The sequence below is a fragment of the Sphingobium sp. B12D2B genome, assembly GCF_025961775.1.
In the GTDB taxonomy this organism is placed as follows: domain Bacteria; phylum Pseudomonadota; class Alphaproteobacteria; order Sphingomonadales; family Sphingomonadaceae; genus Sphingobium.
Genome location: NZ_JAOQOH010000001.1, coordinates 282,103 through 337,513, shown reverse-complemented (window position 1 = coordinate 337,513; position 55,411 = coordinate 282,103). Strand labels below are relative to the sequence as shown.

Below are 55,411 nucleotides of genomic sequence, written 5' to 3'. Positions count from 1 at the left end.
TCAGATGATCTCCGTCGTCGAGGGCCGGCTGCAACCGCAACTTGGCCCGGCGGACGTGCTGCGCGCCCTCTTTCCTTGCGGATCGATCACCGGCGCGCCCAAGCTGCGCGCCATGGAGATTATCCGCGAGGTCGAACGGTTCGGGCGCGGACTCTATACGGGCAGCATCGGCCATATTGCACCGGACGGTACCGCACGGTTCAATGTCGCCATCCGCACCATCGTGTTGGAGAAGGATGCCCGGACGGGCATCGTGGGGCTGGGCTCCGGCATCGTTGCGGACAGCCAGCCGGAAGCAGAATGGCAGGAATGCCTCGACAAGGGACGGTTTCTGGCCGTTGAGGAGAACGTGCTTTGATCGCAAAGGCCCATCATTTCGACCTCATCGAAACCATGGCCTTCGATCCCGAGATCGGCTTGCCCCTTCTCGATCTCCACATCCGGCGACTCGAACGCAGCGCGCACGAACTCGGCTTCATTCTCGACCGGCATGAGCTGCGCAACGAGCTGCAGGCCGCGACCTTCGGCTTTGTCGAGCCAAGGCGCGTGCGCATCCTGCTCGGCCGGATCGGCACGCTCAGCATCGAGGTTCGCGAAATGCCGCCCTTGCTGGAGGGACCGGCGTCGGTGAGCATCGCGCCCCGCCTGCTCGGCGGAGACGATATTCGCGTGCGGCACAAGACCACGGACCGGCGCCATTATGAGGTGCCCCTGCGGCAATCGGGCACGTTCGAAGTGCTGCTGACCGACGAGGCCGGCTATCTGACGGAGGGTTGCTTCACCAACCTGTTCCTCCAGCGGGGCGAGACCCTGCTGACGCCACCCCTTGCGCGCGGCCTGCTGCCGGGCGTGCTGCGCCAGAGCCTGATCGACCAGGGCAAGGCGCAGGAGGCCGACCTGCGGCCGGAAGATCTGGCAGACGGTTTCCTCATCGGCAATGCCGCGCGCGGGCTGATGGCTGCGAGGCTGGTTGCGCCGCACGGCTGAGCGCACTATGCACCGCGCCGTCCGGGAGCGTCCCGGGCGCCACGCGCATCATCCCTGACTGTCAGGAGCTTTCCCATGTCCCGGACTTCCGCCGCCCTCGGCCGTATTCAGCCCAGCGCCACGCTCGCGATGACCGACAAGGTCATTGCCCTCAAGCGGGAAGGCAAGGACATCATCGGCCTTTCCGCCGGCGAGCCGGACTTCGACACGCCCGATTTCGTGAAGGATGCCGCCATCGCCGCGATCCGCGGTGGGCAGACCAAGTACACGAACGTCGACGGCACCGCCGAGTTGAAGGAAGCGATCGCCGCCAAGTTCAAGCGCGATAACGAGCTCTCCTACAAGACGAGCGAGATCAGCGTGAACTCGGGCGGCAAGCACACACTGTTCAATGCGCTGGTCGCGACGGTGGAAGCCGGCGACGAGGTCATCATCCCCGCGCCTTATTGGGTGAGCTATCCCGACATCGTGAACTTTGCCGGCGGCACACCGGTGATCATCGCGGCCGGTGCCGACCAGCTCTACAAGATCACGCCGGCCCAGCTCGACGCCGCGATCACGCCCAAGACGCGCTGGGTTCTGCTCAACTCGCCCTCCAACCCGACGGGCGCGGCCTATTCCGGCGAGGAACTGATGGCGCTCGGTGAGGTGCTGCGCAAGCACCCGCATGTGCTGATCCTCACCGACGACATGTACGAGCATGTCTGGTACGCGCCGACGCCGTTCAAGACGATCGCGCAGGTCTGCCCGGATCTCTACGAGCGCACGCTGACCGTGAACGGCGTGTCCAAGGCTTATTCGATGACCGGCTGGCGCATCGGCTATGCCGGTGGTCCGCAGTGGATCATCAAGGCGATGGCCAAGCTGCAGTCGCAGTCGACCTCCAACCCCTGCTCGATCAGCCAGGCCGCGGCGACGGCCGCGCTGAATGGCGATCAGAGCTTCCTCATCGAGCGCAACGAGGCATTCCGCAAGCGGCGCGATCTGGTGGTGGCGATGCTGAACGACGCGCCGGGCCTCAACTGCCCGACGCCCGAAGGCGCCTTCTACGTCTATCCCGATGCCGCCGGCTGCATCGGCAAGACCACGCCCGAGGGCAAGACCATTGCCACGGACGAGGACCTCATCACCTACTTCCTCGAGAGCAAGGGCGTCGCAGCCGTCCACGGCGGCGCCTTCGGCCTCGCCCCGGCCTTCCGCGTAAGCTACGCGACCTCCGAAGAAATCCTGCGCAAGGCCTGCACGCGCATCCAGGAAGCCTGCGCCGCGCTGAACTGATAAGGACAGGCCGGTCTGAGCGGGAACGCTGGGCCGGCCTGCCTCCAGCGCCGCCTGATGGGCGCCATTGCCGGCGTCGGCACGGATATTCTTCGAGCAGCTCTCCGTTCGTCCTGAGTAGCTGCTGAGCCCGTCGAAGCAGCGTATCGAAGGACCGGCCCGTACGCTGCGATGCTTCGATACGGCTCTTCGATATGCGCCTGCGGCGCTCCTCAGAGCCTACTCAGCACGAACGGTGAAGATCGGCGAAGACCGCTTCGGCGTCATGATCGGAGCTTCCCCAGGCGAAGAAATGCTCCCCGACGCAAGGCTCGTCCAACTAGTCCTTGTCGAACAGCGCCGCGAGCTGCTCAACCATCGCCCCGCCCAATTGCTCGGCATCCATGATCGTCACGGCGCGCTTGTAATAACGGGTGACGTCATGGCCGATGCCGATGGCGATCAGCTCGACCGGTGAGCGCCCTTCGATCCAGCCGATCACTTGCCGCAGGTGCCGCTCCAGATAGGTGCCGTTATTCACCGACAGCGTCGAATCGTCGACCGGCGCGCCATCGGAAATCACCATGAGGATGCGCCGCTCCTCGGACCGGGCGAGCAGGCGATTGTGCGCCCAGAGCAGCGCTTCCCCGTCGATATTCTCCTTGAGCAGCCCCTCGCGCATCATCAGGCCGAGGCTGGCCTTGGCACGGCGCCAGGGCTCATCCGCCTTCTTATAGATGATGTGGCGCAGATCATTAAGACGACCGGGCCGGGGCGGGCGCCCGGCGGCGAGCCATTGTTCGCGACTCTGCCCGCCTTTCCACGCCCGGGTGGTGAAGCCCAGCACTTCGGTCTTCACGCCGCAGCGCTCCAGCGTGCGCGCCATGATATCCGCGCTGATCGCTGCGATGCCGATGGGGCGCCCCCGCATAGAGCCGCTATTGTCGATCAGCAGCGTCACCACCGTATCGCGGAAATCGGTGTCCCGCTCCATCTTGTAGGAGAGCGAGTGCGCGGGATTGACGACAACGCGCGCCAGTCGCGCGGCATCGAGCATGCCTTCTTCCTGGTCGAAATCCCAGCTGCGGTTCTGCTGGGCCTGCAGGCGCCGCTGCAGACGGTGCGCCAGCTTGGAGACCGCGCCTTGGAACGGGGCGAGCTGCTGGTCAAGAAAACCACGCAGGCGCACGAGTTCATCGGCATCGCACAGGTCGAGCGCCGTCACCACCTCGTCGAACTTCGTCGTATAGGCGTGGTAGTCGAAGTCCGGCGGCAGGTCCGACAAGGGGCGATTGGGGCGCACGGGCATGGCGCCATCGTCATCCTGCGCGTCGCCATCGCCATCCTCATCCGAGTCGCCGTCCTGCTCTTGGCGCTCTTCGGACATCTCCTCGCCCGGCTCGCCCTTATCCTCGCCGCGCGTGTCGGCGCGGGACTGGTCGTCCTCATCGCCCTCGTCTTCTTCCTTGTCCTCGTCCTGCTGATCGGATTGCTCGTCCTGGTCCTCGTCATCCTCATCGGGCGATTCGGGCGGAACCTCCGCGCGCACCAGCTCGAGATGCTGGAGCATCGAGAGCACCTTGTCCTGAAAGGCCTGCTGATCGTCGAGGCACAAAGACAGGCCTTCAAAATCGTCAGCGGCCTTCTCGTCGATCCACTCGCGCAGAAATTCGATGCCCTTGAGCGATTCGGGCGGCGGCGCTTCCCCGGTCAGCTTTTCGCGCAGCAGCAAGGCAACGGCGCCCTGAACCGGCACTTCGTCGGCCGATTGCGCGCGCGTGATCGGGTCGGAATGGGTGCGCATGTCCAGCGCGGCGGCGAGATTGGCCCGCATGCCGGCGTAGTTCTTGGACCCCAGCGCCTCATAGCGGACCATCTCGACGGCATCATAGACGGCACGCGCGGCGGGCTCGCTCGGCGCCCGCGCGGAATGGAGTCGCGCATCATGGTGGCGAAGCTTGAGCGCGAAGCTGTCTGCAAAGCCGCGCGCGAGCGCGACCTGATCCGCCGGCAGATTGCGCGTCGGCGTGGGCACCTTAATCTGCTTGCCGGCGAGGTGCGGTGCATCGGGCGTGAAGCCGAGCTCAACCTCGGCATCATGCGCGACAGCGCGCGAGGCGCCGGTGAGAACTTCCTTGAAGCGGTCGAGGGGGGAACGGTCAGCCATGATGTACAATGGGCTGGTCCAGCGCCCCGATCCTGTCAACCCTCCTGCCCTTTGGCAGAGCGGCCCATCTCAGCCCGTCAACCTTTGCGCGCTCAGCTGTGCCGCTGTGGAACAGCACCCAAATTATTAGGATTTCTTGGTTAAATCCATTTTCGAACGCGGCCTGCCTGCCTATCAGCGTCCCCAAGGGACGGTGCTGGAGCGGCCAGGCCGCGCAGCTTTTTGTGATAGGACGATTGCCCATGATCCGGACTGCCTGCCTTGCCGCGATGCTGACGAGCGGCGCACTCCTGCCGATCCAGAGCGTCAGCGCGGCGGTCAATCTCAATGCGCGCATCGCCCTGCTGACCAGCATTCTGCACACCGAGGCCAGCTTCTCGCAGCGCGATTTCAGCTTTGCGATCAACAGCGGCGGCAGCCAGCAGATGGTCTTCAAGGGCCTGGATGGCGTGCGCAACTTCAACAATTATGCCCAGCTCAACAATTGGCTGGGCCACTATGCGGATTCGCAAGGCGTTTTCGAGGGCGGCCAGTACAAATTCACCCACTCCGTGCTCGACAGCTATTTCACCAGTCCGGCACCTGCCACGCCGATGGCGACCGTGACTGAACCGACGCCAACCGTGTTCGAAGGCGCACCCTACAAGTTCACCCATTCGGTGCTGGGCAGCTATTTCGACGAGGCCGCGGAGCCGCAGGCAGCGTCGCACACGGAGACCGCCGGCCCGCTGATGCGCGCGATGATGGCGCCGCCGCCCGCCATTCCGGAGCCGGCGACCTGGGCCATGATGATTGCCGGCTTCGCGCTGGCCGGCGTCGCCCTGCGCTACCGGGTGACCCGCACGCGCATCGCCTGATCACCCATTCGCGAAGGCGGCCCGCGCTCGGGCCGCCTTGCCGCGTCAGGCGCTCTTGCCAACGACGCTTTCCGGCAGATCCTTGCCGAACACGCGCTGGTAATATTCCGCCACCAGCGCCCGCTCCGCCTCGTCGCACTTATTGAGGAACGACAGGCGGAAGGCGAAACCGACATCCTTGAAGATGAGCGTGTTCTGCGCCCATGAGATCACGGTGCGCGGGCTCATCACGGTGGAAATATCCCCGTTGATAAAGCCCTGACGGGTCAGTTCCGCGACGCGGATCATCTTGGCGACTTCCTCGCGCCCGCCCGGATGATCATATTCGCCGGACTTGGCGAGCACGATCTGCGCTTCGGTCTCGGCCGGCAGATAATTCAGCGTCACCACCAGATTCCAGCGGTCCATCTGCCCTTGGTTGATCTGCTGGGTACCATGATAAAGGCCCGTGGTGTCACCCAGGCCGACCGTGTTGGCGGTGGCGAACATGCGGAACCAGGGGCTCGGACGAATCACCCGGTTTTGGTCGAGCAGGGTCATCTTGCCGTCCGCTTCCAGCACGCGCTGGATGACGAACATCACGTCGGGCCGACCGGCGTCATATTCGTCGAACACCAACGCCACCGGGCGCTGCAGGGCCCAAGGCAGCAGGCCTTCCTTGAACTCGGTGACCTGCTGACCGTCCTTGAGGACGATGGCGTCACGCCCGACGAGATCGATGCGGCTGATATGCGCATCGAGGTTGATGCGGATGCAGGGCCAGTTGAGCCGCGCCGCGATCTGCTCGATGTGAGTCGACTTGCCGGTGCCGTGATAGCCCTGCACCATCACCCGGCGATTATAGGCATAGCCGGCCAGGATCGCGAGCGTCGTGTCCGGATCGAACACATAGGCGGGGTCCGTATCCGGAACGCGCTCATCCGCTTCGGAAAAGGCGGGGATCTCCATGTCGATATCGACCCCGAACACCTCGCGCGCACTCACGACGCGATCGGGCGCGTCGAGCAGCACCTCGCTGCGCATGTCGGAATTGGTGTTGGGCAGATCGGTCATAGTCATCATCTTCCTGCGAGTCACACAGCCCCTAACCGATTGCCGCGCGCCCTGTCGATAGAAGGTAGGGTTCCATCAGGCGGATCAGACCGCCCATTCCGCCGGATCGTGCTCCAGCCCGATCAGCGCGAGACCGTGCGCGATGGATGTCAGTTCTCCGCCGGTCGCGATCCGCTCGGCACCGAACCGGCGTTCGAATATGGCGCGAATCGCAGGGATGAGCGACGATCCGCCTGTGAGGAACACGCGGTCGATGGCGCCGGCGTCCAATGCGGCGTCTGCCAGGGCCTGATCGACCGTCTCCTCGATCCGCGCGACATCCAGCGCGATCCAGCGCTCAAACTGGGCACGCGTCACATCGGCATCGATCACCAGATCATCGCTCTCGAAGCGGAAATGCGCTTCATCCTCGCTCGACAGCGCGCGCTTGAGCTGGCCGACCGCATCGTACAGCGCATAGCCGAGCTCCCGCTCGATGATGGCGATCATTCGCCCTATGGCAGCAGGATCGACGGCGGCACGCTGCAGCCGCGCCAGCTCTTCCATGGTCCGCCGGTTGCGCATCAGGGCGAGCCGCGACCAATCGGCAAAGTCCGCGAAATGGCTGCGGGGAATTTCCAGGACCTTGTCGAAGGAGCGATAGCTGCCGCCCTTGCCGAGCATGGGAAGCACGAGACGATCGACGATGCGGTAATCGAACCGGTCGCCCGCAATGCCGATGCCGGCATGACCGAGCGGCTCGCAGCGCCGCCCGTCGCCCGCCGGGCGCATCCGCACGACGGAAAAATCGCTCGTGCCGCCGCCAAAGTCCGCGACCAGAACCGTCGCCGGCTCCGACAGGCGGCTGGCGAAGCTGAACGCCGCGCCGAGCGGTTCGTAGACATAATGGATATCGGTGCCGAAGGTGCGGAACATGGCATCGTAGCGGGTGCGGGCCAGCGCCTCATCCGGTCGCGAGCCAGCATAGCGCACCGGTCGGCCGACGATGATCCGTTCGGGCCGCTCATCCGGCCCAGAGCCGAGCGCGCCACCGGCATGGGCGACCATGCGCTCCAGAAAGGCCTCGCCCAACTGCTCGAAGGTCATGCGCTGATCGAAGATGCTGGCATGATCGAAAAGCGGGCTGGCGGCGACCGACTTGAACGACTGGATGAAGCGCGAGCCCTGCGGAAAATCCAGATATTCCGCGATGGCCCATGGCCCTGCCTCGCGGGCCAGCGCAGCCCGGCGATCCCCCTCTTCCCAGAAGCAGAGCGCGGACCGGAAGACGGCGCCTGTCGCCTTGTCGCCCGAGAACTCCAGCACATGCGACGTGCCGTCTTGGGCCATCGCGGCAACGCTGTTGGTGGTGCCGAAGTCGAAGCCCATCGCGCGGGCCGGCGTGCCGGTCGCCATATCAATCACCTTCCTGAAAGCGGGCCGGCGCCTATGGCAGCGCAGACCGGGCGCGGCAAGGTCCGTCAGGCGAAGGCCGGCGCCTTGCGGAGATGGGAATAGGCCGCGATCACATCCTGCAGCGCTTTCTCATGCGCACGGTCGCCGCCATTATGATCCGGGTGAAAGCGGCGGACCAGCTCGGTATAGCGGGTGCGCAAGGCGCGCCGGTCGGCATCGGTCGAAAGGCCGAGCGTCTTGAGGGCAGACCGATCCGCGCCGGATAGCGGCTTGCCATCCTGCCGTTGCGCGGTTTCCGCCGCCCGCATCTTGAAGCGGGCGCCGATCGCATCGAGCGGATCGGAGAAATCGGCCCAGCGCGGCGGCGGCGTGCCACTGGCCGCAGCGGATGAAAAAGCCCGCGTCTCTCGCTCCCAGCCGGCATAAGGGCGCTGCGCCTGCGTGATTTCCTCCGGGCTCATGCCCTTGAAGTAATTATATTCGGTGTTGAACGCGCGGATGTGCTCCAGGCAGAACCAGCGCCATTGCGGCGGACCATCGGGTGCGCCGCGCCGCTCCTCGGGCGGCGCGCGGAATTCGCCCGCTTCCATGCAGCCGGGGTGCGAGCAGCGGCGCGCCTCGCCTTCCACGCGGCCGTGAAAGCGCGTGTGGCGGCGCGATGCACCCTGATTGAACCCCGACACGACTGTCTCTTCCCTGTGGCTGCGTGACCCAAAACGCTTATATAGGGCGCATGGTTGACGCTTCGCTAGGCCCGGTCGGGCAAGAGATCGCACAGCGGCTGGAAAATGCCCTGTCCCCGCAACAGCTCGCCGTCATCAATGACAGCGCCAAGCATCGCGGCCATATGGGCGATGATGGCAGCGGCGAAAGCCACTTCACCGTGGAGATCGTCGCCGACTCCTTCACCGGCCAATCCCGCGTTGCGCGGCAGCGCATGGTCAACGCGGCGCTCGCCGATCTGCTGCGTGAGAAGGTGCATGCCCTCGCCATTCGAGCCCGCGCGCCGGGTGAATGAGCCCTCGCGCGAAACGTCCGGCGGCCCGTCTGCTGGTCACCGATCCGCAAGGACGGCTGCTGCTCTTCCGCTTCACGCCCGATGATCGCCCGCCTTTTTGGGTGACGCCCGGCGGCGCGGTCGATCGGGGCGAAACCTTTGAGCAGGCCGCGCGGCGCGAACTGCGCGAGGAGACAGGGCTCGACCTCGAACCCGGTCCGCTCGTGGCGGTGCGCGATGTCACCTTCGTCACGCTCGAGGGCATTCCCGTCGATGCCGAGGAGCGCTTTTACGCGGTCCCCGTCGCGGAGGCGCGAATCGACACGGCGGGTCACACCGATCTCGAGAAGGCCGTCATGCTTTCGCACCGCTGGTGGACGCCACAGGAACTGGCGGCCCATGACGAGGCCTGGTATCCGGTCGATTTGCTGGACATCTGGCAGGAGCTGCTCGCCGGCACCGTGCCGTCATGACCGGCGAAACGCGGGCAGGGCTGCTGGAAGGCTGGCGCGCGCATCTCGCCGAAGGCCGGCGCCGCTCGCTTCACACCGTGCGCGCCTATGTCTCCACCGCCGAACGCCTGCTCGACTGGATGGCGGACATGGACGGCCGCGCGCCGACATCGGCGGCCATCACCACGCTGACGACAAGCGATCTGCGCGCCTTTCTGGCGGCGCGCCGGGCGGAAGGCATCGGCAACAGTTCGGCGGCGCGGGAGCTCTCTGCCCTGCGCGCCTTTCTGCGGTTTGTGGGCGGCGAGGGCGCCACGATTCCGGTGATGCGCGGGCCGCGCGTTAAGCCCGGCGTGCCGCGACCGATCAGCCCGGATGAAGCCGTCGCGCTCGCCGAGGACATTGCCGAAACCGCGCGGGACGGATGGATCGGGGCGCGCGACTGGGCCGTGCTGATGCTGCTCTACGGCGCGGGCCTGCGCATCAGCGAAGCCTTGGGACTGACAGGCGACGCCTTGCCGCTGGGTGAAACGCTGCGGGTGCTGGGCAAGCGGAGCAAGACGCGGGTGGTGCCGCTGCTGCCGCAAGTGCGCAGCGCGATCGAGGAATATATCGCGCTCTGCCCCTATCCGACGCGCAAGGACGCACCCCTGTTCCGGGGCGCGCGCGGCGGCCCCCTTTCCCCGGCGCTGATTCGTCGCGCCATTCAGGGGGCACGCGGGCGCCTTGGCCTGCACGATCGCACGACGCCGCATGCGCTGCGCCACAGCTTCGCCACCCATCTGCTCGGGCGCGGCGCGGACCTGCGCTCACTGCAGGAACTGCTCGGTCATGCCAGCCTGTCCTCGACGCAAATCTACACGCAGGTCGATGCGGCGCATCTGCTCGATGTCTATCGCAACGCGCACCCGCGCGCGGAAGGATAAGACATGATTACGACCGGTCGCGTGGCTCGCTCTTCCAGGTGAACAGCCGCCAGAGATAGCCGACGACCAGAAACGCCACCGCGATATTGGTCAGCGGGCCAAGATAATCATCGATGCGCTCGAACCGCACGCCAAGATAATAGCCCGCGCCCACCAATATGACGTTCCAGATCAGCGCGCCACCGGTCGTCCAGATGACGAAGCGCCAGAACGGCATGGCGAACAGCCCGGCCGGGAGCGAGACGATCGTGCGGAACACCGGCATGAAGCGGAAGATGAAGACGATCTTGTCGCCATGGCGCAGAAAAATCCGCTCCAGCCACTCGACCTCCCGCCACCGCAACGTCGCCCAGCGGCCATAGCGCTCGACCAGGGGTCGCAGGCGCGCATAGCCGAGGCAGAGCCCCAGATAATACCAGAAAAGATTGCCAACAGTGGTGCCGATGGTCCCCGCTGCCAGCAGGGGCACCATGTCCATCTTCCCCTGGCCAACGCGAATGCCGCCAATGCCCATGATGAGTTCGGAAGGGATGGGCGGAAACACATTTTCCAGCACCATCAGCAGGGCGATGCCCCAATAACCGCCAGCATCGATCAGATGAACGACCCAATCGCTCATCTGTCGTCACCTATCATCGACTTGTCGATCATCTGGTTGTTGCAGCAGCCTCAGGCCGCCCGCTCCGCCAGCCGGCGCTCGACCGCATCCCAGATCATGCCGCCGGTATCCGTGCCGTTGAAGGCATCGATGGCGACAATACCGGTCGGTGACGTCACATTGATTTCGGTCAGCCATTTGCCGCCGATGACATCGATACCGACGAACAGCAGGCCGCGCTTCTTGAGCTCGGGCCCCAAGGCGGCGCAGATCTCCTGCTCCTCCGCCGTCAGCTCGGTCTTGGCGGCGGTGCCGCCGGCGGCCAGGTTCGAGCGGATCTCGCCCTTACCCGGAATGCGATTGATCGCGCCGGCCACTTCACCATCGACGAGGACGATCCGCTTGTCGCCTTGCGCCACGTCCTTGAGGAAAGCCTGCACCATGAAGCTTTCGACCCACATCTCGCCGAAAAGTTCCACCAGAGCGGCGAGATTGGCGCCATCTGCGCCGATGCGAAACACCGCCGAGCCGGCGTTTCCATACAGCGGCTTCACGACGATCTCGCCATGCTCGGCAAGGAAGTCGCGGGTCTCTTCAAGGCTGCGGGTGATCATCGTCGGCGGCATGAACCGCGCGAAATCCAGCACGAACAGCTTTTCCGGCGCGTTGCGCACGGCCACCGGATCGTTGACCACCAGCGTCTCGCCTGTGATTCGCTCCAGCAGATGTGTGGCGGTGATATAATTGAGGTCGAACGGCGGGTCCTGCCGCATCCAGACCACATCGACATCGCGGCCGAGGTCCAGCCGGACCGTCTCACCGAAGCGATAATGATCGCCCTCGACGCGCTGCACCGTCACCTCACGCGCCTGCGCATAGAGCCGTCCGCCGCGCCAGCTCAAATCATCCGTCCGATAATGGTAGAGGCGGTGCCCCCGTGCTTGAGCGGCGATCATGATGTGGAAGGTTGAATCACCGGCAATGTTCAGCGACTCCATCGGGTCCATCTGCAGAGCGACCTTGAGCGACATCCGTTCTTACCTTCCACCGTTCGGGCTGCTTCAAGCCCTGTTCTTGTTCTGAACCGAGACGCTGACACGCGACGCAACCGGGACCGCAGGCGCTAGCCGCCGTGCCAGACATTTTCCAGATGGCGTGGCCGATGACCCGGCGCAAGCAGCATCACGTCGATACGCATGTCATCATCCGGCCCCAGCCAATTATGGGCGACCGCTTCCGCCGCCGCCGCGACGCGCGCCAGCCGCCGCTCATCGATCGCTTCATCGAGCAGCGCCTCGCTGGCCCGCGTCTTCACCTCCACGAAGGCGACGATGTTGCCGCGCCGGGCGATCAGGTCGACCTCGCCGGCGCGGGTGCGCACCCGCCGCGCCAGAATCGTCCAGCCCTTGAGCCGCAACCACCAGCCCGCGAGCCGCTCGCCCTGCCGGCCGCGCTTCTCGGCAGCGAGCCGCGCCGGCGTGGGCGGGCTGCCCTTCACTTTCCTTTGAGCTCCATGGCGCGCGCGTAGAGCGCCTTGCGGTCCGCGCCCAGCGCGCGTGCGACTTCGCCTGCCGCTTGCGAGACGGTCAGCCGCTCCAGCGCCTCGCGCAGCGCTGCATCGATCTCGTCGGCTTTCGGTGGGGCGCGCTCGCCCGGCGGACCGACGACCAGCACGATCTCGCCGCGCGGCTCCTTCTGCGCGCACGCCGCCGAGAGTTCGCTCAACGTGCCCGTCAGCGTTTCCTCATAGGCCTTGCTGATCTCGCGACACAGCGCGGCCGGACGATCGCCGAGCACGGCCGCCATGTCCGCCAGCGATGCCGCGCAGCGCGGCCCGCTCTCGTAGAAGACCAACGTCGCGCGCAGACCCGCCACCTCCGCCAGCGCATCGGTACGCGCCTTGGTCTTGGGCGGCAGGAAGCCCATGAACAGAAAGCGGTCGCTAGGCAGGCCGGAGAGCGTGATCGCCGCAATGGCCGCGCAGGGCCCGGGGACCGTATTCACAGATCGGCCTGCCGCACGGGCGTCTCGCACCAGCTTGTATCCCGGATCGGAGATGAGCGGCGTTCCTGCGTCCGACAGCAGCGCCACCGCTTCGCTCGCCATCCGCTCGACCAGACGGGCGCGAACCCGCTCATCGCTGTGGTCATGGTAGGGAATCATGGGCCGGTCGGACCCGGCATGGCGCAGCAATTTGGCGCTCACGCGGCTGTCCTCCACGGCCACCACGTCCGCACCTTGCAGCACAGCGGCAGCGCGGGGCGACAGGTCGGACAAGTTGCCGATCGGTCCCGCAACGATATATAGGCCAGGCTCAAGTGAAGCGGACATGAGGTGTGCCATGGCAGAGAGGAGCCTTGCGGGGCAAGTGAGGTTCGACATCGCGGCTGGAGGCACCCCGACGCCCCGTCGCATTCTGCAGGGCATTGTGCTGATCGGCGCCATGCTGCTAGCGGCCTGTACCCGCGTGGTGCCGCCCGCCGCGCCGCCTCCCCCGCCACCCAAAACGCAGCAGCCGGACGTGACGCAGGGCCTGCCGACCGATACGGAGCGGCACCGCATCGCCCTGCTCGTGCCGATGAGCGGCACGAATGCCGGCGTCGGGCGCTCGCTGGCCAATGCCACCACCATGGCGCTGCTGGATACCAAGACCGAGCGGCTGCGCGTCACCACCTACGACACCGGGCGCAACGCGGCCGAGGCGGCGCGCAAGGCCGTAGCGGAAGGGAACAAGCTCATCCTCGGCCCGCTGACGGCGGACGAGGTGCGCGCCGTTGCGCCGATCGCCCGCGCAGCCAACATCCCGGTGCTGAGCTATTCCAATGACGAAAGCGTCGCCGGCAATGGCGTCTATCTGCTCGGCTACAGCCCGGAGCAATCGGTCTCCCGGGTCGTGCGCTTTGCGAGGGCGCGGGGCCTCAGCGATTTCGCGGCGCTCGTGCCGCGCGGCGTATATGGCGAGCGGGCCGGCAAGGCCTTCCTCAGCGAGGTGAAAGCCGCCGGCGGCACGGTCGTGGCGATGGAGACATTCGATCGCTCGGCCAATTCGGTGCAGTCGGCGGTCCAGCGCCTGTCGGCCAGTTCCAGCTATGATGCGCTGCTGATCGCCGATGTCGGTCGCATCGCGTTGCAGGCCGCGCCGCTGGTGCGCACCGCCGGCGCCAAGGACGCGCGTATTCTCGGCACCGAGCTATGGGCGACCGAATCCGGTCTTTCCGCCAGCACAGCGCTGCGGGGGGCGTGGTATGCAGGCGTTTCGGATGGTCTCTATCGCACGCTCGCCACCAAATATCGCTCATCCTACGGCACGGCGCCTTACCGCCTGGCGTCGCTGGGCTATGATTCGGTTCTACTCACCGTGCGGATCGCGCAGGACTGGAAGCCGGGCACGGCCTTCCCGGCGGCGCGGCTTCGTGACGCCGAGGGCTTCGCTGGCATCGATGGCGCCTTTCGCTTCGGCCGAGATGGGATCGCCGAGCGCGCGTTGGAAGTCCAGCAGGTCGGCCCGAGCGGATCGACTGTGGTGGACGCCGCGCCCAAGGGTTTCGGGCGCTAGATCGCGCCAGCCTTTGAGCTAAAGAAAAGGGCCGCTGCCTCCCGGGAGACAGCGGCCCTTCTTATTGCAACACAGCAGCGCTTAGAGGATCGACTGACCCGTCTTCTCCCAGTCGGAAGCGAAAGCGGCGAGGCCCTTGTCGGTCAGCACATGATTGACCAGCGACTTGATGACCGCCGGCGGCGCCGTGATCACGTCCGCGCCGATCTTCGCGCATTCGAGCACATGGATGGGGTGACGCAGCGAAGCCGCCAGAATTTCCGTCTCGAAGGCATAGTTGTCGTAGATCAGCCGGATGTCCTCGATCAGCCGCATGCCGTCGAAGCCATTGTCATCGTGCCGTCCGACGAAGGGCGAGATGAACGTCGCGCCGGCCTTGGCGGCCAGCAGGGCCTGATTGGCCGAGAAGCACAGGGTCACATTGACCTGGCAGCCATCCTGCGTGAGCGCCTTGCAGGTCTTGAGGCCATCGATGGTGAGCGGCACCTTGATGCAGACATTCTCGGCGATCTTCCGGAGCACGGCGGCTTCCTTCATCATCGTCTCATGATCGAGCGCCACGACTTCCGCCGAGACGGGACCATCGACCAGCCCGCAGATTTCTTCCACCACCTCGAGGAACTTGCGGCCCGATTTGTGGATGAGGCTGGGATTGGTCGTCACGCCGTCTAGCAGGCCAGTGGCGGCAAGCTCGCGAATGTCGGCAGTGTCGGCGGTATCGACGAAGAATTTCATGGCCAGAGGTTCCCGGTTGTGGAGAGATTGGCGCCGCCTATAGCGCCGCACGCCCCCGGATGTAAGGCCCGCCTGCCGCGGGACGGGCCAAGGCAGAGCGACGATGCCATTTCCTCCGAGCCAGACAGTCTCTAAGGCCGGGGCATGACCCGCGCCCGGATCATTCTGCTCAACGCCGCGCTCGGCCCGCTCGATTACCGGGTGCCGCATGGCATGAGCGTGGAGCCGGGGCAGATCGTGGTCGCGCCTTTGGGTCCGCGCCCGATGATCGGCGTGGTGTGGGAAGCGGATCGCTTCCCGGAGGTCGCGCCGGTCGGCGACAATCGTCTGCGCCCGATTTCCGGCGTGCTGGATGCGCCGCCCTTGCCTGCCTCGCTACGCCGCCTCATCGAGTGGACGGCTGATTATTACCTTGCCCCGCCCGCTGCCGTGCTGCGCATGGCGCTCGCCTCCATGTCCGCGCTGGATGGCGAGAAGACAGTGGTGGAATATCGTCCAACCGGCGCCGTGCCGGATCGGCTGACGCCCCAGCGCGCGCAGGCGCTGGAACGCATCGGCGAGCGACAGGGGCTCGTGCGTGAACTCGCCGCCCTTGGCGAGGTGAGCGACGCTGTGATTCGCGGGCTGGTGAAGCAGGGCGCGCTGGAGGCTGTCGAAGTCTCCACCGATCAGCCCTATCCCGATCCGGACCCCGACTTCGTGACCGTCACGCTCAGCGCCGACCAGCAGGCCGCGGCCGACAGGCTGACAGAGCATGTTCGCGCCCATGCCTTCCAGACCGTGCTGCTTGATGGCGTCACCGGATCGGGCAAGACGGAGGTGTATTTCGAGGCGCTGGCCGAGACTCTGCGGCAGGGCAAGCAGGCGCTGGTGCTGCTCCCCGAGATCGCGCTGACTGAGCCGTTTCTCGACCGGTTCACCGCGCGCTTCGGCTGTGAGCCGGTGCCCTGGCATTCCGGCCTCAAGCAATCCGACCGGCGTCGCGCCTGGCGGGCGATCTCACGCGGCGAGGCGCAGGTGGTGGTGGGCGCGCGCTCGGCGCTGTTCCTGCCTTACCCCAAGCTCGGCCTCATCATCGTGGACGAGGCTCATGAGACCAGCTTCAAGCAGGAAGAAGGCGTGCGCTACCATGCGCGGGACGTCGCGGTGATGCGCGGCATGTTCGAGAGCTGCCCGATCATCCTCGCCTCGGCGACGCCGGCCATCGAGACGCGCCATCAGGTCGCTCTGGGGCGCTATGAAGAGATTGCCCTGCCTAGCCGGTTCGGCGGCGCCGAACTGCCGGAGATCATCGGCCTCGATCTGACGCGCGACCCGCCCGACCGGGGGCGATGGCTCGCGCCGCCGCTAGTCAAGGCCATGGCGGAGACGCTGGAGCGGGGCGAGCAATCCTTGCTGTTCCTCAACCGGCGCGGTTATGCCCCGCTCACCCTGTGCCGCCATTGCGGCCATCGCTTCCAGTGCCCGCACTGCACCGCGTGGATGGTCGAGCATCGCCTGACCCGGCGCCTCGCCTGCCATCATTGCGGCCACAGCATCCCCACGCCCGACGCCTGCCCGGAATGCAACGAGAGCGATGCGCTGGTCGCCTGTGGGCCCGGTGTCGAGCGCATCGCGGACGAGGTGAAGCTGCTCTTCCCACAGGCGCGCACCGCCATCGTCACCTCCGACACCTTATGGTCCCCGGCCCGAGCGGCCGCCTTTGTGCGGGATGTCGCGGGCGGGGCCGTGGATATCATCATCGGCACGCAATTGGTCACCAAGGGCTATCACTTTCCCGAACTGACGCTCGTCGGCGTGGTCGATGCCGATCTTGGGCTGGATGGGGGCGACCTGCGTGCCGCCGAGCGCACCTATCAGCAGATCATGCAGGTCTCGGGGCGCGCGGGGCGCGGCGAGAAGCCTGGACGGGTCTTCATCCAGACCCGCGCTGCGGAGGCGCCGGTGATCCACGCCTTGCTCGATGGCGATGGCGCCCGCTTCTACGCGATGGAGACGGAAAGCCGGCGAATCGCCAATGCGCCGCCCTTCGGGCGCTTCGCTGCGATCATCGTCAGCGATACCGATGGGGCACTGGCGCGCGAGACCGCCCAGCGAATCGGGAAGATTGCACCCCATCAGGATGGTCTGGACGTTTACGGGCCAGCCGAAGCGCCGCTGGCCGTGCTACGCGGTCGACACCGGTTCCGATTGCTCGTCCACGCCCGGCGCGGGGTGGATTTGCAGGCCATCGTCCGCAAATGGCTGGGCCAGATCGATTGGAAGTCTACGACGCGGGTGAGCGTGGATATCGATCCCTACAGCTTCGTCTGATGGCGAACGGCGCTGCAATGAAACAGCCGCTCCTCGTTACGAAGAGCGGCTGTATCTGAATCTACGGACCGATGGAGATCAGGTCGTGCGCGGCTTTTGGGTCGGGCGGACGGTCGTCCCGCCGAAGCTATAAACCGTCTGACGCGCAGGGGCTTGCGGCTGGGTTGCGGGCGCTGCCGCTTCCGCAGTCTGGCGGTCCATCGTCGCCGGCGCAGCCTCAGGCAGAGCGCCTTGGCGCATCAGGAAGTTGGCGCGACGCAGACGGTTCTTGCGGGTAAGAAACGGGTTTTCCCGCGACGGCGCCGCCGCCACCTGTTGTTCCAGATCGCCCTCGCGGACGACAGTGGAGCGCTGCATGATCGGAGCAGAAGAATCAACCGGTGCACGGGGCGCTATGGCAGGTGCAGAGGCTGGATTCACGACTGTATTCTGCTTCGGCGTGACGACGGGTTCACGGATCACCTCCCGCTCCATCGCATCTGCCTCGATCTCACGATCATAGGTCTTGCGGCGACGGAAGGCCATGAAGCCGGCCCCGAGAAGCACCAGCGCACCAGCACCGCCGATGATGATCGCGGTGTTATCGCTGGAAGCAGCCTCACCGGTGGTTTCAAGCGGCGCGGGTTGCGGTGTCTCATTGACCATCGGCGCCGTAGTCGCAGGGGCTGCCTCAACCGCCTGAGGTTGGGCTTCAGCCGGAGCAACAGCATCGCTGGCGACCCGCTGCGGAGCCAGTTCACGCGCCGCAGTCGGACGCGTCGATACCGCGCGGGCACTCGATGTGCGCTCGGCAGGCGCAGAGGTCGTTTCCGAGGATGACGGGGCAGCCTGACGCGCTTGGGAAGGGGTATCAGCAGCACCCGCGGTTGTGGCTTCCGGGGCAACGATGGGGGCGGTCGTTAAGGCGCTCGATGAAGGCGCTGCCGGGCTCTGCGTGACGATCGGAGCCACGGTCGTCAGCGGCGGCGCGGTTGTCGGGAGCGGGACCGCCGTAGGCGCACGCTGCGCATCCGGAATCACGATCTCACTACCAGCGGGATCGACCGCGGGTGAAGCGGTTCCGGCCTCCTGCGCCAGAGCCGAGGTGGAGCCAAGCGCCAAGACGGCGGCAATCGCGGTCAGCGCTGTACGAGGGGTTTCATGGTTACGTGTCATAGTGAGGAAAAAACCGCCGAACATGCCTGCTGGTTTCGCGTCCCCCGGCTGAATCCGGCCAGTTGTTAGGCAATGGCGACAAGTTGAACGCAAAATTTACTTGGCGGCCGGCGCGTAAGGTAATGAGTTTTCGTTGTTTTTTCGCCACTGATCTATTGGGGGCCGACGCTATCCTCATGTTCCCGCAGTAAAGTCCTACTTCTGCCGTTTTTCCTTCTCCAGCAGGACCGTCTTGCGATCCGTCCCATAGGCATAACCGCCCAATCCGCCATCGCTGCGAAGAACCCGGTGGCAGGGAATGAGCACCGCCAGCTTGTTATCGCCACAGGCCGACCCCGCCGCGCGGACGGCAGCCGGCTTGCCGACCGCTGCTGCGATCTGCGTGTAGGTGCGCGTTTCACCGATGGGGATCGCCCGTAAGGCCGCCCATACCGCTTGTTGAAATGCCGTACCGGCGACATCGACCGGCAGATCGACCGCGCGTGAGGGATCATCCACCAAAGCCACGACCTGCGCCACCAATGCCGCAAAATCGGCACCCCCAGCAACGATCGTCGCGCGCGGGAAATGCCGCCGCAGGTCGCTTTCCTCCTCATCGAAGCTGATCCGGCACAGGCCCTTGTTGGTCGCCGCAACGAGCATGTCGCCCAGAGACGTCGCCGTGACCGTGAAGCGAATCGTCACGTCCGCGCCGCCATTGCGCCAAGCGGACGGTGTCATGCCAAGTCGCGCCCGCGCATCGGCATAAGCGCGGCTGGGTGCTTCATAGCCGGCATCGTAGATCGCATCTGTGATTCTTTCAGTCTTGTGGAGCGCGCGCGTCAGCCGATTCGCCCGCAAACCGCGCCAGTAGGCCGCGGGCGAGACCCCCACGGCCCGCTTGAACAGGCGCTGGAAATGGTGGGGCGTGTAGCCGACGGCGCGTGCCAGCTCGGCCAGCGGCGGCATGACCTCACCAGCTTCCAGCAACGCCAGCGCTTGCGTGACGGCAGCGCGATCCGGCGCGACATCGTCCGGCCGGCAGCGCAGGCAGGGCCGATAACCCTCCGCTCGTGCCGCGCCGCCATCGGGCAGGATCGTGACATGCTCCGGCCGGGGGCGGCGTGCGGGGCAGCTCGGGCGACAATAGATGCCGGTCGTCTTGACCGCGACGACGAAACGCCCGTCCATGCGGCGGTCGCGCGCCGCGAAGGCCGCCCATGCCGTCTCTTCATCAATGGCCGGCGCGGTGGCGCGCATAACAACTTTCCTATCTCTTCCGCAATCGAGCGGAGGCTATCCGATGTAAGCGGGCCGGCCATGCTCACGCAAGGCGCGGGCTCAGCCGCGGGTCCTTGTCTCACCGGCAATGCGGGTAAGCTTCCCGTAAATTGCGTTCAAAGCGCGTGGACCGTGAAAACCTCTGTCGAGAGCTCGAAGGGCGCGTTAAAGGTTCCCCATGATCAAGCCTCGCACCGGACTGTTCGGTTCCTTCAAAGCGGTCCTCCACCTCGCCCTTGCGCTACTGCTGCCTCTTGCCCTGACGCCGGCACGGGCAGATGTGCAGGACATCGCCGCCGCCTCGCGCAGCGTCGTGCGGGTGGCGCTGGTGGCAACGGACGGCCAGAATGCCTATTTCGTCGGTCATGGCAGCGGCGTCATGATCGCGCCGGGCCGCGTGCTCACCAATGCCCATGTCGTCGAACTCGCCCGCAGCGAGTCCAACATCGTCATCGGCATCATCCCCTCCGAGGGCACGAACAGCTATGGCGGCCGCATCCTGGCCTATTCGCCGGGCAATGATCTGGCCTTGCTGGCCGTTGATGACGCGCCGTCGATTCCCATAGCGACCTTCCTGGCCGGCCCGGTGGAAGACGGCACGCGAGTGACCGCCATTGGCTATCCCGGCTCGGTCGATCGCGCGCAGGGCATGAGCATCGAGGATATCATCCGCCCCATGAGCGCCGTGCGCACCTCTGGCAATGTCTCGGCAGGGCGCGCCTCCCGCCAGTTCGACACCGTGCTGCACACCGCCCCACTGGCGGCGGGAAACAGTGGCGGGCCGCTAGTGGACGATTGCGGCCGCGTCATCGGCATCAACAGCTTTGGCTCGCTCTCGGACGGCAGCGATGCTGAATATGGTTTTGCGGTATCGACGCGCGAGATTGCGAGCTTTCTGCGGCAGGCCAATGTTCAGGTACGCCGATCGAGCGAAACCTGCCGATCCATGGCGGAAATCGACGCGGCCCAACAGGCCGCCGACGAGCGCGCTCGGGCTGAGGCGGCGCGACGGCAGAACGAAGCCGCCCTGAAGGACCGCGAGCGCGCCATCGCCGCGCGCGAGCAGGCCCAGCAGCAGGTCATCGCCCGGCGGGAGAACATGATTGCCATCGCCGCGCTGCTTCTCGCCGCTGCGGCTCTTACTGGTGGCGCGGCAGTGTTGGGCCAGTCGCGCGGCAACATCCGCCACGCCCGGCGCTTTGGCGGGGCGGCAGGCGTGCTGCTGCTGGCTGCAGTGCTGACCTTCGCGCTCCGACCGAGTTTCGACAGCGCCGGCGCACCGACCGAGCCGCTGCCGGATGCCGGCAATGCGGTCGGCAATGACATGGACGGCGCGGCGTCGGCCGAAAGCGGTCGCTGGCTATGCCGGCTCGAACCAAGGCTGAGCCGGGTGACCGTCTCGGAAACGGCGGACCTGAGCTTTGCTTGGACGCCGCAGGGGTGCCTCGACGGGCGCACCCAGTTCCAGAACGGAGCGACCGGCTGGTCCCGCGCCCTCGTGCCGGCTGACGAGGCCGCTGTTTCGGTGCGGCGCTTCGACCCCGGTATCGGCCGCTACCGCACCGATAACTATCTCGTGAGCGCGCAGAGCGCCGCCGAGATGCGCGCGCTGCGGGACAAGATCGGCTGGTCCGGCTGCTCGAGCGACCCAGAGCGGCTCGCCAAGCTGATGCAGATTCAGGGCGAGATCGAGGCGCGGCTGCCATCCAGCCCGAACGAGCGCCTCGTCTATCACTGCGAGCGGCAGGTGCCCAAGACGGCGGGACCAGGCACAGCGCCCTAAGTCCCGACGCCCTGTCCCGACGCCCGGCCTGCCCACATGGCGCTTCAGTGGCTGACGGACTGGATGCGCAGCCGCCGCCGCTTGCCGCTGCGATCCGGCCAGTTGATCGACTGACCCTCGCGCAGGCCGATCAGCGCCGCGCCGATCAGGGTGAGGATGGAGACGCGGCCGGCATTGATGTCTGCCTCGCCGGGATAGACGAGTTGGACAGACCGTTCGGCGCCGCTTTCTTCGTCGATGAACGCCACCGTGGATTGCATCCTCACAACATCGGGGCCGATCTGGCTGGCGGTCTTCACTGTCGCGCGCCCGATTTCGTCGAGCAACAAGGCGCTGACCTCGGGAAACCGGTCTTCGGCGCCGAGCGCAAGTTCGGTCAGGCGATCGGCTTCGGTGTCGATCATATGGATGGCCGGCCTGCGGCCCGCCTGTGTGCTGGTCATGGATGGATCTTTCAAGATGGAGGGCCAGCGCCACCTATGGGGGGACGCTGGGCAAGATGCGCGAATTCACCCCGACAGTCGGGGCGAGCTGCGCCGACTCCCGGGGCTATCGTCCCGTGAGGATCTGACCTCGATAAGATCGGTTGCCCGACGGGCAACGAGGCTGGCCAACATGCTCAGTCATGGCTGCAAGCTGTCATTGCCTGATCGGGAAGTCAATCGACGCGCCCCGGCGCGCCATCCTAGCGCCTGCGGAGCAGGCCAGCGCAGGCAGCGGCGTCCATGTCATCGCCCGCGCTGTTGCGTGCATCGACATGCGTCACAACGGGCTCCCGATTCGCGGCCGGGGGATAGAGATAGGCATCCAGCACGCACTGGCCGTTGGCGAACTGCAGCTTGCGCACTGCAGGATCGCGAATGTCCAGCCGAGGCTCCCCGAAGAGCCGTTGCAGGCCTCGCGCATCCGCCCCGACGATGCCGCCCGGCTGGGGCCGCTTGGCAGGGGCATAGCCGACCGCGGGCGCCTGGCCGCCAGTCTGCGGGACCAGCGACGCGCCGCAGCCGGAGAGGAGCAGGGCAAGCAGGGGAAAGCCAAAGCGCAAGAGCATCTGTTCAGGTCTTCCGCCGCGCGTGGAACATGTGCGCGGCCATAGCCACGCTCCAGATCGGCGCCAACAGGTTCACGACGGGTGGCAGGAATAGAAGCGCCGAAACGAGGCCCAGCCGCCAGCGCTGGCCAGCCGTGAACGCCGTCAGGCCCGGATGCCGCCCCTCGATCAGTTCGGCAAGGTCGCGGCCGAGCAGATAGGCATTGAGCACAAGGAACAGGATCGGCGCGCCAACGCCGGTGACCAGCAGCGCCACATAGAGCGGCAGCACCGCCAGATTCCAGCCGACCGCACGGCCGGCTGAGCGCAAGGCGATCCGCATTCCGGTGGCGAAAGGCACGGCCGCCGCCTGCGCATGGCGTGTGGGATAGTCCGTCTGCTCGACCACCGCCACGATGCGATCCGCGTAAAGTCCGACGATGGCGATGGCCACGGCGCGAAACAGCAGCCAGCCGATCACCAGCGCGATCGCGACGGCGAGCGCTGCGCCAGCAAAACCGTCTGCATCCAGCCAGCCGGTCCGGGGCAGTAGCAGGCGCAATCCAAACCAGACGCCCGCGCCGATAAGCCCAAAGATCGCCACGGTGATGGCCAGACTCTGCCAGAGCACCGCGCGGATGCCGGGCAACAGGATTTGCGGAAGGGCGCGCAGCAAGGCGGGAAACACCATGGAACAGGTTTTGCCCGAGCACGCGCGGCGGTCAAGCGGCCGGCGCTCCCCATGTGCTGCCCCACGCTGCTTGCCGGGGCGAGATCAGGCGGATAAGGACGGGCTTCTCCCGCCCTGCCTCATCCCTCATGAAGGAATGCCTTTTGTCCGAAGCTGTTCTTGATGTCGTCGCCATCGGCAATGCCATTGTCGATGTGATTTCCCAGGAAAACGATGCCTTCATCGCCAGCCGCGCGCTCACCAAGGGCGGGATGCAGCTTATCGATGCCGACCAGGCCGAGGCGCTCTATGCCGATATGGCGAGCGGCCTTGAGATCTCCGGTGGGTCGGCGGCCAACACCCTGGCCGGCATGGCCGCACTGGGCGGCAAATGCGGGTTCATCGGCCAGGTCGCCGACGACCAGCTCGGCCGCATCTTCGCGCATGATATTCGCGCACTGGGCATTCGCTATGAAACCGAGGTGGCGAGCGACGGCCCGCCCACCGCGCGCTGCCTCATCATGGTGACGCCCGACGCTCAGCGCACGATGAACACCTTCCTTGGCGCATCCCAATTCCTGCCCGCGGCCGCGCTCGATCTCGACATGATTCGCTCGGCCCGCATCCTCTATCTTGAGGGCTATCTGTGGGATCCCGAGCAGCCCCGCGCCGCCATGCGCGATGCCATCGCCGCCGCGCGCGAGGCGGGCCGCGAGGTGGCCTTCACGCTGTCCGACGCCTTCGTCATCGAGCGGCATCGCGAGGACTTCATCAGCCTGATTGACGGCGGGATGATCGACATCCTCTTCTCCAACGAAACCGAGATCTGCTCGCTGGCGCAAACGCAGGACTGCGAAAAGGCCATTGCGCGCTTTGCGGACAAGCTGCCGACGCTGATCGTCACCCGCAGCGAGAAGGGCGCCATCGCCATCCAGAACGGCACGCGCTATGAAGTGGCGGCAGCGCCCGTCGAGCGAGTGATCGACACGACCGGCGCGGGCGATCTCTTCGCCGCTGGCTTCCTGACCGGCCATGTGCGTGGGCAGGACCCGACGACCTGCCTTACGCTCGGCGCCATCGCCGCTGCAGAGGTCATCTCACATTATGGCGCGCGGCCCGAGGCCGATCTCAAGGACCTGGCCGGCACGCTGCTCGCCTGAGGCTTAGCAGGCGCCGGAACACCGGCGCCTATCCTACCCGCACCAGCAACCAGCACCGGATCGCGCTGGCGAGGTTGGGCGGCTCGCTCTGTTGAATCCGCTCGGCATCGATGCGGGCGACGAGCGCGCTCAGCGGCAGGTCTGCCGCGCGGGCGCTGTCTTCCAGCGCCCGCCAGAAGACAGGCTCCAGGCTGATCGAGGTCGTGTGGCCGGCAATGGTCATGCTGCGCTTGACCGGGCCGGCATAAAGCGGTGGCGTCTCTTCCACCGCCCGGCTCAATACATGTGCTGGCCGCCGTTGATCGACAGGGTCGATCCGGTCACAAACCCGGCATCCTCGCTGCACAGGAAGGCGACGCCGCGCGCGATTTCTTCCGCATGGCCCAGACGCCCAACGGGAATGCGCGCCACGATCTTCTCCAGCACTGCGGCCGGCACGGCGGCGACCATGTCGGTATCGATATAGCCCGGCGCGATCGCGTTGACGGTGACGCCATATTTGGCGCCTTCCTGCGCCAGCGCCTTGGTGAAGCCGTGGATGCCGGACTTGGCGGCAGCATAGTTCACCTGACCATATTGGCCGGCCTGCCCATTGATCGAGCCGATATTGACGATGCGGCCCCAGCCGCGCTCGCGCATGCCGGGGAAAGTGGCCTTGGCCATGTTGAAGCAGCCGCCAAGGTTGATTCGCATCACCTCGTTCCAGTCCTCGAAGCTCATCTTCATCAGCACGCCGTCGCGCGTGATGCCGGCATTGTTGACGACCACGTCGATCGGGCCGAGATCGGCCGCGACCTGGGCGCAGCCATCCAGGCAGGCCTGATGATCGCCCACGTCCCACGCGTAGGAGCGAATGCCGGTCTTGTCCATGAAGGCCTTGGCCCGCTCGCTATTGCCCGCATAATTGGCAGCGACCTCAAACCCCTTTTCGCGCAGTGCCAGACTGATTGCTTCGCCGATGCCGCGGGTTCCGCCGGTCACGATCGCTACTCTGCTCATTCAATGCCTCTCCTGCGCGTCATCAAGGGTTCGGTCAAATGCTGGACGGCTCGACCCAGCCGGCAAGTTCTCGCCCGAGAAGCTGCCGATACATGGCAATAGCGTCCGCCTGAGCGTTAAGACAGGGCAAAAAGGCGAAATGCTCGCCACCCGCGGCGACGAAGCTCTCCTTGCCGCGCAGGGCGATTTCCTCAAGCGTCTCCAGGCAGTCCGCCGAGAAGCCGGGCGTCATCACCGCGACCGAGCGCACGCCCTGGCCGGGCAGTCCCTCGAGCACGGTGTCCGTCGCCGGCTCCAGCCATTTGGCGGGGCCGAAGCGGGACTGGAAGGTGACGATGATCTCACGCCCCAGCGCCTCACCAAGCAGGCGCGCCGTCTCTACACACTGCGCATAATAGGGATCGCCCAGTTCGCGGGTGCGCTTGGGCATGCCGTGGAAGCTCACAAGCAGGCGATCCGGCGCGAATGGCAGGGCGGCCAACTGGCCTTGCGTGCGGGCGCGCAATGCCTCGATATAAGCAGGATCGTCGAAATAGGGCGGCAGGGTGCGGATGGCGGGCTGCCACCGCATCGCTTCCAGCGCCTGACCGACCGCATCCATCACGCTCGCGGTCGTGGCGCCGCAATATTGGGGATAGAGCGGGGCGATGAGAATGCGCTCATGGCCGCTCTCTTTCAGCGCGGTCAGCCGGTCGGCAATGGATGGCGCGCCATAGCGCATCGCCCAGTCGACCGTGATCGCATCTCCCCAGATGACCCGCAGGCCCCGCGCCGTATCCCGCGTGTGCATCGCCAGCGGAGAGCCGTCGTCCGTCCACACCTGCTGATAGGCATGCGCCGACTTGCGCGGGCGGACATTGAGCACGACACCCCGCAAGATTGGCTGCCAGACCGCTTGCGGAATCTCGACGACGCGCGGATCGGACAGGAACTCGCGCAGATAGCGCTTCACCGCTGCCGGCGTCGGCGCGTCAGGGGTGCCGAGATTGACGACCAGCACGGCCACTCGGCCCCCTTGAGCGCCGATGGCGCTGCCCGTCACCTGCGATTCATTCATCCATCCTCTCCCATGACTGGCAAGCGACGGTAGCGCCGCCCCGTGACCGTCGCCAGCGCACTGGCGAGCGCTGGCGCAATCGCCGGCACGCCGATTTCCCCAAGGCCGGACTGGGCCGCGCTGCTGTCGATGAATTCCACGCTCACCTCCCCCACATCCGCCATGCGTGGCAGGGCATAATCGCCAAGCTGCAGACCGGCTGGCAACGATCCGGCATAGGCCGGCGCGCCTCCGAGCGCCATGGCGAGGCCGAAGATCAGCCCCCCCTCAATCTGCTGACGGGCGATCCCCGGATTGATCAACTTCCCGCAATCGGCGACGGCGCAGATTTTCTTCACCGCGACCCGTCCCTGCGACAAGCCGGCCTCCACCAGCACCGCGATGTGGCCGCCAGCCATGCTATGGCAGGCGATGCCCTGGCCGCTGCCCGGCACGCCGCCCCGCCAGTTGCCGAGTGCGGTGACGGCGGTGAGGCATTGCGCCAGACGGGGATTGTTGCCGAGCAACTGCATCCGGAAGGAGAGCGGCTCGATCTGCGACACCACCGCCAGCTCGTCGATGAAGCTCTCGGAAAAGAAGCAGCCATAACTATCCGCATTGCCCCGCCAGCGACCCGTCGCCAGCGCGAGATCGGCGGGGAAATGATCCACCGCGAAATTGGGAATCGCATAGGGCAGGTCCATACCGGAGACAGCCAGAGCGTCGGCCTTGTTTGCTGTGTCGGCCCGCGCCTCCTCCCGAGTGCGGCCATGCGCGATCCGTCGCCACTGCTGGGCCAGCGTGGCGGGTGCCGCAACCTTCGCGGACCAGCCCTCGATCAGACCGGTCGGCCCCAGCTTGGCAACCATCCGCGCGCGGGCCGGCGGCCGCGGATAATCGCGGATGATGTCCTCCGCGCGTGACCACATGAGTTGCACCGGCGCATTGGCGGCGCGGGCGATGAGCGCTGCCTGGACTCCGGCATCGACCTCCATCTTCAGCCCGAAAGAGCCGCCCGCGAACAAGGGATAAATGGTCACGTCGCGGGCTGACACGCCCAGTGCCTTTGCCACGGCATCGCGGGCCAGTGTCGGGGCCTGCGTCGGCATCCACAGCTCCACGCCCTCCGGCCGTACGCGCGCCGTCGCCGCCATGGGTTCGAGCGCGAGATGCAGCGCTGGCGCCACATCGTAGACGGCGCTGACGACCTGCGCACCGGCAAAGACCTGCTCCAGATCACCCCGGCGGAAATAGCGCCCGCCTTGGCCGCTCTCGAACGCGGCTTCCAGCGCGGTATCGATGGCTGCGTCGTCCAGCTCCGGCCCATCGAGCCGGAACACGGGATCGAGCCGGCTCAACGCCTGATTCGCCGCCCACCAGGTGCGGCCGGTCACCGCGACCCAGCCTGCCTCCCGCACGATGTCGATCATGCCAGGCGCCGCGCGCGCCCCCGCCTCGTTGATCGATTCGAGCGCGACGGCGTTGACCGGCCCCTGCCGAATCGAGGCATAAATCATGTCCGGCAACCGAATGTCGGCCGCGTAGTTGGCCGATCCGTCGATCTTCGCCGGCACATCCAACCGGGGCGCTTCGGTGCCGATCAAGGCATCCTCGCGCCCTTCTGGCCGGAAGGGCAGCGGCTCGGGCGGCGTGAAAGCGGCGGCCTCCTCGGCCAGCGCGCCGATCCGCGCCTTGTTCGTCCCATCGCTGACAATCCCGGCGACAATGTCGCAGCTTTCCCAGCCGACGCCCCAGCGATCGGCCGCCGCCATGCAGAGCAGCACCCGCGCGGTTGCACCGGCCTCGCGCAAGGCGTCGCGGAAATTGGCAACCGAGGTCGCCCCGCCCGTCAGGACCAGATTATACCGACGCGCATATTCCTCGATCGCCCGATCGCTGAGATCCCCGAACTGCTTGGTGACCGGCCCGGAGAACCATTGCCGCAGGAGCGTGGGATTGGCGTAAAGCGGTCCGGGCGGGGCGGGCTGGACCGCGACGGTGCGCCAGTCAGCGCCGAGTTCATCCGCAACGAGTTGCGCGAACAGCGTGAAGACGCCCTGCCCCAGCTCCGCTTGCGGCACCATGACGATGACCTGCCCATTCCGGTCGATCTTCAGGAACGCGCCGAACGCGGTCTCGCTCTCCGATGCATCCGCGGTTTGCGCGTAGTCGCGCGGCCAGAGCCCCCAGGCCAGGGCCAGTCCGCCGCCTGCCGCAGCCCCGATCAGAAGCGTTCGGCGATTGATGGATGAAGGAAGCCCCTTGCCGGACTTCTCTGCGCCGCCGCTGCTGCCCATCCTGTTGCGCGGCGTCCGCATCAACCGGCCGTGGCGCCCGACCCGTTTCGATCAAGCCAGCGGGCAACCCGCTCGGCAATGGCGCAGAACGGCTGGCCAGCCACGCCCTCATCCGCAGCGGGCGGCTTGCCCGCATCCGATGCGGTGCGGACTGCGATATCCAGCGGCACGCGCCCGAGGAACGGCAAGCCCATTTGCGCGGCGCTCGCTTCTGCTCCGCCGGACCCGAACGGATCGGACACCTCGCCGCAATGCGGGCAGACATAGCCTGCCATATTTTCCACCATGCCGATCACCGGCACCTTTGCCTGATCGAAGAAGCTCACCGCGCGCGTCGCGTCGATCAGCGCCAGATCCTGCGGCGTGGAGATGATCACCGCCCCGGCAGGCTTGTAGCGCTGGATCATGGTAAGCTGCACGTCGCCTGTGCCCGGTGGCAAATCCACCACCAGAAGATCGATGCCCTGCCAGTCCGCATCCAGCAACTGCCCGAGTGCATTGCCGGCCATCGGCCCACGCCAGGCAATCGCCTGCCCCTTTTTGGCCAGATGCCCCATGGACAGCATCGGGATGCCATAGGCGTTCTGGACCGGGAACAGGCGGTTGCCTTCCGCCTTGGGTTTGGCATCCTCGCTGTCCAGCAAACGAGGCAGCGACGGGCCATAAATGTCCGCATCCACCATGCCGACACGCTTGCCGAGCGCCTTGAGCGCGACGGCGAGGTTCACCGAGAGCGTCGACTTGCCGACGCCGCCCTTGCCCGATCCTACCGCGATGATCGTGGGGCGCGCGGCGCGTTCCGCCGTCATCGCGACCCGGACATCCTCCAGACCGAATTCGCTCGTTCCCGCCGCGACGAGCTGCGCGGCGAGGGAATCGCGCTGCTCCGCGTCCAGCCCGCTCACATCCAGCACCAGGCTGAGGACATTGTCGCGCAGGCGAAGTCCGCCGGCGCGGCCCGCTGCCAGGCCTTCGATCCGGGCGGTGAGAGCGGGAGGAAGGGCGGACGCATCATCGATCGGAGAGTCAGTCATGCGGGCGCTCTAGAACATGCCGACTGTTTTGTGAATCGAAGAGCGCCCGAATACGCCCTCACCAAGGGGCAATTATCGCAGCACGGCCCTGTATTTCCGCAAAGACCGTCCCTATAACCACGGCATGAGTAAGGAATTGATGGAAAATCCCGGCCAGACTTTGCCAGTGAGCGAAGGTGGTCCTTGGGGCACGCAGGGCGAGGAGCCGTCTTCCGGCAAAGGCAAGGAAGGTCCGCGCAACCCGTGGACCCCACCGCCCCGGGATGACCGAGGTGGCGCGGATTCGCGCGGCCCGAGCGCAATCGATGAGTTGATGCGCCGCGCGCGGGACAGCTTCGGCGGTCAGGGCGGCGGTACGCCGCGCAGCCCGGGTGGACGCGCGATCTGGTTCTATGCCGCCATCGCCATCGTCGTGCTTTGGATCGCCACCACCAGCATTCACCGGATCGGCCCGCAAGAGCGCGGCATCGTCTCCATCCTGGGCAGCTACAGCCGCACCCTTGGCCCCGGCATCAACTGGTCGCTGCCCGCCCCGCTCGAAAATGTGACCATCCTCGACGTCGAAGAGATCCGCACCGTCGATCTCGGCTCGGCTGGCGATGAGTCAGAGAAGCTGGTGCTCACTGGGGACCAGAACATCATCAATCTGGGCTATTCTGTCCGCTGGAATATCCGCGACCCGCAGCAATATCTCTTCCAGATCGCCAATCCTGAGGAAACGATCACCGCCGTTTCCGAATCCGCCATGCGCGCAGTGGTGGCGACAGTCTCGCTGACCGACGCGCTCGGCGCCGGGCGGAATGCCATCGAGGCACAGGTGCAGGAGCGGATGCAGCAGATTCTCGACAGCTACGGCGCGGGCGTGCGCATTCAGGGCGTCGCCATCAAGCAGGCCGATCCGCCAGCTGCCGTGAACGATGCCTTCAAGGAAGTCAGCGCTGCGCAGCAGGCTGCCGAAACCTATCTCAATCAGGCCCGCGCTTATGCGCAGCAGCTCTCTGCCCGCTCACAGGGTGAGGCCGCCGCGTTCGACAAGGTGTATGAGGAATATCGCCTCGCACCCGACGTGACGCGTCGCCGCATGTATTATGAAACCATGGAAAGTGTGCTCTCCGGCGTGAACAAGACCATTGTCGAAACCCCCGGTGTGACGCCCTATCTGCCGCTCCCAGCCCTTCGCCCCCGCGCGAATGTGAGTGTGGAGACGCCCGCACAGCCGCAAGCCCAGCAGCAGGGAGGAGCACAATGAACCTCTCCTTGCGCAACCCCATCCTGCTGGCCGTTCTGGCGACTGTCGGCCTGATCCTGCTGGCCAGCACCTTCTCGATCGTCCCGGAAACCAAGCAGGCCGTCGTGCTGCGCTTCGGCGAACCGGTCCGCATCTACAATGCCTACAAGCCCAATGAGGTGTTCGGGAACACCGGTGCCGGCCTCAAGGTCCGGCTGCCGTTCGTCGATCAGGTCGTGTGGATCGACAAGCGCGTGCAGTCGGTCGCCATGGAGCGCCAGCAGGTGCTCTCCACCGATCAGCTGCGTCTGCAGGTCGATGCCTTTGCACGCTACCGCATCGTCGACCCCCGACGCATGTTCATCTCGGCCGGTAGCGAGACCCGAGTTGAGGACGCGCTGCGCCCGATCCTGGGTTCGGCCCTGCGTAACGAGCTGGGCCGCCGCCGCTTCGACCTGTTGCTCAGCCCGGAACGCAGCGAGGTGATGAACAACATCACCGCCAGCCTGAACCGGGTCGCGCGGCAGTATGGCGCCGAGATCATCGACGTGCGGATCATGCGCGCTGACCTGCCCGACGGCACGCCGCTGCAGAGCGCGTTCCAGCGGATGCGCACCGCGCGCGAGCAGGAGGCTCTGACCATCCGCGCAGAAGGCGCCCGGCGCGCCCAGCTGATCCGCGCCGATGCCGATGCCGCCGCAGCCAAGGTCTATGCCGCCAGCTTCGGCAAGGATGCGCAGTTCTACGATTTCTATCGCGCCATGCAGTCCTACCGGACGACCTTTGCCGAAACGGCGCCGGGCGAAACCAGCGCCGTCCTGTCCACGGACAACGACTATCTCCGCCAGTTCCGGGGGCGCTAAGGCTGATTGAGGGCGCGGCGTCTTTACGTCGCGCCCTGACCATTCAATGCCCGTTCATCCGGGCGATTCCATGGCCGGTGGGTCACTCCCCGGCTCCGGGCCTTCCGTTCCGGAACGCCCGGCGAAAGATGAAGAGAAGAGGAACATCTTCGTGCGCTACGCTTATGCTATTACCGCAGCCCTCCTCCTCGGCGGCACCGCCATTGCCCTGACATCCAATTCATCCACCGTCGTCGCGCAGACCGCGCAGAACGAGAATATGGCCGCAGCCGCGCCGCGCGGCGCGCCAATGAGCTTCGCCGACATGGCGCAGCGCCTGCAGCCGGCCGTGGTGAATATTTCCACCCGCCAGCGCGTGCAGGTGCAGAACCCGTTCGCAGGCACGCCGTTCGGTGCCCTGTTCGGCTCGGGCGACCAGCCCCAGACTCGCCAGGCGCAGTCGCTCGGCTCGGGCTTCATCATCTCGGCAGATGGTTATGTGGTCACCAACAATCATGTGATCGCGCCGGGTGCGCGGGGCGCACGGGTCGACTCGATCACCGTCACGCTCCCCGACCGCACGGAATATGAGGCCAAGCTGATCGGCACCGATCCGCGCTCGGACCTTGCCGTGCTCAAGATCTCCACCACCAAGCCACTGCCCTTCGTGAAGTTCGGCGACTCGACCCGTGCCCGCGTCGGTGATTGGGTGATCGCCATCGGCAATCCCTTCGGCATCGGCAGCACGGTCACCGCCGGGATCATCTCGGCGCTCCACCGTAACACCGGCGGGGGCGAGCGCTTCATCCAGACCGACGCGTCGATCAACCAGGGCAATAGCGGCGGCCCGATGTTCGACATGAACGGCAATGTGATCGGCATCAACAGCCAGATCCTCTCGCCCACCGGCGGCAACATCGGCATCGGCTTTGCGATCCCGGCCGAGCAGGCTGTCCCGATCATTGAGACGCTGCGGAAGGGCCAGACGATCACGCGCGGCTATCTCGGCATCCAGATCGGCCAGCTTTCCGAAGACATGGCCGATTCGCTCGGCCTGCCCCGCAACCGCGGCGAGTTCGTGCATGGCGTCGAGCCGGGCCGCGCTGCCGACAAGGCCGGCATCAAGGCTGGCGATGTCATCGTGAAGGTCAACGATCGCGAGGTGAACCCGGACGAGACGCTGTCCTACATCGTCGCCAATCTGCCGGTTGGCTCCAGCGTGCCGATCGAGCTGATCCGCAATGGCAAGCGCATGACCATTCGCGCGACGATCGAGGAGCGTCCGGCGGAAGAGGAACTGGCCAACTTCAGCCAGCCGGCCGAGGACGATTTCTCGGACCAGGATGCCCAGGCCACCAAGGAAGCCTCGCAGCAATTGCTTGGCATCGCCGTCCAGTCGCTGACGCCCGCCATCGCCCGCCAGCTTGGCGTGCCGGCGGATACGCGCGGCGTGGTGGTGACGGCTGTCGACCCCGCGACCGACGCCGGACAGAAGGGGCTGCGCCGCGGCTTCGTCATTACCACGGCCAATGGCCAGCCGGTCACCAGCGAGGCGGAACTGGGCAAGGCCGCGCAGGCCGCCAAGGATGCCGGCCGCAACGCCGTGCTCCTGCAGGTGGTCCGCCGCGGATCGCCGCCGGCCTTCGTGCCGATCCGCCTGCGCGGCATGTAAAAGCGGGCATCCCGACAGAGTGAAAGGGCGCGATGACCTCGCGCCCTTTTCTGTTTGTGCCGCTTTTCTTGCTCCCCTTGCCAAGCTACCTCTGGCCTGTGGTTGGAGAACGGGCATGAGCGACGACACGAGCATCTTCATTGGCCAAAGTCTCGACGGCGAACCGCAGCGTCTGGTCCTGCGTCGCGCCAACCGGCACGGCCTGATTGCCGGCGCGACCGGAACCGGCAAGACGGTGACACTGCAGGGGCTGGCCGAGAGCTTTTCGGCGCAGGGCGTTCCGGTCTTTCTTGCCGATGTGAAGGGCGACCTGTCCGGCATCGCCATGGCTGGCTCGCCGACGGCAAAGAACGCCGACAAGCTGATCGCCCGCGCGCAGGAAATCGGCATGGCTGACTATGCCTTCTCGGACAATCCGGCGATCTTCTGGGATCTTTATGGCGAACAGGGCCATCCGGTCCGCGCCACCATTTCCGAAATGGGGCCGTTGCTGCTCGCCCGGCTGATGGGGCTGAACGAAACGCAGGAAGGCGTGCTGACCATCGCCTTCCGCTATGCGGATGATGAAGGGCTGCTCCTGGTCGACCTGGGCGATCTGCAGGCGATGCTGGCTTATTGCGCTGACAATGCCGACATGCTCACCAGCCGCTATGGAAATGTGACCAAGGCCAGCGTGGGCGCCATCCAGCGCCAGCTTTTGCAGCTCGAATCGCAGGGTGGCGACAAATTCTTCGGCGAGCCCGCGCTGGAGATCAGCGACCTGATCCGCACCGATGAGAAGGGCCGCGGGTTCATCAACATCCTCGCCGCCGACAAGCTGATGCGCAGCCCGAAGCTGTATGCGACCTTCCTGCTCTGGCTGCTGTCCGAGCTCTTCGAGACGCTGCCGGAAGTCGGCGACCCTGCAAAACCCGTGCTCGTCTTCTTCTTCGATGAAGCGCATCTGCTGTTCGACGATGCGCCCAAGGCGCTGGTCGACAAGATCGAGCAGGTTGTGCGCCTGATCCGCTCCAAGGGCGTGGGCGTGTATTTCGTGACGCAGAACCCTATCGACGTGCCGGAGGATGTGGCGGGGCAACTCGGCAACCGAGTGCAACATGCCCTGCGCGCCTTCACCCCGCGTGAGCAGAAGGCGATCAAGGCCGCCGCCGAGACGTTCCGCGCCAATCCCGCTCTGAACGTCGAAACCGCGATCATCGAACTGCGCGTGGGCGAGGCGCTCGTTTCCCTGCTGCAGGAAGATGGCGCGCCCTCTATGGTCCAGCGGACGCTGATCGCGCCACCGCGCTCACGGTTGGGCGTGCTAGAGCCCAAGGAGCGCGCGATCATCCAGTCCATTTCGCCCTGTGACGGCAAATATGACGAGGCGATCAATCGCGAATCCGCCGAGGAAATCCTGCTGGCTCGCACGCAGGCGGCAGCTGCCGCCGCAGACGCAGCCAAGGCACAGGCCGAGGCGGACAAGGCAGCCGCGCAGCAGGCCAGGCTGGAAGCCAAACAGCGCGAGGCAGAAGCCCGTGCTCAGGCACGAGAAGCTGCCAAGCCGAGCAATCTCGACCGCGCCATCCAGTCCGCGACGCGCTCGGCCGCTTCTTCGGTGGGCCGGCAGGTCGCCAATGAGATCGGCAAGGCGATTCTCGGTGGATCGAGTCGCAAGAGCAGCGGCGGGCTGGTCGGGCGTCTCGTGCGCGGCGTGTTGGGCGGACTGCTCAAATAACGGTTCGCTCGGGCGCCCGCTTAGCCCCGGCCGCGATAGCCGGGGACATCCTGAACCGGGAGCCATACGCCATCCAGGGGCGGACCGGACTGCCAGAATACATCGATGGGAATGCCACCACGCGGATACCAATAGCCGCCGATGCGCAGCCAGAGCGGCTGCATTTCGGCCGTCAGCCGTTCACCGATGCCGACGGTGCAATCCTCGTGGAAACCGGCATGATTGCGGAAACTGCCGAGGAAGAGCTTGAGCGACTTGGATTCCACAATCGTCTCGCCCGGCACATAATCGATGACCAGATGCGCGAAATCGGGCTGGCCGGTGACGGGGCAAAGCGATGTGAACTCCGGCGCGGTGAAGCGCACCAGATAGGGCCGGCCCTTGCGGGGATTGGGCACATAATCGAGAACGGCCTCCTCCGGGCTTGCCGGAAGGCCGCTTGTCTGACCGAGATGCTTGAGTGTCATGCCACGCGCCTTAATATGATTCGTGGCCGGCGCGAACCCCTTGCGCCAACCATCCCACCTCAAGGATACGCTTCGCCATGGATATGCTGGTTTCTACCGATTGGCTCGCAAAGGCGCTCGGCGCGCCGGACCTCAAGGTCCTCGATGCCACGGCCTTCTTGCCGGGCACCCCGCGTGACCCCAAGGCGGAATATCTGGCGCAGCATATTCCCGGCGCTTTGTTCCTCGATCTCTCGACGCTCAACGACGCGAGCGATCCACGCCCCGCGATGGTGCCGACCAACGCCCAGTTCGCCGAGCGGATGGCGGCCCTCGGCATCGGGCAGGACGACCGCATCGTCATCTACGACAATAGTCCGCTGAGCAGCGCGGGCCGGGCGTGGTGGCTGCTACGCATCTTTGGCGCACGTCAGGTTGCTATTTTGGATGGCGGGTTGGCGCGCTGGACGGCAGAAGGCCGCCCGACCGAAGCAGGCGAGGCAGCCAGGTCGAACAACGGTGCCTTCACCGCCGCCTGCGACGACAGCGCGATTGCCAGCAAGGCCGATGTGCTCGCCAATCTGGAGAGTTGCGCCGCGCAAGTCGTGGATGCCCGCAGCGCCGACCGATTCCGGGGCGACGCCGCCGAGCCGCGCGCCGGCATGGCGGAAGGCCATATCCCCGGTTCGGCCAATCTGCCGTCAAACCTGTTGCTGGACGAACAGGGACGCTGGAAGCAGGGCGACGCGCTGCGGCAAGCCTTTGACGATGCAGGCGTCGATCTCGACAAGCCGCTGATCATGAGCTGTGGCAGCGGCGTCACTGCCTGCAATCTGCTGTTCGGCGCAGCACTGCTGGGCAAGGAAGATGTACGAATCTACGACGGGAGCTGGTCCGAATGGGGTGCCGATCCTGCGACGCCCAAGGCGGTCGGCCCGGCATGAGCGGCACCCACGACGACGGAAAGACCGGCAAACCTCTTGGCCCCGGCACAAGACTGGTCCAGGCCGGTCGCCGCCCAGAATGGACCGGGATGCCCGGGCAACCCGGCGGGATCGTCAACCCACCCGTCTGGCGCGCTTCCACCATATTGTATGAGGATGTAGCGCATCTGCGCAGCGCCACGACCGCCGATCCGCACCGCCTCTATTATGGCCGGCGTGGCGCGCCGACGAGCTGGTCGCTGACTGAGGCCATCACCCAGTTGGAGCCGGAAGCGGCCGGCACGATGCTCTACCCCTCGGGCGTCGCCGCCATTGCCGGCGCCTTGCTCGCGGTGCTGAAGCCCGGCGACGAACTGCTGATGGTCGACAGCGTCTATGGCCCGACCCGCGCGATGTGCGATGGAATGCTGCGCGAGTTCGGCGTGCGGACGATGTATTATGATCCGCTCATCGGCGCCGATATCGCTGCGCTTTGCACCGAGCATACCCGAGCCATCTTCCTCGAAAGCCCCGGCAGCCTGACCTTCGAGGTGCAGGACGTGCCCGCCATTGTCGCAGTGGCAAAGGCGCGCGGGATCATCACGCTGATCGACAACACCTGGGCGACACCCTTGCTGCTGCCGGCCCTCGGCCTGGGGGTTGATGTGTCGATCCTCGCCTGCACAAAGTATCTTTGCGGCCATAGTGACGTCATGATGGGGTCGGTCACCGCCAATGCGGCGCTGTGGCCGGCCATCCACAAGCGCGGCCACATGCTGGGCCAGACCGTCAGCCCGGACGATGCCTGGCTGGTGCTGCGCGGCATGCGGACGCTGGCCGTGCGCCTCAAGCATCAGGGCGAAAGCGGGCTGGCGCTGGCCCGCTGGCTGGAAGCGCGGCCAGAGGTCGCGCGCGTGCTGCACCCGGCTTTGGCATCCTGCCCCGGTCATGAAGCGTGGCGCCGCGATTTCGCCGGGAGCGCCGGCCTGTTTGCTTTCGAACTGGCGAGCAACGACGACTCGGCCCGCGCGGCTTTAATCGACGCGCTGACGCTGTTCGGTATCGGCTATAGCTGGGGCGGGTTCGAGAGCCTTGCCCTGCCGGTCGATCCCGCCAGCCTGCGCACGGCGCGACAGTGGGAGGCCAAGGGTTTGCTGGTGCGGATCAATGTCGGGCTGGAAGAGCCTGACGATCTCATCGCGGACCTCGAAGAGGGGCTTCAGCGTTGGCACCTTGCGATGGAGCACCACGCCGCTCCTTGAGTCGCCCGCTGCTTGCACTGCACCCTGGCTGAACGCCGATGGGGGCACTTCGCGCCTGAACAAGTCTGGCGAAACCTCCAGATGCGCCTGCTTCCCCTACGGTTTCGGTCAATAGCCAGCGTGGCGCGGCTGCAACACTTCATGAGTTCGCAACACATATGTGCAGTTTCTGTCTTGTGCGTCGCACAAGACAGAGGCATCAGGATCGCGGCTTGCCGGCAAGTCCGCTCAACCGCAGCAAAATGCGGATCCAAAATGAAGCGATCGCCCGGCGCTGCAGGCAGGGACGATCGCATTTTTATCTCGTTAAGGGGAATCCCATGCGTAAGTCCATTCTGGGCCTCTCGGCCCTCGCTATTTTTGCCACTGCCACCCCTGCTCTCGCGCAGGACGATGACAGCGGCCTGACCGTTTCCGGCTCCGCCACCGTTGTGTCTGACTACCGCTTCCGCGGCTTCTCGCAGACGAAGCAGAATGCTGCCATCCAGGCCGGCATCACCGTGACGCACGACAGCGGTTTCTACTTCGGCACCTGGGGTTCGAACGTCGACTTCCCGGATCTCGACGGCGCTGGCAATGGCGCGACCGCTGAGCTCGACTTCTTCGCCGGCTACTCCACGGAGCTGGCTCCGGGCGTGACGGTCGACGCCGGTCTGCTCTATTATCTGTACCCGAAGGACACGGTCACCGACGTCGCGACCGACTTTTTCGAGCCTTATGTGACGCTCAAGACCACGCTTGGCCCGGTCGGCCTGGCAGTCACGGCGAACTACGCCTGGAAGCAGGACGCGCTCGGCAAGAACGATGCCTTCTACATCAAGGCCGCTCCGTCGCTCGCCATCCCTGGCACGCCGTTCACTGTTGACGGCAGCATCGGCTACGCAACGAGCGATAGCTTCCTCGGCGGCGTTGACGGCGAAGTGTTCGACTGGTCGGCTGGCGTGAGCGCCAGCTGGAAGCAGCTGACCTTCGGCGTGCGCTATGTCGACACCGACGAGCCCGGCCAGATCCGCGGCAGCGACGCAGCGGTCGTGTTCTCGGTCGGCGCAGCGTTCTGATCGAATAAAGTGCGGCCGTCACCGGGGGGAGACGGCTGAACAAAGGGGTCGCGACATCCGTCGCGGCCCCTTTTTATTATGGGCGACGAGGGAGCGGCCGCGCTCTTACAAACCGATCCTGAACCAGGTCAGTCGGCCTTGGCCCGCCGGGCCGTGATGATGCGAATGGCAGGCTCGAGCATCTGCCCCTTCATCACGCCTTCACCCTTCGTCGCGCTGCGCGGGGCGTTCCAGATGCTGCGAATGACATCCATGCCGTCGATCACCCGGCCGAAAGCGGCAAAACCCGGCTGATCCTGCGTCGCGTCGAAGCCACGCATGTCGCCGACGATGATAAAGAAATCGCCCGTCGCCGTCCCCGGCGCACCTTGCGCCATGGAAATGACGCCTTCGATATGGCTCAGCCCGGTCTTGCTGGTCGGCTCATGCGGCACGGGTTTCAGGATGCGCTTTGGATCGTTCTGCGTTCCGCCCTGGATGAATCCACCGGGCGTGCCGTCCTCCCATTTGAAGGCGCGATAGAAGAACGTGCCATCGAGCCGCTTCCCATCGACATAGGCGAGGAAATTGGCTGCAGTCACGGGTGCACGCTCTGTCTCGATCGCAAGGGTGACGGCGCCGGCGCTGGTCGTCAGGACGACGGGCACGGTCTCAAAGACCTGCGTCTCGACCACCTCCCGCGCCTTGGCAGCCTCCTCCTCAGCCTTGCGTTGGACCGCGGCCGCTTCGGCCGCCCGCGCGGCGGCCTCGGCACGGTTGATCGCTTCCAGCTCGGCATCGATCTTCGCCTGAATCTCGGCTTCGGATCGCTGGGCGTGGGCCGGGGCAAGCGCCGTTGCCGAGAGGGTGGCCAGGGCGACGGGCATCGTCAGCCGGCGAAGGCGTGAGAGGATCATCATGACGCCATGCTAACCCGCGCTCTCCCCGCAAGACAAGGCAGCCCTTTCGCTTCACAGCCTGTCCCCGCAAGCCTATAGGCGGGAGCACCATGTCGTTCCTCAGACTCGTCGCTCTCTTCATCCTCACCGTCGCGCTGATGGAGGGCTTTGCCTATGTGATGCACCGCTGGGTGATGCACGGCCCCGGCTGGTTTCTGCATGCCAGCCATCATCGGCCGCGAAAGGGCAATTGGGAGCTCAACGATCTCTATTTCGTGATCTTCGCCCTGCCCTCGATCCTGATGTTGCTCGGCGGCGTGCAATGGGGCTGGGGCAACTGGGCGACCGCCGTCGGCGCCGGGATCGCCGCTTATGGCGCCATCTACCTCTGCTTCCACGACATCATCGTTCACCAGCGGGTGAAGCATCGTTATGTCGCTCGCTCGCCCTACATGAAGCGCATCGTGCAGGCGCATCGCCTGCATCATGTGGTGGAGACGCGCGAGGGCAATGTGAGCTTCGGCTTCCTGATCGCCCCGGCGCCGGAAGACCTCAAGCGGCAACTCGCTGGCATGGACGCGGGCCGCATCCGCGACGCGCGGGGCCGGTAGGAGGCTCTCGCCGCCACGGGTGCTTTCCATGCCGAGGACATGGCTTGCAGCGTGGCCTGTCATTCTCCGGCCTTGGTGTTGCTGACGTCTTGCACTATGCAGCGCAAAACTGACGGGGAAAACACTTGACGCTTGCTGTCCTGGCCGCTGCTCAGCCCATCTATTTCCAGAATCTCGGGCTCGATCCGGTCGCCCTCGATCTCGGCTTCTTCGCGATCAAATGGTATAGTCTGGCCTATCTCGCCGGCATTCTGATCGGCTACTGGTATCTGACCGTGCTGCTCCGCCAGCCGGGCGCGCCCATGGCACGTCGCCATGCCGACGATTTCATCTTCAATGCCACGCTCGGCATCATCGTGGGCGGACGGCTCGGCTATATTCTCTTCTATCAGCCGTCGATCCTCCAGAACCCCATCGACATCTTCAAGCTATGGGAAGGGGGCATGTCGCTGCATGGCGGCACCATCGGCGTCATCGCCGCGATCTGGTGGATGGCCCGGCGCGAGAAGCTCTCCTTCCTGCGGGTGGCGGACTATATCGCCTGCGTCGTGCCGTTCGGGCTGTTCTTCGGCCGGCTCGCCAATTTCGTGAATGGTGAGCTGTGGGGTAAGGTCACCACCGTGCCATGGGGTATCGTTTTCCCCGGCGGAGGCGACCTGCCCCGGCATCCCAGCCAGCTCTACGAAGCGCTGCTGGAAGGGCCGCTGATGTTCGCGATCCTCGCCTTTTTCTTCTGGAAGACCAAGGCCCGCTACGAGCCCGGCAAGCTGTTCGGCATTGCCGCGCTCTGCTACGGCGCTGCCCGCTTCTTCGTCGAGTTCTACCGCGAGGCGGATTCCCAGTTGATGGAGTTCGCGGAACGCACCGGCCTGCATATGGGCCAGTGGCTGACCCTGCCGATGCTGGTGCTGGGCCTCTATCTGGTGGTGACCGCGAAGGGCCGCCGGACCCGCGTCGAGCCGATTGCCGGGCAGGACAGTGTCGCCTGACATCTGGCAGGGCCGCGACACTCTTTCGCTCCACGACTTCATGGCGGCAGCCAATGCCGCTTATTATGCCGGGCGCGATCCCTTGGGCGCGCGCGGGGACTTCATCACAGCGCCGGAGATCAGCCAGATGTTCGGCGAGCTGATCGGGCTTTGGATGGCCGATCTTGCCTTGCGCGCCGGCGTCGGCCCTTCCTTCGCCTATGTCGAGCTGGGACCGGGTCGCGGGACGCTCGCGGCCGACGCCCTGCGAGCGATGGGCCAAGCCAGGCTCGTACCGCCGGTCCATCTCGTCGAAACCAGCCCTACGCTGCGTGCTCGCCAGCAGGCCGCCGTGCCGGGCGCGATCTGGCATGACAGCGTGGCGACACTGCCCGATGATCGCCCGCTGATCGTCATCGCCAACGAGTTTTTCGATGCCCTGCCGATCCGCCAGTTCCAGCGCACCGGCGCGGGCTGGCGCGAACGTTTCGTGCAGCGCGAGCCCGCTGCTTTCATCCTTGGCGGTGAGGATTGCGGCCAGCACATTCCCCTTGCGCTCGGCGATGCGCCTTTGGGATCCATGGTCGAGCGCAATTTTGCGGCCGAAGCCATCGTCGCCGATCTCGCAGAGCGGTTCTGCCGACAGGGCGGTGCGCTGCTGACCATCGATTATGGCTATGAGGGACCGGCATCGGGCGATACGCTGCAAGCGATGAGCCAGCACCGCTTTGCCGATCCGCTCGATGCGCCGGGCACCCGCGACCTGACCGCCCATGTCGACTTCGGCATGATTGCCGCCGTCGGCCGGGCGCACGGGTTGCGGCCGCAACCATGCATCGGGCAGGGCGCCCTGCTCACGACGCTGGGCATTGATGCGCGCGCAGCCACGCTTACCCGCGCAAATCCTGCGCGTGCCGAGGATATCCGCGCCGCGCGCGACCGGCTGGTCGAGCCCGATCAGATGGGCACGCTGTTCAAGGCCCTCGCCTTGCGTCACCCGGACTGGCCGGCATCGGCGGGGTTCGCATGAGCATCGAAGTGCTGCGCGCCGGCGCGCTGGGCGATGTACCCCACGGCTTTCTTGGGCGCACCGGCGGCGTCTCGATAGGGATTCACGCCGGACTCAATGTCGGCTTGGGTTCGGATGACGAGCGCGACGCGGTTCTGACAAATCGTGATCTGGCGCGCGAAGCCGTGCTACCGCAATCGACGCTCGTGACGCTGCATCAGGTCCATTCCGCCCGCGTTGTCATTGCGGACGCTGCCTTTCCGCGCGACGCCCGACCGGAAGCCGATGCGCTGGTGACAGCGCGCCCCGGGCTGCTGCTGGGGGTTCTCACTGCTGATTGCGTGCCGATCCTCTTTGCCGATCCCACCCATGGCGTCGTGGGGGCGGCCCATGCGGGGTGGAAAGGCGCGCTCCACGCCGTGGCGGAAGCGACCATCGACGCAATGACGTTCTTGGGCGCGACACGCGCCACCATCGCCTGCGCCATCGGCCCATGCATCGGCAAGGCGAGCTATGAGGTGAGTGCCGGTTTCGAGCGCCCGTTCCTCGAACGCGATCCGGATGACGAGCGCTTTTTCGCCGAGGGCCGCCCTGGCCATCTGCAGTTCGACATCGCCGGCTATGTCGGAGCGCGACTGGCGCAGGCGGGCATCGGCACGGTCACCTTGCTGGATGAGGACACGTACAGCCAGCCCGCGCGATTCTTCTCCTACCGTCGCGCCTGCCATGCTGGCGAGCCGGGCTATGGGCGGCAGATTTCGCTCATCGGGTTACCGGCGTAGGCGCTATTCCCGTCGCGCCGCGCAACTTCACCAGTGCAGAACGGGCCAGCCTTCTTCCGCCGCCAGTGACGCCAAGGCACTATGGGGGTTCGCCGCATAGCCCTCGTCCGCAAAGCCCAACAGCGGTGCATCGGTGACGTGATCGCTATAGGCGCGGACGTGCGCATCGGCCCGGGCAATCCCTTCGCGGGACATCCACGCCTCGATCATCCGCAACTTTGCGACGTCATAGCAGTTCTCTCCTGCAATGCGTGCCCGGATGTAGTCGACACCCTGGCTGAAATGATCGGTAGCAATCACATCATCGAAGCCCAGCCTCTTCGCAATCGGTTCCACATAAAGCCGGAAGGATGCCGAAGCGATCACCAGCCGGCAGCCGGAGGCGCGATCCTGCGCGATCTGGGCCAGCGCGCCGGCGCGAATGTTGCGCGCAATCACCTTGTCGGCATAGGCCTCCACGGCCGGGCGGATCCTCTCGCGATTGACCCGTCGCCCGATCAGCAGCGCCTGATTGAGTTCCTTCGCCCGGCCGCGATCGACCAGCCTCAGCACATAGCCGAGCATGACCAAGCCCGCCACGGGCAGGAAAATCAGCCGCCACGGCGCCAGCGAGAGAGCCATGTGCGTGAGAAACGCCGCATAGGTGCCGCGCACGGTGATCGTGCGGTCCATGTCGTAGATCGCGATCCTCTGCACCGCTCAATGTCTCCCTGTACTCTCGGGCTGCGGCCCGCCAGATGGTCCAATTCGGCTTGCCGTGCAACGCAAACTGGCCCACTGTGGCTCAGATGACGCAATCTGCCGACCTCATCGAGAGCAACGATGCAACAGGCCGGACGGTTGCCTTCGCCGGCAGCCTTGCGCTCGCCCAGCTTGGCGATCTGCCCAATCGCACCGAGGCGATAGAGGGCGATGTCGCCCGGATCGACCTCACGCAGGTCACCCAGATCGACACAATCGGCGCGTGGATCGTCCACAGCCTCGCCAAACGCACGCAGGCGGAAATCACCGGCGCCAGTGACGACGCAATGCGGCTGATCGACGTCGTCTCGCGCAACGATCAACCGCTGGAAACGCGCAATGTGCCGCCCCATCCGATCGTGCGCATTCTGGAGGAAGTGGGTGTTGCAACCCGGATGACCTTCAACACGATGATCGGCCTGCTCGGCTTTCTGGGCGCGGTGGTCATCACATCCTTCATGCTGCTGCGGCATCCGTCTCGCATCCGTCTGATCGCCGTCGTCCAGCGTATCGAGGTCGTCGGAATCTCGGCGCTCTTCATCATCGGGCTGATGAGCTTCCTCGTCGGCATCGTGATCGCGCAGCAAGGGTCGGTGCAGCTCGAGCAGTTCGGTATGGAGGTGCTGACCGTCAATCTCGTCGGGCGCCTGACGTTTCGCGAACTGGGCGTGCTGATGACGGCCATCATGGTCGCCGGCCGCTCGGGATCGGCCTTTGCCGCGCAGATCGGCACGATGCAGCTCAATGAAGAAGTGGACGCGATGCGCACCATCGGCGTCTCGCCCATGGAAGCGCTGGTGATGCCGCGCATCATGGCCGCGGTCATCATGATGCCGCTGCTCGGCTTCTATGCCTCGGTCATGGCGGTGATCGGCGGTGCCTTCCTGTGCGCGGTCTCGCTCGATATTCCGCCCGTCACCTTCTTCCAGCGGCTGCGTGAAGTCGTGCCGCTGACCGACCTTTATATCGGCCTTATCAAGGCGCCGGTCTTTGGCCTCATCATCGCGATCGCAGGCTGCTTCCAGGGCCTGCAGGTGCGCGGCAATGCCGAGGAAGTCGGCCTGCGCACCACCGCCGCTGTGGTGCAGGCGATCTTCATCGTCATCGTGCTCGATGCCATCTTCGCGGTGTTCTTCACCTGGCTGGGGTGGAAATGAGCGCTAGCGACGATCCGGTCATCTCCATCCGGGGACTGGTCAATCGCTTCGGCGACCAGACCGTGCATGACGGGCTGGACCTCGACGTGCGGCGCGGCGAGATTCTCGGCGTCGTGGGTGGATCAGGCACCGGCAAGTCGGTGCTGATGCGCTCGATCATCGGCCTGCAAAGCCCCTATGCCGGCTCCATCGAGGTGTTCGGCGAGCAAATGCTGGACCGCGACCCTGCGGACCCGGAATTGCTGGCAATCCGCAAGCGCTGGGGTATCCTGTTCCAGAACGGCGCGCTGTTCTCCACGCTGACTGTCTCCGAGAATGTGCAGGTGCCGTTGCGGGAGTATTATCCCGATCTGCCGGTTCAGTTGCGCGAGGAAATCGCCGCCTACAAGATCCTGATGACCGGCCTTCCGGACAATGCGGGGCCGAAATTCCCCTCCGAGCTCTCCGGCGGGATGCGCAAGCGCGCCGGCCTTGCCCGCGCGCTCGCGCTGGACCCGGCCCTGCTGTTCCTCGATGAGCCGACCGCGGGACTCGACCCAATCGGTGCTGCGGCTTTCGACGAGCAGACGCGGGCCTTGCAGGAGACGCTGGGCCTGACCGTGTTCCTGATTACCCACGATCTCGACACGCTCCACGCCATTTGCGACCGCGTTGCCGTGCTCGCCGATCAGAAGGTCATCGCGGTCGGGACGATCGACGAGTTGCTGGCGCTCGATCATCCCTGGATCCAGGAATATTTCAACGGGCCGCGCGGGCGCGTTGCCCATGGCCAGAGCGCCAAGATGAGAGGCGCGTGATGCACAATCGGCCGCAGACATGGACAGGGTGGAACCACGGCGCCATAAAGCCGTTGGGGGAAAGCAGGAAATAGATGGAAACACGATCCAACAATGTGTTCGTGGGCGCGGTCGTCCTGCTCCTGATGGCCTTGACGGTCGGGGCAGCCTTCTGGTTCTCACGCATCGGCGAATCCGATCGCAAGGAATACGACATCTTCTTCAAGCAGTCGGTGAGCGGCATCGCCCGTGGATCGGCGGTGACTTATGCTGGCGTGCCCTCGGGGCAGGTCCAGTCGATCGAGCTTTGGGAGCGCGACCCCCAGTTCGTGCGCGTGCGCATCGTCGTCAGCCGGACGACGCCTGTCCTGCAAGGGACGACCGCGACGATCAATGGCGTGGGCTTTACCGGTGTCTCGGAAATTCAGCTTGAGGGCGCGGTGCGCGGCGCACCGCCGATCGTCTGCCCGGAGCGCAATGCGCAGTCGGTCTGCCCCGAAGGCGTCCCCGTCATCCCGACCAAACCCGGTGCGCTTGGCGAACTGCTCAACAGCGCCCCGATGCTGCTGGAGCGGCTTACGACGCTCACCGAGCGATTGACCGAGCTGCTGGATGATCGCAACCAGAAGCATATTGCCGGCATCCTGCAGAATCTCGACAAGCTGACAGGCGACATCGCCGCGCGTGGACCGGAACTGGCTGATACCATCACACAAGCCAAGCTGACGCTCGAAAATGCCTCCAAGGCTGCCGAATCGCTCGCCCAGGCCGCGAACAACACCAATGCGCTGGTGAACGAAGAGGGTCGTCCCCTCATCCGCGACCTGCGCACGACGATCCGCAATGCCGGCGCGACGCTGGAAACGCTGGATGCGACCCTGAAGGAGGCACAGCCGGGCATGCGGACCTTTACCCGCGACACCATGCCGCAAATCGGCCTGCTGGTCCGCGATCTGCGTCAGGTCTCCCGTTCGCTTCAGGCTGTGACGGATACCGTTGAACAACAGGGTGCAGGCGCCTTGATCGGCTCGCCCAAATTGCCGGATTACAAGCCATGACGAACAGCAGAGCGAACGTGCAGACCACCCCGGCGACCAGCGGAGCAGCGATGCGCAACGCAGCGCGGGCGGCCCTGATCACGGGCCTGCTCATTTCGGCGGCCGGGTGCGTGAAGTTCGGTGCCGAGCCGCCCGACCGGCTGCTCGCGATTGCCAGCACGGCGACGGTGCCGGCCGGGGTATCGGCATCCAGTGCCAGTGAATCCGCCCTGTTCATCGATGTGCCGAACGTGCCGAAGGCCCTCGCGACCCCGCGCGTGGCGGTGCGCGAGAACAGCACCAGCTTTGCCTATGTGAAGGATGCGATCTGGGTCGATACGCCAGCCCGGCAATTCCAGTCTCTCCTATCGGAGACGATCCGGTCGCGCAGCAATATCCTGGTGCTCGACCCCGGCCAGTATCTCGCCCGCACCGGTTACATCCTCAATGGCGATCTGGTCGAATTCGGTATCGATGCGACGCGCCGGGAAGCGGTCGTCACGTTCGACGCGACCATGCTCTCGCCCGACGGCCTGACAGTGACGCGCCAGCGGTTCACCGCCTCCGCGCCGGTCAGCCGCATCGACGCAGATGGCGTCGCCCCGGCGATCAGCGCCGCCGCCAACGATGTCGCCAATGCCGTGGCGACCTGGGTCTCCAGCCGGACCTGACGCCCGGCTGAAGTCCTATCCCGCTCAGGCGAGGCTCTTCGTCGCCTGCTCCATTACGTCCCGCGAGAGGCCGGGTTCGGCGATGATCCGCTCCAGTGCCGCGCGCATGGCGGCACCCCGCTGCGCATCGAACCGGCGCCAGCGACCAAGTGGCGGCACGAGCCGCGCGGCGGTCTGCGGATTGAGCTTGTCGAGCGCGATGATGGCGCCTGCCACCATGTCATAGCCCTTGCCGTCCGCCCGGTGGAACGCCCACTGGTTGGCGGCAAACGCGCCATAAAGCGCGCGGGCGCGGTTGGGGTTGGCGAGTGTGAAGTCGGGGTGGCTGCTCAGCGCCGCGACATTATCGACCGTCTCCGGATGGAAGGCCAAAGCCTGGGTCTGGAACCATTTGTCGATGACCAGCGCGTTGCCCGCATAGCGCGCGTGGAACGCCGCCAGTGCTGCGTCCCGCTCCGCCGCCGTGCCATTGGCGAGAACAGCCAGCGCGGCCTGGCGCTCGGTCATATTATCCGCCTGCTCGAACTGGGCGAGGGCAAGCGCCGGGCCATCCGATGCGCCTGATGCGACCAGATAGCTCAAGGCAACCCCGCGCAGCTTGCGGGCCGCGCGCGCGTCCGCCGAGAGCGAGAAGCCATTGCGCGCGCAATCGGCATGGAGCCTGCGCCAGTCCTGCTCCAGTTGCGCGCCGATCTCGTGCTGCAGCGCCTCACGCGCCGCGTGGATGGCATCCGGATCGACGACCTGCATCTGGTCGCCGAGATAGGCCTCGCTTGGCAGCTTCACCGCTTCGGCGATCAGCGCCCGGTCCAGCGTGTCGTCGCTGATCGTCCGGCGGATCGAGTCGATGATGACGCCGCTCTCCAGCGGTCCGCCCGCAATGTGGCTGAGCAGGCCATTGATCATGAGCTGCTGCAACGCCTCATAGCGGCTGAACGCATCGTCATCGCGCGCGGCGAGAAAGGCCAGATCCTGGGCGCTCTGCTCGGCTTCCACCACGATTGGCGCGGAGAAGCTGCGATTGAGCGAAAGCACCGGCGGCTGCGCGAAACCGGTGCGCGTGATGACCGTCTCCGCCTGCGTCAGCACCTCCAACTCCTCGCCGGCATGGGCGCCCGTCTTCCGGTCGAACAGGGCGAAGAGGAATGGGATCGCCATGGGCTGCTTCTCGCCCTGCCCTGGCGTCGGCGGCACGGTCTGGCGCAAGGTGAGCGTCACCGTGCCGCTCGTCGCATCATGCGCGGTCTCGACCGTCACGCGCGGGGTGCCGGCCTGGCTGTACCAGAGCCGGAACTGAGCGAGATCGATGCCGCCGCCATCTTCCATCGCGCGGACGAAATCCTCGCAGGTCGCCGCCTGCCCGTCATGCCGCTCGAAATACAGGTCGGTGCCTTTGCGGAACCGCTCTGGCCCCAGCAACCTAGCCATCATGCGGATCAGCTCGGCGCCCTTGTTATAGACGGTCGCCGTATAGAAGTTGCTGATCTCCATATAGGACTCTGGCCGCACCGGGTGAGCGAGCGGACCGCCATCTTCCTGGAACTGCGCCGCGCGCAGCACGCGCACATCCTCGATCCGCTTGACCGGTGCCGAGCCCATGTCGGCGGAGAATTCCTGATCGCGATAGACGGTGAAACCTTCCTTGAGGGAGAGCTGGAACCAGTCCCGGCAGGTTACTCGGTCGCCCGACCAGTTGTGGAAATATTCGTGCGCCACAACCGCCTCAATGGCGTCATAATCCGGGTCGGTCGCCGTTTCCGGGTCTGCCAGAATGTAGCGCGTGTTGAAGATGTTGAGGCCCTTATTCTCCATCGCGCCGAAGTTGAAATCCGCCACCGCCACGATGTTGAACACATCGAGATCATATTCGCGGCCATAGACGCGCTCGTCCCACGCCATCGAATCCTTGAGCGCCTTCATCGCATGGTCCGTGCGCGGCAGATCGCTTTCCGCCACCCAGATGCCGAGCTTCACCGGCCGGCCGCTCATGGTCGTGAAACTGTCCGCATTGCAGGCGAGATTGCCAGCGACCAAAGCGAACAGATAGCTCGGCTTGGGGAACGGATCGGTCCAGCGCGCCCAATGCCGCCCGCCCTCCAGATCGCCCACCTCCACCGGATCGCCATTGGCGAGCAGCACGGGATAGGTCGCCTTGTCGGCGCGCAGCGTCACATCATAGCGCGAGAGCACATCCGGCCGGTCGGGGAAGAAGGTGATGCGACGGAAGCCCTCCGGCTCGCACTGGGTGCAGAGCAGGCCCCCAGAAGCGTAGAGCCCCATCAACTGTGTATTCGCTGCAGGATTGATCTCGACCTCGGTCTCGACGACGTGGCTCTCGCCGGTCAGCGGGATCAGCAGCGCGCCCTCCTCGAGCCGCCAGTCGGAGGGGGCGAGCGTGCGGCCGTCGACGGCGACCCGCAGCGGCGTCAGTCCGTCGCCATCCAGTCGCAGCGGCTGGGCATGATCGCCGGCGCGGGTGACCTCAAGCCGGGCCTTGACGCGGGTGGCGCGGGCATCGAGATCGAAGTCGAGGCTGATCTGCGGCACCTGCCAGAGCGGCGGGCGATAATCCTCGCGGCGGATGACAGGCGGCGTGGCGGCGGCTTGGGTGGTCTGAATATCCATGCCTCAGTCCTATGCCCGCATCAGGCGGGGCACAAGCGGGGTGCGGGCGGTAAAAGTCCCAACATCCGTTCCTGTCGAGCCCTTCGACTGCCCGCAGGGCGGGCGCTCAGGATAAACTTCAGCCTAAAGGCTGAAGTCGAGACACCGAGGACAGTCCTAACGTGTCTCGACTTCGCTCGACACGAACGGGAGGTCAGAATACCAAGATTACTCCGCCCCACTCCGCCCGTTGTTCGGCCCGGGCGGCAAATCGAACGGGTCCTCGGCGCGCTCCATGGATCGGTCGAGCAGATCTGCCTGCCGGTCGGGCTTTGCCTGGGTGGATGGCGTCATGAGCTGCTTGGGCGTCTCCCGCTCAGGCGCGGCGGCGGCCTTGGGCACCTGGCCCATGCCCTCCTTGGGGCGCAGATCCTTCACCGAGCCGCAGCCCGCAAGACCAGCCGCCACGAGCAGCGTCAGAGCGGCGCGCGCGATCATCTTGTGATTCATCGCTTTCATCGACCAGTCTCTCCATCCAGCGCGGCTTGCGCTTCGGCAATCCGCGCGCGCACCTGATCGGGTGCGGTGCCCCCATAGCTCTTGCGACTGGCGACAGAGGCATCCACCGTCAGCACCGCATAGACGCGCTCGTCGATCCGCGCGTCGATAGCCTTGAGCGTCTCGATCGGCAGCGCGGCAAGCTGCACGCCCGCCTCTTCCGCTGCCTTGACCGCACGCCCGGTGATGTGATGCGCCTCGCGAAACGGCACATTGCCTTCCCGCACCAGCCAGTCGGCAAGGTCGGTTGCGGTTGCGAAGCCGCTTTCGGCCAGCGCCCGCATCCGTTCGGTGCGGAAGGTCGTCGTCTCCACCATGCCGGTCATCGCGGTGATGGAGAGGCCGAGCAGATCATGCGCCTCGAACAAAGGCGGCTTATCGTCCTGCATGTCCTTGGAATAAGCCAGCGGCAGGCCCTTCATGGTGACGCACAGCGACGTCATGCAGCCCATGATCCGCCCGGCATGGCCGCGCACCAGCTCGGCGGCATCGGGATTGCGCTTTTGCGGCATGATCGAGCTGCCGGTGGAATAGGCATCGGGCAGCGAAATGAAGCCGAAGGGCTGGCTTGCCCAGATCACGAACTCTTCCGCCAGCCGCGAGAGGTGCAGGCTGCACTGGGTGGCGGCCATGAGATAATCGAGCGCGAAATCCCGGTCGGAAACGCTGTCGAGGCTGTTGCGCGTCGGCCCGTCGAAGCCGAGCGCTTGCGCGGTCATATGCCGATCGGTCGGAAAGCCCGTGCCCGCCAGCGCCGCCGCACCGAGTGGCGAGAGATTGAGCCGCGCGCGCGCATCGGCAAAGCGCGAACGATCCCGCGCGATCATCTCATAATAGGCCATGAGGTGATGGCCGAGCGTCACCGGCTGGGCGCTCTGCAAATGGGTAAACCCCGGCATCACGCTCTCTGAGTGCTCGCCGGCTCGCCCGATCAGCGCCCGCTGCAGCGCCTTGAGGCTGGCGTCCACCTCATCAATGGCATCGCGCACGAAGAGGCGGAAATCGGTCGCCACCTGATCGTTGCGCGAACGTGCGGTGTGCAGCCGCCCCGCGACCGGCCCGATCTTCTCGGCCAGCCGCGCCTCGGTGGCCATGTGAATGTCCTCAAGGTCGAGATCCTCGGGCAGATCACCGGCTTCATACTCGGCCTGGATCGCCTCCAGCCCGCCGATGATCGTCGCTGCCTCGTCCTGCGCAAGGATGCCTTGCGCGCCGAGCATCCGGGCGTGCGCGATGGAGCCGGCAATGTCCTGCCGCCACAAGCGCTTGTCGAACGGAAGCGAGGCATTTATCTCGCGCATGACGGCGGCCGGCCCGGCCGCGAAGCGACCGCCCCACATGCTGTTCGCGCCCTTGCTTGCGGAGTCTGCCATGCGCTCTATTTCTGCCCTTGCTATGCTGATCGGCCTCTCACTGGCCGCGAGCGGCTGCGATAGGCAATCCGCTCAAAACGCGCAAGGCGCCGGCAACGACGCCGCGGTCGGCAATGCCCTCTCCCCCGATGAAGTGAGCCCGGACGAAGCTGCACCGGGGAGCGCGGGCAAGACCTTCTCCCATGTCATCGACCGCAGCCACAAGGGCGAGGCGATGCCGGACAAGCCCTTCACCACCATCGACGGCAAGCCCGCGACGCTCAAGGCCATTGCGCAGGGCAAGCCGATGCTGGTCAATCTGTGGGCGACCTGGTGCGCGCCTTGCGTGGCCGAATTGCCTGCCCTCGACCGCGCCGCCAAGGCTGCGGAAGCCAAGGGCGTCAAGGTGATCGCCGTTTCTCAGGACATGGAGCCGGATGGCGTCCCCACCTTCTGGTCGGCGCGCAAGCTCTCCACGCTGCAGACCTGGTTGGACCGGGAGAATGCGCTCGGCTTCCATTATGGCACCGGCACGCTGCCGACGACCATTCTGTACGATGGCGCGGGCAAGGAAGTCGCCCGCATCGTCGGTGCGCTGGAGTGGGATGAGGAAGATGGGCAGAAACTGATTGCCGAAATTGGTGGGTAAGCCGTTCCGACTCCCTTAGCCGGAGATCATCGCCCGCAAGCTTTCGATCCGGTCGGCCTCATGGGCGGGCTTGTCATTGCGGATGCGGCTGATGCGCGGGAAGCGCATGGCGAGGCCGGATTTGTGGCGCTTGCTTTCGTGGATCGAATCGAACGCCACCTCAAAAACAAGACTCTTATCCGTCTCCCGCACCGGTCCGAAGCGATTGACGGTGTGGCGACGGACGTGGGAATCGAGCCACTTCAGCTCCTCGTCGGTAAAGCCGAAATAAGCCTTGCCGACAGGCAGCAGCTCCGCGCCGGCATCGGGATCGCCATCCCAGCAGCCGAAAGTGAAATCGCTATAGAAGGAGGAGCGCTTGCCGCTGCCGCGCTGGGCATACATCAGCACGCAATCGGCGAACAGGGGATCGCGCTTCCACTTGTACCACAAGCCCGTGCGGCGGCCGGCCACATAAGGGCTATCCCGCCGCTTGAGCATCACGCCCTCGATGGCATCATCGCGTGCGCGTTCGCGAATGGCGGCAAGATCGGCAAGGCTTGCAGCCTCGATCAGCGGCGAAATGTCGAAGCGGGCGGAGTCGAGCCGGGGCATCAGCGCCTCCAGCACGGCGCGGCGCTGCTCCCAGCTCAACGCGCGATGATCCTCGCCGTCGGAGAGCAAGACATCGTAGAGGCGGACGAAGGCGGGAAAATCGGTGAGCATCGCCTTAGAGACAGTCTTGCGCCCCAGCCGCTGCTGCAAGGCGTTGAAGCTCGCCGCGCCGCCTTCTTCGCCACCCTGATGGCTGCCCCGGACCAGCAGTTCGCCATCGAGCACGCCGGGCTCGCGAAATGCCGCCGCGATATCCGGGAAGCTGGCGGTGATGTCGTCCCCGGTGCGTGAGAAGAGCCGCGTGTCCCCGCCCGGCCCGGCGCCATCCTCCTCAGGCACATGGACGATCTGCACGCGGATGCCGTCCCATTTCCACTCGGCGCCATAGTCGGCCATATCGAGCGTTTCGCGCGCGATGACATCATCCTCCAGCGGATGCGCCAGCATGAAGGGACGGAAGGTGGGGATATGGTCGACGCGCGGCGGAGGGCCACCCTTGGCGGCCCAATCGAATAGCGCGCCATAGGGCGGCGTCTGGCCGTGCCAATATTCCTCGACATCGTCCACCGGCACATCGAACGCCTGCGCGAAGGCGACCTTGGCGAGCCGCGCCGAAATGCCGATGCGCATCGCCCCCGTCGCCATCTTGATGAGCGCGTAGCGGCCATTCACATCGAGCCGGTCCATCAGCTGCGCCAACGCAGGCGCCACGGACTGGCGGGTCATGGCGGACAGTGCGGCCACCGTTTCGCTCAGGCTCGGCGGATTGAGCGCAGCGGGATTATCCGGCCAGAGCAGGCTTGCCGTCTCCGCCGTATCCCCGACAAAATCGCGGCTGAGCTTGAACAGAACCGGATCGACGCGATCCATCAGCAAGGCGCGGATCGTGCCGGCCTTCACCGCCGGAAAATCGAGGCCGTCCGTCAACGCAGCCAGCGCCCAGCCCCGGTCCGGATCGGGCGTCTCGCGCAGATAGGCGGCGATAAGGGCAAGCTTGCCGTTGCGCGAGCGGGTGTAGACGAGCGCATCCAGCAGGGCGGCGAAGGCCTCCATCAGTCGTCCTCATCCTCATAGCCGACAAGGGCGAGCGCGCGGGCACGGCGCTGATGCAGCTCGCACCAGCGCAGCAACGCATCTTCCCGGCCATGAGTGATCCAGGTCTGCGCCGGATTCACCTCCGCGATCGTGGTCGTCAGTTCCGCCCAGTCGGCATGGTCCGAGATCACCAGGGGCAGCTCGACATTGCGCTGCCGCGCACGCTGTCGCACTCGCATCCAGCCGCTTGCCATGGCCGTGACCGGATCGGGCAGGCGACGGCTCCAGCGATCGTTGAGGGCCGAGGGCGGACACAGGATGATCTGCCCGGCCAGCGCACCCTTGGGCATTCCGGCGATCAATCTCAGCTCGCCAAGATCGACGCCCAGCTCTTCATACAGCCGGCACATCCGCTCCAGCGCGCCGTGCAGATAGATCGGCGCGGCATAGCCTTCCCGGCGCAGCTCGGCGATGACGCGCTGCGCCTTGCCCAGCGCATAGGCGCCTACAAGGATGCAGCGATCCGGATTGGCCTCGCGCGCCTTGAGCAGCTTGCCGATCTCCTCGCCAATGGGCGGGTGACGGAAGACCGGCAGGCCGAAGGTGGCTTCGGTGATGAAGACATCGCAGGGCGTGACCTCAAAGGGCGGACAGGTCGGATCGGCCCGGCGCTTGTAATCGCCAGTGACGATCACCCGCTCGCCGGCATGTTCAAACAGGATCTGCGCGGACCCGAGCACATGCCCAGCCGGCAGGAATGTCGCCTGCACGCTCCCCGGCAGGCTGATCGTCTCGCCATAGGCCACCGGTTGCGCGGCACCGGGCGGACCGTAACGCAGGTCCATGATGGCCAGCGTCTCCGGCGTCGCGATGCAGCGGCCATGGCCGCCCCGGGCATGATCGGCATGGCCATGCGTGACGAGGGCTGTCTCCACCGGATCGGCCGGATCAACCCACGCCTTGGCCGGCACGACATGCAGCCCATGCGCCTCCGCGCGAATCCAGGAGAAGTCGGCCATGGCCTCTAAATGGCGACCGGCACGTCCCGGTTCCAGCGCGGCTTTGCGATGTGCCCCAAAGGACCTATATCATGGCCATGACAGATGCTGCTCCCCAGACCACAG

General features: G+C 65.8%; 55 protein-coding genes (2 of these 55 running past the window's edge). 28 read left to right on the top strand and 27 right to left on the bottom strand.

Annotated features, from left to right (window positions below; all coding sequences use genetic code 11):
• The 3 genes from M2335_RS01680 to M2335_RS01670 form a co-directional block, all read left to right on the top strand.
• Window positions 1-358: the end of an aminodeoxychorismate synthase component I gene (locus tag M2335_RS01680; RefSeq protein WP_264593577.1), read on the top strand. The gene continues 830 nt to the left of window position 1, outside the view; 358 of the gene's 1,188 nt are visible here — the last part of the coding sequence; its start codon lies beyond the left edge, outside the window; the stop codon is at window positions 356-358.
• A 35-nt stretch (window positions 359-393) separates the two neighbouring features.
• Complete coding sequence (locus M2335_RS01675; protein ID WP_264577577.1) at window positions 394-987, top strand: aminotransferase class IV; 594 nt, start codon at window positions 394-396, stop codon at window positions 985-987.
• Window positions 988-1,062: 75 nt separating this feature from the next.
• Window positions 1,063-2,265, top strand: coding sequence for a pyridoxal phosphate-dependent aminotransferase (locus M2335_RS01670; RefSeq protein ID WP_264593576.1), 1,203 nt, complete (start codon window positions 1,063-1,065; stop codon window positions 2,263-2,265).
• 319 nt (window positions 2,266-2,584) lie between these two features.
• Here the strand turns inward: M2335_RS01670 and cobT are convergent, their stop codons facing one another.
• Window positions 2,585-4,411, bottom strand: a complete 1,827-nt coding sequence (gene cobT / locus M2335_RS01665) for a cobaltochelatase subunit CobT (protein WP_264593575.1) — start codon at window positions 4,409-4,411, stop codon at window positions 2,585-2,587.
• 242 nt (window positions 4,412-4,653) lie between these two features.
• Here cobT and M2335_RS01660 point away from each other — a divergent pair, with 242 nt between their 5' ends.
• Complete coding sequence (locus M2335_RS01660) at window positions 4,654-5,268, top strand: PEPxxWA-CTERM sorting domain-containing protein (RefSeq protein ID WP_264573952.1); 615 nt, start codon at window positions 4,654-4,656, stop codon at window positions 5,266-5,268.
• A gap of 45 nt (window positions 5,269-5,313) precedes the next feature.
• Here M2335_RS01660 and cobS read toward each other — a convergent pair whose 3' ends face one another.
• From cobS to M2335_RS01645, 3 genes are all read right to left on the bottom strand, one after another.
• On the bottom strand, window positions 5,314-6,321 hold the full coding sequence (gene cobS, locus M2335_RS01655) for a cobaltochelatase subunit CobS (RefSeq protein WP_264571700.1): 1,008 nt from the start codon (window positions 6,319-6,321) through the stop codon (window positions 5,314-5,316).
• A gap of 84 nt (window positions 6,322-6,405) precedes the next feature.
• A complete protein-coding gene (locus tag M2335_RS01650; RefSeq protein ID WP_264593574.1) occupies window positions 6,406-7,716 on the bottom strand; it encodes an Hsp70 family protein in 1,311 nt (436 codons plus the stop codon).
• Window positions 7,717-7,781: 65 nt separating this feature from the next.
• On the bottom strand, window positions 7,782-8,399 hold the full coding sequence (locus M2335_RS01645; RefSeq protein ID WP_413716094.1) for a J domain-containing protein: 618 nt from the start codon (window positions 8,397-8,399) through the stop codon (window positions 7,782-7,784).
• A 50-nt stretch (window positions 8,400-8,449) separates the two neighbouring features.
• Between M2335_RS01645 and M2335_RS01640 the strand changes: the two genes are divergently transcribed.
• The 3 genes from M2335_RS01640 to M2335_RS01630 are packed head-to-tail and all read left to right on the top strand — an operon-like array spanning window position 8,450 to window position 10,091.
• Window positions 8,450-8,734, top strand: coding sequence for a BolA family protein (locus tag M2335_RS01640; protein WP_181561141.1), 285 nt, complete (start codon window positions 8,450-8,452; stop codon window positions 8,732-8,734).
• Entirely contained in the window at window positions 8,731-9,186 is a 456-nt protein-coding gene (locus tag M2335_RS01635; protein ID WP_264593573.1) for an NUDIX hydrolase, read from the top strand. Before M2335_RS01640 ends, M2335_RS01635 begins: the two co-directional genes overlap by 4 nt.
• Complete coding sequence (locus tag M2335_RS01630; RefSeq protein ID WP_264593572.1) at window positions 9,183-10,091, top strand: tyrosine recombinase XerC; 909 nt, start codon at window positions 9,183-9,185, stop codon at window positions 10,089-10,091. Before M2335_RS01635 ends, M2335_RS01630 begins: the two co-directional genes overlap by 4 nt.
• Before the next feature lie 7 nt (window positions 10,092-10,098).
• Here the strand turns inward: M2335_RS01630 and M2335_RS01625 are convergent, their stop codons facing one another.
• The 4 genes from M2335_RS01625 to rsmI all read right to left on the bottom strand — a co-directional run bounded on the left by M2335_RS01625 (window position 10,099) and on the right by rsmI (window position 13,020).
• Window positions 10,099-10,710: a DedA family protein gene (locus M2335_RS01625; RefSeq protein ID WP_264593571.1), complete on the bottom strand. Its 612-nt coding sequence runs from the start codon at window positions 10,708-10,710 to the stop codon at window positions 10,099-10,101.
• Between the two features lie 50 nt (window positions 10,711-10,760).
• On the bottom strand, window positions 10,761-11,720 hold the full coding sequence (gshB, locus tag M2335_RS01620; protein ID WP_264593570.1) for a glutathione synthase: 960 nt from the start codon (window positions 11,718-11,720) through the stop codon (window positions 10,761-10,763).
• Between the two features lie 92 nt (window positions 11,721-11,812).
• Window positions 11,813-12,187, bottom strand: coding sequence for a YraN family protein (locus M2335_RS01615; RefSeq protein WP_264583829.1), 375 nt, complete (start codon window positions 12,185-12,187; stop codon window positions 11,813-11,815).
• Window positions 12,184-13,020 carry a 16S rRNA (cytidine(1402)-2'-O)-methyltransferase gene (gene rsmI, locus M2335_RS01610; RefSeq protein ID WP_264593569.1) on the bottom strand — a complete coding sequence of 279 codons (837 nt, stop codon included), beginning with the start codon at window positions 13,018-13,020 and terminating at the stop codon, window positions 12,184-12,186. Before rsmI ends, M2335_RS01615 begins: the two co-directional genes overlap by 4 nt.
• Before the next feature lie 10 nt (window positions 13,021-13,030).
• On the opposite strand from rsmI, the gene M2335_RS01605 reads away from it, so the two are divergent.
• Window positions 13,031-14,245, top strand: a complete 1,215-nt coding sequence (locus tag M2335_RS01605; RefSeq protein WP_413716093.1) for a penicillin-binding protein activator — start codon at window positions 13,031-13,033, stop codon at window positions 14,243-14,245.
• Between the two features lie 81 nt (window positions 14,246-14,326).
• On the opposite strand, the gene fsa is transcribed toward M2335_RS01605, so the two are convergent.
• Entirely contained in the window at window positions 14,327-14,980 is a 654-nt protein-coding gene (gene fsa, locus M2335_RS01600) for a fructose-6-phosphate aldolase (RefSeq protein ID WP_181561134.1), read from the bottom strand.
• 144 nt (window positions 14,981-15,124) lie between these two features.
• Here fsa and M2335_RS01595 point away from each other — a divergent pair, with 144 nt between their 5' ends.
• Window positions 15,125-17,293: a primosomal protein N' gene (locus M2335_RS01595; protein ID WP_264593568.1), complete on the top strand. Its 2,169-nt coding sequence runs from the start codon at window positions 15,125-15,127 to the stop codon at window positions 17,291-17,293.
• A gap of 78 nt (window positions 17,294-17,371) precedes the next feature.
• Here M2335_RS01595 and M2335_RS01590 read toward each other — a convergent pair whose 3' ends face one another.
• Both M2335_RS01590 and ada read right to left on the bottom strand, forming a co-directional pair.
• Window positions 17,372-17,938 (bottom strand): LPXTG cell wall anchor domain-containing protein, encoded by a 567-nt coding sequence (locus M2335_RS01590; protein WP_264593567.1) that lies wholly within the window; start codon window positions 17,936-17,938, stop codon window positions 17,372-17,374.
• 705 nt (window positions 17,939-18,643) lie between these two features.
• A complete protein-coding gene (ada, locus tag M2335_RS01585) occupies window positions 18,644-19,687 on the bottom strand; it encodes a bifunctional DNA-binding transcriptional regulator/O6-methylguanine-DNA methyltransferase Ada (RefSeq protein ID WP_264592553.1) in 1,044 nt (347 codons plus the stop codon).
• 199 nt (window positions 19,688-19,886) lie between these two features.
• Here ada and M2335_RS01580 point away from each other — a divergent pair, with 199 nt between their 5' ends.
• A complete protein-coding gene (locus tag M2335_RS01580; protein WP_264593566.1) occupies window positions 19,887-21,491 on the top strand; it encodes a S1C family serine protease in 1,605 nt (534 codons plus the stop codon).
• A 44-nt stretch (window positions 21,492-21,535) separates the two neighbouring features.
• On the opposite strand, the gene rnk is transcribed toward M2335_RS01580, so the two are convergent.
• From rnk to M2335_RS01565, 3 genes are all read right to left on the bottom strand, one after another.
• Entirely contained in the window at window positions 21,536-21,934 is a 399-nt protein-coding gene (gene rnk / locus M2335_RS01575) for a nucleoside diphosphate kinase regulator (protein WP_264593565.1), read from the bottom strand.
• 242 nt (window positions 21,935-22,176) lie between these two features.
• Window positions 22,177-22,542, bottom strand: a complete 366-nt coding sequence (locus M2335_RS01570) for a hypothetical protein (protein ID WP_264571685.1) — start codon at window positions 22,540-22,542, stop codon at window positions 22,177-22,179.
• Between the two features lie 4 nt (window positions 22,543-22,546).
• Entirely contained in the window at window positions 22,547-23,212 is a 666-nt protein-coding gene (locus M2335_RS01565) for an EI24 domain-containing protein (protein ID WP_264593564.1), read from the bottom strand.
• 128 nt (window positions 23,213-23,340) lie between these two features.
• Here M2335_RS01565 and M2335_RS01560 point away from each other — a divergent pair, with 128 nt between their 5' ends.
• Window positions 23,341-24,351: an adenosine kinase gene (locus M2335_RS01560; protein ID WP_264588110.1), complete on the top strand. Its 1,011-nt coding sequence runs from the start codon at window positions 23,341-23,343 to the stop codon at window positions 24,349-24,351.
• A gap of 28 nt (window positions 24,352-24,379) precedes the next feature.
• Here M2335_RS01560 and M2335_RS01555 read toward each other — a convergent pair whose 3' ends face one another.
• The 5 genes from M2335_RS01555 to M2335_RS01535 are packed head-to-tail and all read right to left on the bottom strand — an operon-like array spanning window position 24,380 to window position 29,717.
• The gene (locus M2335_RS01555; protein ID WP_264593562.1) at window positions 24,380-24,619 is read right to left on the bottom strand and encodes a ribbon-helix-helix domain-containing protein; all 240 of its coding nucleotides are present in this window, start codon (window positions 24,617-24,619) and stop codon (window positions 24,380-24,382) included.
• Window positions 24,620-24,627: 8 nt separating this feature from the next.
• Entirely contained in the window at window positions 24,628-25,350 is a 723-nt protein-coding gene (phbB, locus tag M2335_RS01550) for an acetoacetyl-CoA reductase (protein ID WP_264593561.1), read from the bottom strand.
• A 34-nt stretch (window positions 25,351-25,384) separates the two neighbouring features.
• Window positions 25,385-26,407: a ferrochelatase gene (gene hemH, locus M2335_RS01545; protein WP_264593560.1), complete on the bottom strand. Its 1,023-nt coding sequence runs from the start codon at window positions 26,405-26,407 to the stop codon at window positions 25,385-25,387.
• The gene (locus tag M2335_RS01540) at window positions 26,404-28,704 is read right to left on the bottom strand and encodes a molybdopterin cofactor-binding domain-containing protein (protein ID WP_413716092.1); all 2,301 of its coding nucleotides are present in this window, start codon (window positions 28,702-28,704) and stop codon (window positions 26,404-26,406) included. Before M2335_RS01540 ends, hemH begins: the two co-directional genes overlap by 4 nt.
• Entirely contained in the window at window positions 28,704-29,717 is a 1,014-nt protein-coding gene (locus M2335_RS01535) for an Mrp/NBP35 family ATP-binding protein (RefSeq protein ID WP_319801183.1), read from the bottom strand. Before M2335_RS01535 ends, M2335_RS01540 begins: the two co-directional genes overlap by 1 nt.
• Window positions 29,718-29,841: 124 nt before the next feature.
• Here M2335_RS01535 and hflK point away from each other — a divergent pair, with 124 nt between their 5' ends.
• The 4 genes from hflK to M2335_RS01515 all read left to right on the top strand — a co-directional run bounded on the left by hflK (window position 29,842) and on the right by M2335_RS01515 (window position 35,176).
• Window positions 29,842-30,966: an FtsH protease activity modulator HflK gene (gene hflK / locus M2335_RS01530; RefSeq protein WP_264593559.1), complete on the top strand. Its 1,125-nt coding sequence runs from the start codon at window positions 29,842-29,844 to the stop codon at window positions 30,964-30,966.
• Window positions 30,963-31,808, top strand: a complete 846-nt coding sequence (gene hflC, locus M2335_RS01525) for a protease modulator HflC (protein WP_264571680.1) — start codon at window positions 30,963-30,965, stop codon at window positions 31,806-31,808. Before hflK ends, hflC begins: the two co-directional genes overlap by 4 nt.
• Window positions 31,809-31,959: 151 nt before the next feature.
• Window positions 31,960-33,459: a DegQ family serine endoprotease gene (locus tag M2335_RS01520; RefSeq protein WP_264571679.1), complete on the top strand. Its 1,500-nt coding sequence runs from the start codon at window positions 31,960-31,962 to the stop codon at window positions 33,457-33,459.
• Window positions 33,460-33,574: 115 nt separating this feature from the next.
• Complete coding sequence (locus tag M2335_RS01515; RefSeq protein WP_264593558.1) at window positions 33,575-35,176, top strand: DUF853 domain-containing protein; 1,602 nt, start codon at window positions 33,575-33,577, stop codon at window positions 35,174-35,176.
• Window positions 35,177-35,196: 20 nt separating this feature from the next.
• On the opposite strand, the gene queF is transcribed toward M2335_RS01515, so the two are convergent.
• Window positions 35,197-35,643: a preQ(1) synthase gene (gene queF / locus M2335_RS01510; protein ID WP_181561119.1), complete on the bottom strand. Its 447-nt coding sequence runs from the start codon at window positions 35,641-35,643 to the stop codon at window positions 35,197-35,199.
• Window positions 35,644-35,720: 77 nt separating this feature from the next.
• Here queF and sseA point away from each other — a divergent pair, with 77 nt between their 5' ends.
• The 3 genes from sseA (at window position 35,721) to M2335_RS01495 (ending at window position 38,865) form a co-directional block, all read left to right on the top strand.
• Window positions 35,721-36,566 carry a 3-mercaptopyruvate sulfurtransferase gene (gene sseA, locus M2335_RS01505; RefSeq protein WP_264593557.1) on the top strand — a complete coding sequence of 282 codons (846 nt, stop codon included), beginning with the start codon at window positions 35,721-35,723 and terminating at the stop codon, window positions 36,564-36,566.
• Window positions 36,563-37,807 carry a cystathionine beta-lyase gene (gene metC, locus M2335_RS01500; RefSeq protein ID WP_264593556.1) on the top strand — a complete coding sequence of 415 codons (1,245 nt, stop codon included), beginning with the start codon at window positions 36,563-36,565 and terminating at the stop codon, window positions 37,805-37,807. Before sseA ends, metC begins: the two co-directional genes overlap by 4 nt.
• 320 nt (window positions 37,808-38,127) lie before the next feature.
• The gene (locus tag M2335_RS01495) at window positions 38,128-38,865 is read left to right on the top strand and encodes a TorF family putative porin (protein WP_181561116.1); all 738 of its coding nucleotides are present in this window, start codon (window positions 38,128-38,130) and stop codon (window positions 38,863-38,865) included.
• Window positions 38,866-38,993: 128 nt separating this feature from the next.
• On the opposite strand, the gene M2335_RS01490 is transcribed toward M2335_RS01495, so the two are convergent.
• On the bottom strand, window positions 38,994-39,539 hold the full coding sequence (locus M2335_RS01490) for a peptidylprolyl isomerase (RefSeq protein WP_264592461.1): 546 nt from the start codon (window positions 39,537-39,539) through the stop codon (window positions 38,994-38,996).
• A gap of 314 nt (window positions 39,540-39,853) precedes the next feature.
• Between M2335_RS01490 and M2335_RS01485 the strand changes: the two genes are divergently transcribed.
• From M2335_RS01485 to pgeF, 4 genes are all read left to right on the top strand, one after another.
• Window positions 39,854-40,354: a sterol desaturase family protein gene (locus M2335_RS01485; RefSeq protein ID WP_264593555.1), complete on the top strand. Its 501-nt coding sequence runs from the start codon at window positions 39,854-39,856 to the stop codon at window positions 40,352-40,354.
• Window positions 40,355-40,479: 125 nt separating this feature from the next.
• The gene (gene lgt / locus M2335_RS01480) at window positions 40,480-41,343 is read left to right on the top strand and encodes a prolipoprotein diacylglyceryl transferase (protein WP_264593554.1); all 864 of its coding nucleotides are present in this window, start codon (window positions 40,480-40,482) and stop codon (window positions 41,341-41,343) included.
• On the top strand, window positions 41,333-42,352 hold the full coding sequence (locus tag M2335_RS01475; protein WP_319801182.1) for a class I SAM-dependent methyltransferase: 1,020 nt from the start codon (window positions 41,333-41,335) through the stop codon (window positions 42,350-42,352). Before lgt ends, M2335_RS01475 begins: the two co-directional genes overlap by 11 nt.
• The gene (gene pgeF, locus M2335_RS01470) at window positions 42,349-43,113 is read left to right on the top strand and encodes a peptidoglycan editing factor PgeF (RefSeq protein WP_264593553.1); all 765 of its coding nucleotides are present in this window, start codon (window positions 42,349-42,351) and stop codon (window positions 43,111-43,113) included. The genes M2335_RS01475 and pgeF overlap by 4 nt, the downstream gene beginning before the upstream one ends.
• A gap of 27 nt (window positions 43,114-43,140) precedes the next feature.
• Here the strand turns inward: pgeF and M2335_RS01465 are convergent, their stop codons facing one another.
• Window positions 43,141-43,785: an HAD family hydrolase gene (locus M2335_RS01465; protein WP_264595336.1), complete on the bottom strand. Its 645-nt coding sequence runs from the start codon at window positions 43,783-43,785 to the stop codon at window positions 43,141-43,143.
• Between the two features lie 116 nt (window positions 43,786-43,901).
• Here M2335_RS01465 and M2335_RS01460 point away from each other — a divergent pair, with 116 nt between their 5' ends.
• The 4 genes from M2335_RS01460 (at window position 43,902) to M2335_RS01445 (ending at window position 47,495) form a co-directional block, all read left to right on the top strand.
• On the top strand, window positions 43,902-45,011 hold the full coding sequence (locus M2335_RS01460; RefSeq protein WP_264593552.1) for an ABC transporter permease: 1,110 nt from the start codon (window positions 43,902-43,904) through the stop codon (window positions 45,009-45,011).
• Window positions 45,008-45,808, top strand: coding sequence for an ABC transporter ATP-binding protein (locus tag M2335_RS01455; RefSeq protein ID WP_264571668.1), 801 nt, complete (start codon window positions 45,008-45,010; stop codon window positions 45,806-45,808). The genes M2335_RS01460 and M2335_RS01455 overlap by 4 nt, the downstream gene beginning before the upstream one ends.
• A 74-nt stretch (window positions 45,809-45,882) precedes the next feature.
• The gene (locus tag M2335_RS01450) at window positions 45,883-46,845 is read left to right on the top strand and encodes an MlaD family protein (protein ID WP_181561110.1); all 963 of its coding nucleotides are present in this window, start codon (window positions 45,883-45,885) and stop codon (window positions 46,843-46,845) included.
• Window positions 46,842-47,495: an ABC-type transport auxiliary lipoprotein family protein gene (locus tag M2335_RS01445; RefSeq protein WP_264577058.1), complete on the top strand. Its 654-nt coding sequence runs from the start codon at window positions 46,842-46,844 to the stop codon at window positions 47,493-47,495. Before M2335_RS01450 ends, M2335_RS01445 begins: the two co-directional genes overlap by 4 nt.
• Window positions 47,496-47,519: 24 nt before the next feature.
• Here M2335_RS01445 and pepN read toward each other — a convergent pair whose 3' ends face one another.
• The 3 genes from pepN to argH form a co-directional block, all read right to left on the bottom strand.
• Entirely contained in the window at window positions 47,520-50,120 is a 2,601-nt protein-coding gene (pepN, locus tag M2335_RS01440; protein WP_264593551.1) for an aminopeptidase N, read from the bottom strand.
• A gap of 207 nt (window positions 50,121-50,327) precedes the next feature.
• Window positions 50,328-50,618, bottom strand: a complete 291-nt coding sequence (locus M2335_RS01435) for a hypothetical protein (protein WP_264593550.1) — start codon at window positions 50,616-50,618, stop codon at window positions 50,328-50,330.
• Window positions 50,615-51,997: an argininosuccinate lyase gene (gene argH, locus M2335_RS01430; RefSeq protein ID WP_264595335.1), complete on the bottom strand. Its 1,383-nt coding sequence runs from the start codon at window positions 51,995-51,997 to the stop codon at window positions 50,615-50,617. The genes M2335_RS01435 and argH overlap by 4 nt, the downstream gene beginning before the upstream one ends.
• 31 nt (window positions 51,998-52,028) lie before the next feature.
• Between argH and M2335_RS01425 the strand changes: the two genes are divergently transcribed.
• Window positions 52,029-52,658, top strand: coding sequence for a TlpA family protein disulfide reductase (locus M2335_RS01425; protein ID WP_264593549.1), 630 nt, complete (start codon window positions 52,029-52,031; stop codon window positions 52,656-52,658).
• Window positions 52,659-52,673: 15 nt separating this feature from the next.
• Here M2335_RS01425 and M2335_RS01420 read toward each other — a convergent pair whose 3' ends face one another.
• Both M2335_RS01420 and M2335_RS01415 read right to left on the bottom strand, forming a co-directional pair.
• The gene (locus M2335_RS01420) at window positions 52,674-54,305 is read right to left on the bottom strand and encodes a cisplatin damage response ATP-dependent DNA ligase (RefSeq protein ID WP_264593548.1); all 1,632 of its coding nucleotides are present in this window, start codon (window positions 54,303-54,305) and stop codon (window positions 52,674-52,676) included.
• Window positions 54,305-55,306 (bottom strand): ligase-associated DNA damage response exonuclease, encoded by a 1,002-nt coding sequence (locus M2335_RS01415; protein ID WP_264593547.1) that lies wholly within the window; start codon window positions 55,304-55,306, stop codon window positions 54,305-54,307. Before M2335_RS01415 ends, M2335_RS01420 begins: the two co-directional genes overlap by 1 nt.
• 77 nt (window positions 55,307-55,383) lie before the next feature.
• On the opposite strand from M2335_RS01415, the gene tldD reads away from it, so the two are divergent.
• Window positions 55,384-55,411, top strand: the 5' portion of a protein-coding gene (gene tldD / locus M2335_RS01410; protein ID WP_264595334.1) for a metalloprotease TldD. The gene runs 1,415 nt beyond the window's last position; only the first 28 of its 1,443 coding nucleotides appear in the window; its start codon is at window positions 55,384-55,386; its stop codon lies beyond the right edge, outside the window.

Coding starts and splice junctions, on each gene's coding strand:
- M2335_RS01675 (WP_264577577.1), top strand. CDS start 394: ATGGCCTTCGATCCCGAGATCGGCTTGCCCCTTCTCGATCTCCACATC.
- M2335_RS01670 (WP_264593576.1), top strand. CDS start 1,063: ATGTCCCGGACTTCCGCCGCCCTCGGCCGTATTCAGCCCAGCGCCACG.
- cobT (WP_264593575.1), bottom strand. CDS start 4,411: ATGGCTGACCGTTCCCCCCTCGACCGCTTCAAGGAAGTTCTCACCGGC.
- M2335_RS01660 (WP_264573952.1), top strand. CDS start 4,654: ATGATCCGGACTGCCTGCCTTGCCGCGATGCTGACGAGCGGCGCACTC.
- cobS (WP_264571700.1), bottom strand. CDS start 6,321: ATGACCGATCTGCCCAACACCAATTCCGACATGCGCAGCGAGGTGCTG.
- M2335_RS01650 (WP_264593574.1), bottom strand. CDS start 7,716: ATGGCGACCGGCACGCCGGCCCGCGCGATGGGCTTCGACTTCGGCACC.
- M2335_RS01640 (WP_181561141.1), top strand. CDS start 8,450: ATGGTTGACGCTTCGCTAGGCCCGGTCGGGCAAGAGATCGCACAGCGG.
- M2335_RS01635 (WP_264593573.1), top strand. CDS start 8,731: ATGAGCCCTCGCGCGAAACGTCCGGCGGCCCGTCTGCTGGTCACCGAT.
- M2335_RS01630 (WP_264593572.1), top strand. CDS start 9,183: ATGACCGGCGAAACGCGGGCAGGGCTGCTGGAAGGCTGGCGCGCGCAT.
- M2335_RS01625 (WP_264593571.1), bottom strand. CDS start 10,710: ATGAGCGATTGGGTCGTTCATCTGATCGATGCTGGCGGTTATTGGGGC.
- gshB (WP_264593570.1), bottom strand. CDS start 11,720: ATGTCGCTCAAGGTCGCTCTGCAGATGGACCCGATGGAGTCGCTGAAC.
- rsmI (WP_264593569.1), bottom strand. CDS start 13,020: ATGTCCGCTTCACTTGAGCCTGGCCTATATATCGTTGCGGGACCGATC.
- M2335_RS01605 (WP_413716093.1), top strand. CDS start 13,031: ATGGCAGAGAGGAGCCTTGCGGGGCAAGTGAGGTTCGACATCGCGGCT.
- fsa (WP_181561134.1), bottom strand. CDS start 14,980: ATGAAATTCTTCGTCGATACCGCCGACACTGCCGACATTCGCGAGCTT.
- M2335_RS01595 (WP_264593568.1), top strand. CDS start 15,125: ATGACCCGCGCCCGGATCATTCTGCTCAACGCCGCGCTCGGCCCGCTC.
- M2335_RS01590 (WP_264593567.1), bottom strand. CDS start 17,938: ATGGTCAATGAGACACCGCAACCCGCGCCGCTTGAAACCACCGGTGAG.
- ada (WP_264592553.1), bottom strand. CDS start 19,687: ATGCGCGCCACCGCGCCGGCCATTGATGAAGAGACGGCATGGGCGGCC.
- M2335_RS01580 (WP_264593566.1), top strand. CDS start 19,887: ATGATCAAGCCTCGCACCGGACTGTTCGGTTCCTTCAAAGCGGTCCTC.
- rnk (WP_264593565.1), bottom strand. CDS start 21,934: ATGACCAGCACACAGGCGGGCCGCAGGCCGGCCATCCATATGATCGAC.
- M2335_RS01570 (WP_264571685.1), bottom strand. CDS start 22,542: ATGCTCTTGCGCTTTGGCTTTCCCCTGCTTGCCCTGCTCCTCTCCGGC.
- M2335_RS01565 (WP_264593564.1), bottom strand. CDS start 23,212: ATGGTGTTTCCCGCCTTGCTGCGCGCCCTTCCGCAAATCCTGTTGCCC.
- M2335_RS01560 (WP_264588110.1), top strand. CDS start 23,341: ATGAAGGAATGCCTTTTGTCCGAAGCTGTTCTTGATGTCGTCGCCATC.
- phbB (WP_264593561.1), bottom strand. CDS start 25,350: ATGAGCAGAGTAGCGATCGTGACCGGCGGAACCCGCGGCATCGGCGAA.
- hemH (WP_264593560.1), bottom strand. CDS start 26,407: ATGAATGAATCGCAGGTGACGGGCAGCGCCATCGGCGCTCAAGGGGGC.
- M2335_RS01540 (WP_413716092.1), bottom strand. CDS start 28,704: ATGCGGACGCCGCGCAACAGGATGGGCAGCAGCGGCGGCGCAGAGAAG.
- M2335_RS01535 (WP_319801183.1), bottom strand. CDS start 29,717: ATGACTGACTCTCCGATCGATGATGCGTCCGCCCTTCCTCCCGCTCTC.
- hflK (WP_264593559.1), top strand. CDS start 29,842: ATGAGTAAGGAATTGATGGAAAATCCCGGCCAGACTTTGCCAGTGAGC.
- hflC (WP_264571680.1), top strand. CDS start 30,963: ATGAACCTCTCCTTGCGCAACCCCATCCTGCTGGCCGTTCTGGCGACT.
- M2335_RS01515 (WP_264593558.1), top strand. CDS start 33,575: ATGAGCGACGACACGAGCATCTTCATTGGCCAAAGTCTCGACGGCGAA.
- queF (WP_181561119.1), bottom strand. CDS start 35,643: ATGACACTCAAGCATCTCGGTCAGACAAGCGGCCTTCCGGCAAGCCCG.
- sseA (WP_264593557.1), top strand. CDS start 35,721: ATGGATATGCTGGTTTCTACCGATTGGCTCGCAAAGGCGCTCGGCGCG.
- metC (WP_264593556.1), top strand. CDS start 36,563: ATGAGCGGCACCCACGACGACGGAAAGACCGGCAAACCTCTTGGCCCC.
- M2335_RS01495 (WP_181561116.1), top strand. CDS start 38,128: ATGCGTAAGTCCATTCTGGGCCTCTCGGCCCTCGCTATTTTTGCCACT.
- M2335_RS01485 (WP_264593555.1), top strand. CDS start 39,854: ATGTCGTTCCTCAGACTCGTCGCTCTCTTCATCCTCACCGTCGCGCTG.
- pgeF (WP_264593553.1), top strand. CDS start 42,349: ATGAGCATCGAAGTGCTGCGCGCCGGCGCGCTGGGCGATGTACCCCAC.
- M2335_RS01465 (WP_264595336.1), bottom strand. CDS start 43,785: ATGGACCGCACGATCACCGTGCGCGGCACCTATGCGGCGTTTCTCACG.
- M2335_RS01460 (WP_264593552.1), top strand. CDS start 43,902: ATGACGCAATCTGCCGACCTCATCGAGAGCAACGATGCAACAGGCCGG.
- M2335_RS01455 (WP_264571668.1), top strand. CDS start 45,008: ATGAGCGCTAGCGACGATCCGGTCATCTCCATCCGGGGACTGGTCAAT.
- M2335_RS01450 (WP_181561110.1), top strand. CDS start 45,883: ATGGAAACACGATCCAACAATGTGTTCGTGGGCGCGGTCGTCCTGCTC.
- M2335_RS01445 (WP_264577058.1), top strand. CDS start 46,842: ATGACGAACAGCAGAGCGAACGTGCAGACCACCCCGGCGACCAGCGGA.
- pepN (WP_264593551.1), bottom strand. CDS start 50,120: ATGGATATTCAGACCACCCAAGCCGCCGCCACGCCGCCTGTCATCCGC.
- M2335_RS01435 (WP_264593550.1), bottom strand. CDS start 50,618: ATGAAAGCGATGAATCACAAGATGATCGCGCGCGCCGCTCTGACGCTG.
- argH (WP_264595335.1), bottom strand. CDS start 51,997: ATGTGGGGCGGTCGCTTCGCGGCCGGGCCGGCCGCCGTCATGCGCGAG.
- M2335_RS01425 (WP_264593549.1), top strand. CDS start 52,029: ATGCGCTCTATTTCTGCCCTTGCTATGCTGATCGGCCTCTCACTGGCC.
- M2335_RS01420 (WP_264593548.1), bottom strand. CDS start 54,305: ATGGAGGCCTTCGCCGCCCTGCTGGATGCGCTCGTCTACACCCGCTCG.
- M2335_RS01415 (WP_264593547.1), bottom strand. CDS start 55,306: ATGGCCGACTTCTCCTGGATTCGCGCGGAGGCGCATGGGCTGCATGTC.